Origin of the sequence: Paenibacillus sp. VT-400, assembly GCF_001029205.1 — a bacterium.
Classification (GTDB): domain Bacteria; phylum Bacillota; class Bacilli; order Paenibacillales; family Paenibacillaceae; genus Paenibacillus; species Paenibacillus amylolyticus.
Window position 1 is genome coordinate 230,687 of the sequence record NZ_LELF01000047.1, and the last position, 57,671, is coordinate 288,357.

The 57,671-nt window shown below is 47.8% G+C and carries 42 protein-coding genes (2 of these 42 running past the window's edge); 10 read left to right on the forward strand and 32 right to left on the reverse strand.

From position 1 onward, the window contains the following. On the forward strand, positions 1–592 hold the 3' portion of the coding sequence (locus EL84_RS32830; protein WP_036612668.1) for a methyl-accepting chemotaxis protein. The gene continues 245 nt to the left of window position 1, outside the view; 592 of the gene's 837 nt are visible here — the last part of the coding sequence; the start codon falls outside the window, past its left edge; the stop codon is at positions 590–592. Positions 593–804: 212 nt separating this feature from the next. On the opposite strand, the gene EL84_RS03505 is transcribed toward EL84_RS32830, so the two are convergent. Continuing rightward, positions 805–1,413 (reverse strand): LysE/ArgO family amino acid transporter, encoded by a 609-nt coding sequence (locus EL84_RS03505; RefSeq protein WP_047840738.1) that lies wholly within the window; start codon positions 1,411–1,413, stop codon positions 805–807. Positions 1,414–1,548: 135 nt separating this feature from the next. On the opposite strand from EL84_RS03505, the gene EL84_RS03510 reads away from it, so the two are divergent. Then, positions 1,549–3,042: a PLP-dependent aminotransferase family protein gene (locus EL84_RS03510; protein WP_047840739.1), complete on the forward strand. Its 1,494-nt coding sequence runs from the start codon at positions 1,549–1,551 to the stop codon at positions 3,040–3,042. A gap of 161 nt (positions 3,043–3,203) precedes the next feature. Here the strand turns inward: EL84_RS03510 and EL84_RS03515 are convergent, their stop codons facing one another. The 6 genes from EL84_RS03515 to EL84_RS03540 all read right to left on the reverse strand — a co-directional run bounded on the left by EL84_RS03515 (position 3,204) and on the right by EL84_RS03540 (position 11,710). After that, positions 3,204–4,031, reverse strand: a complete 828-nt coding sequence (locus EL84_RS03515) for a carbohydrate ABC transporter permease (protein ID WP_047840740.1) — start codon at positions 4,029–4,031, stop codon at positions 3,204–3,206. Continuing rightward, entirely contained in the window at positions 4,028–4,912 is an 885-nt protein-coding gene (locus tag EL84_RS03520) for a carbohydrate ABC transporter permease (protein ID WP_047840741.1), read from the reverse strand. The genes EL84_RS03515 and EL84_RS03520 overlap by 4 nt, the downstream gene beginning before the upstream one ends. 179 nt (positions 4,913–5,091) lie before the next feature. Further along, on the reverse strand, positions 5,092–6,372 hold the full coding sequence (locus EL84_RS03525; RefSeq protein ID WP_047840742.1) for an ABC transporter substrate-binding protein: 1,281 nt from the start codon (positions 6,370–6,372) through the stop codon (positions 5,092–5,094). Positions 6,373–6,519: 147 nt separating this feature from the next. Beyond that, positions 6,520–7,629 (reverse strand): response regulator, encoded by a 1,110-nt coding sequence (locus EL84_RS03530; protein ID WP_235431482.1) that lies wholly within the window; start codon positions 7,627–7,629, stop codon positions 6,520–6,522. Then, positions 7,626–9,416 carry a sensor histidine kinase gene (locus EL84_RS03535; RefSeq protein ID WP_047840743.1) on the reverse strand — a complete coding sequence of 597 codons (1,791 nt, stop codon included), beginning with the start codon at positions 9,414–9,416 and terminating at the stop codon, positions 7,626–7,628. The genes EL84_RS03530 and EL84_RS03535 overlap by 4 nt, the downstream gene beginning before the upstream one ends. 290 nt (positions 9,417–9,706) lie before the next feature. After that, a complete protein-coding gene (locus EL84_RS03540; protein ID WP_047840744.1) occupies positions 9,707–11,710 on the reverse strand; it encodes a beta-galactosidase in 2,004 nt (667 codons plus the stop codon). Positions 11,711–11,955: 245 nt separating this feature from the next. Here EL84_RS03540 and EL84_RS03545 point away from each other — a divergent pair, with 245 nt between their 5' ends. Beyond that, on the forward strand, positions 11,956–12,930 hold the full coding sequence (locus EL84_RS03545) for an AraC family transcriptional regulator (protein ID WP_321163401.1): 975 nt from the start codon (positions 11,956–11,958) through the stop codon (positions 12,928–12,930). On the opposite strand, the gene EL84_RS03550 is transcribed toward EL84_RS03545, so the two are convergent. Beyond that, entirely contained in the window at positions 12,870–13,529 is a 660-nt protein-coding gene (locus tag EL84_RS03550; RefSeq protein WP_053061368.1) for a molybdenum cofactor guanylyltransferase, read from the reverse strand. The two genes, EL84_RS03545 and EL84_RS03550, sit on opposite strands and share 61 nt — an antisense overlap. A gap of 162 nt (positions 13,530–13,691) precedes the next feature. Here EL84_RS03550 and EL84_RS03555 point away from each other — a divergent pair, with 162 nt between their 5' ends. Beyond that, a complete protein-coding gene (locus EL84_RS03555) occupies positions 13,692–14,885 on the forward strand; it encodes an MFS transporter (RefSeq protein ID WP_047840746.1) in 1,194 nt (397 codons plus the stop codon). A 186-nt stretch (positions 14,886–15,071) separates the two neighbouring features. Here the strand turns inward: EL84_RS03555 and EL84_RS03560 are convergent, their stop codons facing one another. After that, a complete protein-coding gene (locus EL84_RS03560; RefSeq protein ID WP_036612690.1) occupies positions 15,072–15,629 on the reverse strand; it encodes a stalk domain-containing protein in 558 nt (185 codons plus the stop codon). A gap of 259 nt (positions 15,630–15,888) precedes the next feature. Next, positions 15,889–17,622 carry a glutamine--tRNA ligase/YqeY domain fusion protein gene (locus tag EL84_RS03565; protein WP_047840747.1) on the reverse strand — a complete coding sequence of 578 codons (1,734 nt, stop codon included), beginning with the start codon at positions 17,620–17,622 and terminating at the stop codon, positions 15,889–15,891. 280 nt (positions 17,623–17,902) lie between these two features. Between EL84_RS03565 and EL84_RS31160 the strand changes: the two genes are divergently transcribed. Then, positions 17,903–18,145, forward strand: a complete 243-nt coding sequence (locus EL84_RS31160; RefSeq protein ID WP_244988428.1) for a DUF2164 domain-containing protein — start codon at positions 17,903–17,905, stop codon at positions 18,143–18,145. Between the two features lie 127 nt (positions 18,146–18,272). After that, the gene (locus tag EL84_RS03575; RefSeq protein ID WP_036612698.1) at positions 18,273–18,821 is read left to right on the forward strand and encodes a GNAT family N-acetyltransferase; all 549 of its coding nucleotides are present in this window, start codon (positions 18,273–18,275) and stop codon (positions 18,819–18,821) included. Positions 18,822–18,939: 118 nt separating this feature from the next. Here the strand turns inward: EL84_RS03575 and EL84_RS03580 are convergent, their stop codons facing one another. Both EL84_RS03580 and EL84_RS03585 read right to left on the reverse strand, forming a co-directional pair. Further along, a complete protein-coding gene (locus EL84_RS03580) occupies positions 18,940–19,728 on the reverse strand; it encodes an SDR family oxidoreductase (protein ID WP_047840749.1) in 789 nt (262 codons plus the stop codon). Positions 19,729–19,760: 32 nt separating this feature from the next. Further along, on the reverse strand, positions 19,761–20,252 hold the full coding sequence (locus EL84_RS03585) for a GNAT family N-acetyltransferase (protein ID WP_047840750.1): 492 nt from the start codon (positions 20,250–20,252) through the stop codon (positions 19,761–19,763). Positions 20,253–20,519: 267 nt separating this feature from the next. Between EL84_RS03585 and EL84_RS03590 the strand changes: the two genes are divergently transcribed. Then, complete coding sequence (locus EL84_RS03590) at positions 20,520–21,719, forward strand: methyltransferase domain-containing protein (protein ID WP_053061369.1); 1,200 nt, start codon at positions 20,520–20,522, stop codon at positions 21,717–21,719. Positions 21,720–21,798: 79 nt separating this feature from the next. Here the strand turns inward: EL84_RS03590 and EL84_RS03595 are convergent, their stop codons facing one another. Then, entirely contained in the window at positions 21,799–25,191 is a 3,393-nt protein-coding gene (locus tag EL84_RS03595) for a GH36-type glycosyl hydrolase domain-containing protein (RefSeq protein WP_047840751.1), read from the reverse strand. A gap of 161 nt (positions 25,192–25,352) precedes the next feature. Then, positions 25,353–26,342 carry a LacI family DNA-binding transcriptional regulator gene (locus EL84_RS03600; protein ID WP_036667797.1) on the reverse strand — a complete coding sequence of 330 codons (990 nt, stop codon included), beginning with the start codon at positions 26,340–26,342 and terminating at the stop codon, positions 25,353–25,355. 529 nt (positions 26,343–26,871) lie between these two features. On the opposite strand from EL84_RS03600, the gene EL84_RS03605 reads away from it, so the two are divergent. The 3 genes from EL84_RS03605 to EL84_RS03615 all read left to right on the forward strand — a co-directional run bounded on the left by EL84_RS03605 (position 26,872) and on the right by EL84_RS03615 (position 31,450). Next, positions 26,872–28,518, forward strand: a complete 1,647-nt coding sequence (locus tag EL84_RS03605) for an AraC family transcriptional regulator (protein ID WP_053061370.1) — start codon at positions 26,872–26,874, stop codon at positions 28,516–28,518. A 109-nt stretch (positions 28,519–28,627) separates the two neighbouring features. After that, positions 28,628–29,659, forward strand: a complete 1,032-nt coding sequence (locus EL84_RS03610) for an ABC transporter substrate-binding protein (RefSeq protein WP_047840752.1) — start codon at positions 28,628–28,630, stop codon at positions 29,657–29,659. Between the two features lie 78 nt (positions 29,660–29,737). Further along, positions 29,738–31,450, forward strand: a complete 1,713-nt coding sequence (locus EL84_RS03615; protein ID WP_047840753.1) for an ABC transporter ATP-binding protein — start codon at positions 29,738–29,740, stop codon at positions 31,448–31,450. Positions 31,451–31,503: 53 nt separating this feature from the next. On the opposite strand, the gene EL84_RS03620 is transcribed toward EL84_RS03615, so the two are convergent. The 18 genes from EL84_RS03620 to EL84_RS03705 form a co-directional block, all read right to left on the reverse strand. Next, positions 31,504–33,078, reverse strand: a complete 1,575-nt coding sequence (locus tag EL84_RS03620) for a hypothetical protein (RefSeq protein WP_047840754.1) — start codon at positions 33,076–33,078, stop codon at positions 31,504–31,506. A gap of 197 nt (positions 33,079–33,275) precedes the next feature. Then, the gene (locus EL84_RS03625) at positions 33,276–34,568 is read right to left on the reverse strand and encodes an ABC transporter substrate-binding protein (protein ID WP_047840755.1); all 1,293 of its coding nucleotides are present in this window, start codon (positions 34,566–34,568) and stop codon (positions 33,276–33,278) included. Beyond that, on the reverse strand, positions 34,547–36,322 hold the full coding sequence (locus tag EL84_RS03630) for a sensor histidine kinase (protein WP_047840756.1): 1,776 nt from the start codon (positions 36,320–36,322) through the stop codon (positions 34,547–34,549). Before EL84_RS03630 ends, EL84_RS03625 begins: the two co-directional genes overlap by 22 nt. Positions 36,323–36,414: 92 nt before the next feature. Next, positions 36,415–38,064 carry an extracellular solute-binding protein gene (locus EL84_RS03635; protein WP_047840757.1) on the reverse strand — a complete coding sequence of 550 codons (1,650 nt, stop codon included), beginning with the start codon at positions 38,062–38,064 and terminating at the stop codon, positions 36,415–36,417. 27 nt (positions 38,065–38,091) lie between these two features. Continuing rightward, positions 38,092–38,961 (reverse strand): carbohydrate ABC transporter permease, encoded by an 870-nt coding sequence (locus tag EL84_RS03640; protein ID WP_047840758.1) that lies wholly within the window; start codon positions 38,959–38,961, stop codon positions 38,092–38,094. A 15-nt stretch (positions 38,962–38,976) separates the two neighbouring features. Continuing rightward, on the reverse strand, positions 38,977–39,837 hold the full coding sequence (locus EL84_RS03645; protein WP_235193717.1) for an ABC transporter permease: 861 nt from the start codon (positions 39,835–39,837) through the stop codon (positions 38,977–38,979). Positions 39,838–40,348: 511 nt separating this feature from the next. Further along, entirely contained in the window at positions 40,349–41,896 is a 1,548-nt protein-coding gene (locus EL84_RS03650; protein WP_047840759.1) for a response regulator, read from the reverse strand. Positions 41,897–42,166: 270 nt separating this feature from the next. Continuing rightward, a complete protein-coding gene (locus EL84_RS03655; protein ID WP_047840760.1) occupies positions 42,167–43,081 on the reverse strand; it encodes a class I SAM-dependent methyltransferase in 915 nt (304 codons plus the stop codon). 205 nt (positions 43,082–43,286) lie between these two features. Next, positions 43,287–44,510, reverse strand: coding sequence for an MFS transporter (locus EL84_RS03660; RefSeq protein ID WP_047841051.1), 1,224 nt, complete (start codon positions 44,508–44,510; stop codon positions 43,287–43,289). Between the two features lie 192 nt (positions 44,511–44,702). Continuing rightward, the gene (locus EL84_RS03665; RefSeq protein WP_152682957.1) at positions 44,703–46,766 is read right to left on the reverse strand and encodes a molybdopterin-dependent oxidoreductase; all 2,064 of its coding nucleotides are present in this window, start codon (positions 46,764–46,766) and stop codon (positions 44,703–44,705) included. A 423-nt stretch (positions 46,767–47,189) separates the two neighbouring features. After that, entirely contained in the window at positions 47,190–48,041 is an 852-nt protein-coding gene (locus tag EL84_RS03670; RefSeq protein ID WP_047840762.1) for a formate/nitrite transporter family protein, read from the reverse strand. A 375-nt stretch (positions 48,042–48,416) separates the two neighbouring features. Next, the gene (locus tag EL84_RS03675; RefSeq protein WP_047840763.1) at positions 48,417–49,778 is read right to left on the reverse strand and encodes an FAD-dependent oxidoreductase; all 1,362 of its coding nucleotides are present in this window, start codon (positions 49,776–49,778) and stop codon (positions 48,417–48,419) included. Positions 49,779–50,262: 484 nt separating this feature from the next. Continuing rightward, a complete protein-coding gene (locus EL84_RS03680; RefSeq protein WP_047840764.1) occupies positions 50,263–50,742 on the reverse strand; it encodes a glutathione peroxidase in 480 nt (159 codons plus the stop codon). A gap of 240 nt (positions 50,743–50,982) precedes the next feature. Further along, the gene (locus EL84_RS03685) at positions 50,983–51,867 is read right to left on the reverse strand and encodes an ABC transporter ATP-binding protein (protein WP_036612750.1); all 885 of its coding nucleotides are present in this window, start codon (positions 51,865–51,867) and stop codon (positions 50,983–50,985) included. 487 nt (positions 51,868–52,354) lie between these two features. Next, positions 52,355–55,567 (reverse strand): hypothetical protein, encoded by a 3,213-nt coding sequence (locus EL84_RS03690; protein ID WP_152682958.1) that lies wholly within the window; start codon positions 55,565–55,567, stop codon positions 52,355–52,357. Beyond that, entirely contained in the window at positions 55,564–56,823 is a 1,260-nt protein-coding gene (locus EL84_RS03695; protein ID WP_024632789.1) for a TRAFAC clade GTPase domain-containing protein, read from the reverse strand. The genes EL84_RS03690 and EL84_RS03695 overlap by 4 nt, the downstream gene beginning before the upstream one ends. A gap of 90 nt (positions 56,824–56,913) precedes the next feature. Further along, entirely contained in the window at positions 56,914–57,561 is a 648-nt protein-coding gene (locus tag EL84_RS03700; protein ID WP_047840766.1) for a hypothetical protein, read from the reverse strand. 19 nt (positions 57,562–57,580) lie between these two features. Beyond that, positions 57,581–57,671, reverse strand: partial view of a vWA domain-containing protein gene (locus EL84_RS03705; protein ID WP_047840767.1) — the 3' end only. 1,193 nt of this gene lie beyond the right edge of the window; 91 of the gene's 1,284 nt are visible here — the last part of the coding sequence; the start codon falls outside the window, past its right edge; it ends in the stop codon at positions 57,581–57,583.

The window sequence follows — 57,671 nt, forward strand, 5'->3', positions numbered from 1 at the left end:
CAACTCGGCGGCCACCCCACTTCGGGATGAACAAGGAAATATCGTGGGCACACTTGCCATTGGTTTCTCTCTTCAGAACGAGGAAAAACTGGAGTACTTCACTGAATTGATCGGCGGTATCAGCGGAAAATTAACAGATATGGTGCAGACGGTAGCCGCCCAATCCGAGCAATTGACGGCATCTTCCACGCAGATTTTGGATAATACCCGCATGGCTGTGCAGAACTCAGGCGAAGTGAACAAAGTCGCCGCATTCATCCGTGAAATCTCAGAACAGACCAATCTGCTCGGCCTGAATGCAGCCATCGAAGCGGCCCGAGCAGGTGAAGCAGGCGCCGGATTCAGCGTCGTTGCATCTGAAGTGCGTAAACTTTCTACAGGTACCAAAGAAGCTACGGTGAATATCGAACGTTCCTTGAAAGATGTTCAGCATTCCATTCAGCAGATGGAGCAGGAGATCACATCCATCTCACAGTCTAGCAACCAACAGGCGGTGCTGGTAACCGAGTTCAGCGAGGTCATTGATCAGTTGAACAGTGTAAGCCGTGATCTGAAAGTGTTTATTGAATCCATGCTACTTAAGGCAGAATAGATCCGATTACGATGACCCTAATTCAAATGACCAACCATATATAAGAGACACAACACCAAAGCGTTATCGAGCACTACAGTTCCAACTCAATAACTTGATCACCAGGCATGCTGATAATCACATTCAGCATCCACATTGAACTCCCTGCGCGATAGACGTCACGGGGAGTTTTTTTATTTTAAATAAAATGAGCCCGCTACATCACGGTCCTTCTATGCATAGATGAGCTTCCACAGCATCATAACCGCCAAACCAACCATGACCACAGCGGACAACCGGTTAAACACCAGACTGATGCGTCCAGTTCGATCCGTTCTGCCAATCACCCTGCCTGCGCCTGCAAGTCCCAAGAACCATATCCACGATACAGCCGCGGCTGTCAGGGCAAAATAAATGCGCTCCACCCCTTCATACTGAAGTGAACTGGTGCCAATCACGGCAACCGTATCCAGCAGAGCATGAGGATTGAGTAAAGATACCGATGCGGCAAACGCAATCTGTCGCCCTGGTGACATTACCGTCTGCGAACCTTCCACGGATTCGGACGACCTCCAAATACTCCATGCCATATAGAGCAGAAACAAGCTTCCTACTGCATACATCACATTCGCTAGCAATGGCCATTGCAGCAAAATGAGCGACACCCCTCCAACGGCTGCCCCGATCAACAACGTATCACTGACCCCTGCCGTTATTACAGCAGGCAGGGCATGTATATAACGCCTCTGGCTCATGCCTTGGTTAAAAATAAATACATTCTGCACACCCAGTGGCAAGATCAGGCCAAACGCCAGAACCACTGCATGAATAACAACCTCCATCGCGCTTCCCCCTTATCTCTGTCCTCCATATTAGGGCAGATGATAACTGACGTAACCAACCACTTGGATGGCATCAGACCCAACCAAATGATATATTGTTTGTTACAAAGAAAACCGGAGGTGATTCTGCCAGTTATGGAACGTTCTGATTCTCGGCTAAACATGGGGTGGAAACCGAACCTCTCTCTCGACTTGCCCTTATATCGCCAGATTGAAGCCTATATCCGGCAGAAAATCACAACGGGCGAATGGTCCGCAGGATATCGTCTCCCCTCACAGCGATTATGGGCTAAGTCCATGAGCGTAAACCGCAGTACATTGGTCACCGCCCTGGATAATCTGGCCGCCGCGGGTCTACTTGAAGGCAGACATGGCGGGGGAACCTATATTTCCGGCTCCGGTTGGCATGGTATGGCTCACGAAGCGATGCCCAACTGGAATGAAGCCATTGAGGAGGGCTGGTATTATCCCAACCTGCCCGAGATCCAGCAGATTAATCAGGCTGAATTCCGACCTGGCATCATACGTCTTGGTACAGGGGAGCTTGCCCCGGAGCTGATGCCTCAGGATGCTTTCAACGACATTCTGTACTCCCTGTCCCATCGTTCTCGTACACTCAACTATCTGGAACCTCAAGGAAGCTTGGAGCTTCGTGAGGCTTTATCCGTCCATTTGCAGACTACCGGCATTCAAGCCTCTCCAGATTCCATACTGATCGTATCGGGCTCTCTTCAGGCACTGCATTTGATTTCGGTCGGACTGCTCCCTCGCGGATCAGCGGTTCTGCTGGAAAAACCGTCGTATCTCTATTCGATTCACGCCTTTCAGTCAGCAGGGTTGAAAATGAGTGGTATCCCGATGGATAACGAAGGCGTACACATTGCTCGTCTGGAGGATGCTGCGCAGCATGTCAAAGATCAAGACCACATCTCGCTTCTCTATACGATCCCGAGCTTCCATAATCCCACCGGCTCTGTGATGGGTGATTACCGCCGGGAAGAACTGATGACCACCGCTCGAACACTAGGCATCTCCATACTGGAGGATGCCGCCTACAGTGATCTGTGGCTGGATGCTCCTCCTCCGCCATCGCTGAAGGCGCGTGACCAGGAAGGACGGGTGCTGCATATGGGCACCCTGTCAAAGGCAGTCAGCCCCGGTCTGCGCCTCGGATGGCTGGTTGGGCCAGAGCCGGTCATTCGTCGTCTCGCAGATATCAAGATGCAGACCGATTATGGTACCAGTTCACTCGCCCAAGAAGCTGCTGCCCTGTGGTTCGCAGAAGGACATCACGCTGGACATATGGAACGCCTTCGTCCTGAACTTCGCAAACGCAGAGACTTCATGCTGGAGCTGCTTCAACGTCACTTCCATGGGATTGCGGAGTGGGAAATACCCGCTGGCGGGTTTTACATCTGGCTGCAATTCACTGTATCCCCTCTCTCCATCCGCCAATTGTTCCATACCTGTCTGGAGCAAAACGTACTTATACACCCGGGTTATCTGTATGACCGGTTAGATGCGAGTCACATTCGGCTCTCATACGCGTATGCTTCACCTGATGAGATGGAACATGGGTTAAAATGCCTCGCAGAAGCTGTCCACAGGCTTATGGATTCTGGCTCCTGACTTCGACGAATGCTTTTTCCTGATTTCACAATCAAAAAAAACAGCCTTGACCTTGAAGGACCACGTCCTTCAGATCAAGGCTATTTGCGTAAGTTTCGAAAGTTTGGCCGAATAACAGAACGGGCAAACACCAGATGCGCTGCGGGATTCCTTTGAACGTTCTATCCTTTGACCGCACCCTCCGCAATACCCTCCATGATGAACTTCTGGAAGAACGCATAGATCAGGATAACCGGAATCGCAGTCAGTACCAAGGAGGACAGAATTAACGGCCATTCCTTGTTGTATTCCCCAAACAGCATGTTCGTGGACAGAATCAGCGTATAACGATTCACATCAGTCAACATGAGCAGTGGCAACAAGAAGTCATTCCAGATCCACAGAAAGTCCAGAATCGCGATGGTGACTGTGATCGGAAGCAAGAGCGGGAAGATAATCTGGAAGAACGTCTGGAACTCATTACATCCGTCCATCTGAGCCGATTCCTCCAATTCACGCGGAATGGACTTCACAAACCCGTGATAGAGGAAGATTGCCATGTTCACGCCAAGTCCGATATAGATCAGGGCCAATCCGTACGTGCTTCCTTGCACCCCCATGCCTTTGGCTACCCGTGTCAGCGGAATCATGATCGAGTGGAACGGCACCAGCATGGATGCAACAAACAGGAAGAAGATCAGGTTGCTCAAACGTCCGGAGGTACGTGACAGCTTGTATCCCGCAAGTGAGGCACAGAAGACGATTCCCCCAATCCCCAGAAAGGATACAATTGCCGAGTTCATGGAACTGCCCAACAGATTGATTTTGTTAAACGCGTCCGAATAATTCTCCCAGTGCAACGTTGTTGGCAGCGCGAGAAAAGATTGGAACATCTCACCCTGTGTTTTGAAAGAGTTCACAACCGCCATGTAGATCGGCAGCATAGCGACGAGAGAGCCCAGAATCAGTAGCAGTCGAATCAGATAACTGTTCAGTCGTTGCATCCTCATGCTTCCACCTCTTTCTTCTTCATGACGGTGATCTGGATGAGTGTAAAGATGAGTACGATGATGAACAGCACAACCGATTTGGCACTCGCATAGCCATATCTGAAGTTGTTGGAGAACGCTTCTTCATAGATGTTCATCGTGATCACCTGCGTGGCCCGGCCCGGTCCACCACCAGTCAGTCCATACACCACTTCAAACACTTTGAATGCTCCGTTCAGCGTCAGGAAGAAACAGATGGTCACGGCATGAGTAATCATTGGCAACACCACATTGCGCAGTACCTGGAATGCGTTGGCCCCATCAATAACAGCCGCTTCTTTGAGACTTTTCGGCACACCCTGGAGAGCAGCCAGATAGATGATCATCATATACCCTACACCGTTCCAGAGCGATACGATCAGAATGGAGTAAAATGAAAACTTCGGATCACCCAACCATTGCTGGTCGAGGAACGAAAAAGCCAGTTTCTCTGCGAGCTGTGGCAGCACCTGAGAGAAGATGAAGGTCCACATGAAAGCACTGATGATTGTACTGATCATGTTAGGCATGAAGAACAACGTCCGGAAAAGCCCTTTGCTACGGGTTCGTGACTCAATCAACACAGCGAGCAGCAAGGCAATTCCATTTTGCAGAATCAGCATAAATATTACATATTTCATCGTGAACCACAGAGAGTTCAGAAAGTCGGGATCTTCTTTGAACAATTCCACGAAGTTGCCCAGACCGATAAAGCTGTAATCCTGATTGAGTCCGTTCCAATCCGTGAGACTATAGAACATGCCACTAAACGTGGGATACAGCAGGAAAATCGCATAGATGACAAAGGCAGGCGCAGTGAACGCGAGCAGTGACAGATACTTCTTGAACACATTCGTAGCCATTGGTTCTCCCCCTTTTCACTCGAAGCGGATGATTGTAAACGAGGGAACGAAGAACGTTCTGCCTGCCGTATCATCTGCTTGGAGACTGCGACGAAACAAAGTACCGCTAATTTGTTGACAAAACTCTCAGACCGTTGAGATTTGCCAACAAAAGCGGATACTCCATTCCTCACAGCTCCTTACTTGTTGACTTTGTTGTAGGATTTCCACGCCTTGTCGAGCGCATCGATAACCTGCTGTTGATTTAATTGCCCAGAGTAGTAGCCTTGCAACGCTTTGCCTGACTCGTCTTTCACCGCTTGAGGGAGGGATGGGTCCTCATAAGCTTTACCTTCACTCACATATTTCTGGGCATCGTCTACCCACGGGAAGCTCTTGAAGTCATGGATCTTGGCAATCGGATTGAACTTGAGTGCTTCGAAGAATGCACTTGAATCCTTGTCATCGAGAATGTAATTCACGAAATCGAGTGCCACTTCTTTGTTTTTGCTAGATGACGATACTGCCAATGAAGTGGAGGTGCTCAGATTGATTTTGGTATCATCCGGATTGTCATTGATCGGCATTGGTGCTACACCAAAGTTCAAGTCCGGGTTGGACTTCAGAATGGTTTCGGCAAACCAGGGTCCCTGAATCCACATCGCGGCGCTTCCTGATGCGAAGGCTGCTGAACCATCATCACCGCCCACTTCCAGCGCTTTGTCCGTTCCATTGGCATTGACGAGATCAAAGATATCAAACAATGCTTTCATATCGGAGAAGGAGCCCTGATCCTGATTCATCTTCTCCACGAAGTCTTTGTGCTCAGACTGAGTTAATGCACCCACGGTAAGTGGCAGGAATAATTGCGGAATCCAGGCTTCTTTGTAGGATAGTTCAAACGGTGTAATGTTGGCTGCTTTGAGTTTCTCCACGACCGCTTTCATTTCTGTTAACGTCGTTGGCACTTCCAGCCCTTGCTCTTCAAAAATATCTTTATTGTACAGATAGCCCCATGATACTGTTTCCAATGGAATAGCTACGATTTTACCCTCCGCATCCGTTATGGAAGGTTTAACCGAATCCAGCAGCTTATCAACAAAAGGTTGGCCCGAGAGGTCTTCCAGATATCCAGCTTTGCTGAACGGTGGGATCTCATTGACCGCATGCAAGGCGAACACATCCGGTGCATCATTGGAGGCGAGTCGTGTTTTCAGTATCTGAGGGGCATTGTCCGCTGGCGGCATCTCCAGTTGCACGTTCACTTCAATGTTTTTCTCTGCTTTCTCCTTGGCTTTGAACTGTTCTATATATTTATCGTAATGTTCTTTCAGCCGAGGTTGTGCAACGAATACTTTGAGTGATACCGTGCTGCCTGATGCCGATTCCTCCTGCCCATTGTCCGTTCCTGCATTGGAACCGCAACCTGCGAGCAGAACACTGACCAGTACTGCACTTGCTACGCTTTTCCATACTTTCATCTCTTATGACCTCCCGGTGTGTAACTGGTTTGTCTTTCATAGGCTCATTATATATCAGAAAATGAAAGCGCTTCATTGGACAAAATTAGACTTGTGTATTGGATTATTTTAAACCTTAATCCTGCCGCAAATGCTCTCTCGAATGTCTCATTCCGTACTACTGCCTGATTTACCTGATATACGAGCCTGTCCCTTCCGCATCTCTCCCGGTGAAACTCCAAAATGCTTCTTAAACACTCGATAGAAGTAGGACACATCCTCATAACCCGCCATCTCGGCAATATGCTTGAACGGAATCTGTTCATCCATCACCCATTCTTTCGCTCTCGTCATACGTAACTGGACAACATAATCGGTCACATTCACCTCATACTCTTTCTTGAATACCTTACTGAGATATTCCTTGCTGACAAAAAAGATCTGGGCGAGCTGCTCCAGCGTAATCATCTCCATGCAGTGCTGCTCAATGTATTGTTTCACCTCATTCAGGTTCAGCTTGTTCTTGAACTTACGCTGCGCAATCAGCTGCTCCAAAGCCAGATAGTACGGAGTCGAAATCCATGTGATCGTGGATTCGATGGAAGCCAGCGCAGACGCAGGAGGTAGCGCCGTTGCTTCGGGCCGCTCGTACAAGCCATTGGAGACGCACAGTTCGTCCAGCAAAGCCTGTAATTCATGAGCCACCCTTCCAAGCTGCCGAGGTCTGTTAATCTCGCATCGTTCCAGCTTCTGCTGTAATTGCTGGAACCACTCCCGCAGACTCTGAACGTTTAGGTCATTAAACCGCAAGCGAGCCTGCTGCTGAAACAGGGAGAACTCACCTGCAAACGAAGATGGGTACGATTCCCATGATTCAGGTGCTGATTTAACCTTTTCCAATTCCTTTGCACATTTAGCAAGTACACCATTCAGTTCATCCGGATTCACCGGTTTGAGCAGATAATCTGCAGCCCGATGCCGGATCGCATGTTTTGCATAATTGAAGTCATCATATCCGCTCACCACGATCACCTTGATCTGTGGGTATTGTCCGCTAAGCGTCTGCAACAGCTCCACACCGTCTGTGCCGGGCATGCGCATGTCCGTAATGATAATGTGAGGCTGATGCTGCTTGACCAGTTGAATGGCCTGCTCGCCATCCTCTGCCTCACCTGCAACGGTCATGCCAAGTTCATTCCAATCTCCTAGGTTACGCAAAATATCCCGGTTCCACGGTTCATCATCCACCAACAGCACTCTGTACAGTTCCTTGTTCACAAGGCTTCGCCTCCTGTATTGCAGGGGATTCGTACCGTAACGCTTGTCCCCTGTCCGTATTCACTTTCTATGCTCATCCCATATTCAGGTCCAAAATGCATTACCATTCGTGAGGCCGCATTGAGCAGTCCAATACTTGTACCTGAACTCCACACCCGATCAGCCTGCCGGGTAATCCGCTCCAGTCTGGACTGCATCTCCGTTAGTTTCTCAGCATCCATACCCACGCCGTTATCACAAATTCGAATGGTTACATCTGAAGGTTCACAGACGACCTCAATGCCCAGCTTCCATTCGCCCTGTTTCTTCTCCAGACCATGCAAAAATGCATTCTCCACAATGGGTTGCAAAGACAACTTGGGGATATAACACGCCCGAAGTTCTCCGGTAATCTCCAGTGTATATTCAAGCCTGCCGACAAAACGTTGCTTCTGAATCAGCATATAATGCTCCAGCTGGTCCAGTTCAGACTGTAGGGGTACAAGCCCATCCGGCGCTCGTACAATATAACGAAACATCTCGCTCAAGGCTCGAATGACTTTGTAACTGTCTGCCGGTTTTTGCGAGTAGACCATGCCACCAATCATTTGTAGTGTGTTTTGCAGGAAATGCGGATGGATCTGGGATTGCAGTGCTTTGAGCTCGGCCGTTTGCTTCTCCAGATTCATCAGGTAATTGTCGCGAATATGTTCCCGAATACGACTAGCCATACCGTGCAGATTTTTCTCCAGCAGACCAATCTCATCTACCCGGCCGCTTCGTACCACTTCCCTGTCCTTGATCAGTTGAATACCCTTCATGGAATTTGCCAATCTAACAATGGGCTTTGATGTGCGCCAGGCCACCAGCGCAGCTAGTCCCACAGATATGACGGTGGCCAGGCCACCCACGACCAATCCGTATTTCATCGTGTCCAAAGCACTTTCGTTAACGACATGGGCAGGTACAATCTTGATCACACGCAGTCCTGACGGCTCGATGGAGTGAAAGAATACATATTCTTTGGCTGTCCGGATGAAACCCGAACTTTCTTTTGTGCCTGCCAATTTCTCCAGTGCTTCCGATGAAGGCTGTATCTCTTGGTGAGGCTGATAGACCGGACTGCCTGTGCTGTCAGCAATGTATACCCCATAGTCACCCCGGCTATCCAGCAGCTCCAGCGTCTGATTGAACTCAGCCCACTTGACTTCCAGACTGATGGCACCAATCTGTGCCTGATCCTCGAAGCGGTTCATGCTGCGGGTCATGTGAAACTTTTGCGGATCGTCCGGATCATTGATAATCGTAAAATCTTTATGTTGTGCAAAAAGCTCATGATATCCTTCCGGTATTTCCGATACCGCTTTGATGCGAGAATCCATCGAGTTGAAGGTGAACAAGGTGTCCAATTCCTTCAGGTACAGTTCAACGCCAAATACATAATTGCCAGCGGAATAGTATACACTGTTCAGCATATTGAACATGGCCTTCTGTTCATCGAATCGGCTGGCCGCCGGCGCTTCCTCGTTCAACGCCAGATATTGATGCAATTCGTCACTGATCTGAATCGAATAGATAATGTTGTTCATGCGCGCGAACTGTTCACCCAGATAGATGGAGGCCCAGTTCATATTGGCTCGGTTGGTCTCCATAATCTCCTCTTCCATGGAAGAGCGGGTATTCTCAGCTGCCATAGCGGTCATGGCAATGACGGGCACAACGGCCAGCAGCGTCATGGTAAGAATCAACTTATTGCGAATGCTGCGTTTGAAAGGATCTATCAGCTTCCGATAACATTCGGTAAACACAGCGCATCCACTCCTGAGTTAAAATAGACAAACGCCCCAGCATGGAAGCCGAGGGCGCTTTGGTCTTTATATTCGTTTGGAAATGTTACAACTAATGCTATTTACACGGACACTTCGATGACAGAACAACCTTCGATCGCTGTTATCCCCAGATTTTTTCTGATTCCCTTTTTGAAAAGGGAAAATCCGGGGATAAAGGCGCATGCTTCGCTTCGTTAGGTTATTTCTGTCATCTCCGTTTTTGTGTAAATTTATAGTTCAACATCCATTGCCTACTCTATTATTTTCTATTATTGTTCGATAATCCGTATGCCCCATGGCTCCAGTTCGATCTTCTCTCCTTCAGCAATCGGGGTTCCTGCCAGAAGTTCAGTTCCTTTTCGATAAGCATTTACGAAGGATGTTGCCTCACCTGCATAATTGAAATAGTAGCGAATCGTGTTCCCCTGATCGTTCACACCTGTCTTCACAATGATAGGAAAAGCCAGCTCCTGATCAGCTCCCCATACGCCCGCTTCCTTCATGACACGTTCCAACACCTTACGGATCACCGCAGAACTGGTGAAACAGCCGACATAGGTTGCTTTCCCTTTTCCATAGGCATTCTGGGTAATTGCCGCATATTCACCCCAATGTGGATGATCATACCAAGCGAGTACTTCAGCCGTTGTCGGCGTAATCAGTTCCATCCAGGTGTGAACCTTGTTCTGCTCTTCACCAACTCCAAATGGATCATCGCGCAGCGAAACATGTTTGGGCTCTACAAAAAGGTTATAGCTGATCCCGCATACCTCACTAATTAGCCCTGGCTGGCGGGTAGAGCGTACCTTGATATGCTCATTTGCAAATCCGCTTTTGAACGAGTAGACGATATGTCCGCCATCCTGTACGAATTGATTAAATTTTTCCAGCAATGTATCCGAAGCAGCATACAGAGCAGGTACAACGAGCACGTCATACTCCGCATAACTCTCAACCGATGGGTCGATGAGGTCACAGCCAATGTTCATCTTGTACAATTCATCGTACATCCAGCGCACCACGTCATTGTAGTTCTTGTCACTGGTGAAGTTAAACCCAAACCACTTGATGGAAGTCAGGGCCTCATTGCTGAACAGCACGGCCACCCGATTCTTTTTCTTCAGATTAACGAGCTTTGGACTGAGTCGGGCAAAATCCCTGCCAATCGTCTTCGCCTCGTTGTACACCGGATTCGGTTCGAAATCATGACTGAGCAATCCTTTCCAATACGTCTCAAACGAATTGTGCAACGAATGCCAGTGCCAGTAGGCGACCATGTTCGCTCCTGATGCCAGATGACTGAATGCCTGCAAGCGCAGCTGCCCCGGATAGGGAACCCAATGCCAGAACGCCTGCGCTTCGGTCTCCAGCACCAGATAGTTCGATTGTTTGGTTGAACGTGCCACATCCCCGCCGAATGAAATTTCAATGCCCGTCAGATCATCCTGGGAAGGATGGTAGATGTCCACACTGGTGATGTCAAAAGGTTTCGATGCGGCAAAATGGTCCACATCCCCTTGAATGCCGTAGGAATATCCACGCCAATCAAAGTCAAAATTCTGGGTAACAAACTGTCCTTCCTGTTTGTATTCATTCACGATCCCCACTTGCCAAGCCAAAAAGTTGGTTACCAGCTGCCGCTGGAACTTGGCAAATTCAGCGCCCAGACTACCGTTGATCGTTCCTACAACAGACGGGAAGTCTTCCCAGCTATTAATTCGATTGCTCCAGTAGTCGAGGCCAAATTCCTTGTTAAGCTCATCCAGGGAGCTGAACTTGTTCCGCATATATTTGACGAATTGCAGTTGTACATTATCTCCGGCCGTATTGTAATGCTTCGTCTCGTTATCTGTCTGATATCCAATTACCGCTGGATGTGTGCTTACCCGAGAGATCAACTTGCGGATGATCCGCTCGGCATAGAATAGATAGGTTGGATGGGTAATATCCATGATCTGTCTTGCGCCGTATTTACCAGGTCCCTGTGAGGTTGTAGCCAGAACGTCCGGATGTTCCTTGACCATCCATGTCGGAACAGCATACGTTGGTGTTCCAACGATGACCTGAATCCCCGCTTCATGCATGGCATCCAGCACACGGTCTACGGAAGAGAAGTCAAATACACCATTCTGCGGTTCATGGGTACTCCAGGTTGATTCTGCTATGCGCACCACATTGATCCCTGCATCCTTCATCATCTGAATGTCCTTGTCCAATCTTTCGTAAGGCATATATTCATCATAGTAGGCTACACCATATAATAATTTGTCCATGATTTAATCTCCTTTTTAGGTGGAAAATATAATGATCTTGACGTGTGCAAGAGTTGACATATTCCAATCCACAATGGTAGCGTTTACATTATTATCGGTTGAAGAACTTCGATTGTTCAGCAACCACTTCAAACGCTGATGTGTTCCATGGAATATCCATGCCCGCGTTAAACTGATTATAATGAAGTATACTACGAGTGCCGATTGTATAAGGCAAGTTGTTTTTACCCTTTTCCGAGGTGAATATGATGGATATCCGATCACAGCTCCGAGAAATGCCTCACCATACGCTGGCCCACTGGCTACCTATTATCGACTGTAACATCAAATTCTATGGTGCGCACAGCCAACAAGTACCCTATGGATGGGCGATGCCGGAAGAATCACATCCGGGCTTTGAGATTATGTTGATCATCGAAGGTACGCAGGAGAGTGTGATTCATGGTTATACCTATACCGTGGAGGAAGGTTCCATTCTTCTCATTCCTCCCGGGTTCAAACATACAAATCAATGTGTATCCAGGGAAGGCATGACTTATTTTAGCGCTCACTTTAATGTGGATGATCCCGTCTTCACCCTGAAGCTGATGTCACAGCATAGCCAAATCTACGCAGCAGATACAGCTGATAATAAGAAGATGCGCGTTGTACTGGAGAGTTGGATGGGGATGATTAACGTATCTGAAGCCTACACGTCCACTGACAAAATGATCATGCAGGCCCGCATGTTTGAACTGTTCGCCCTGTTGTCCCAAGCCGCTGACAATGAACCGGAGACCACCACTTCCGTTGCTGCTTCACATGCACCAGCTCCAACAGCCATGCATTATGCGGGAGCTATAGCGGAGGCAATCAAGCAGGCATTCCATGCCCAGCTTCGTACCAAGGAAAGCATTGTATCCACGGTCAAAGTAGAGCAGATTATATCCTCGTTTGGCATCAGCCCGGGATATGGTTTACAGGTCTTTCGCAAGGTGTACGGGCGGTCGCCCAGGGCTTACCTGTCCAGCTTGAAGTTGCAGGAGGCCAAAGTACTGATCGAACAGCCAGAGCTGTCGCTAGGGGAAATTGCGTGGAAGCTCGGTTACACCCATCTGTCCCATTTCAGCAGACAATTCAAACGTTGGACAGGCCAAAGCCCGCTTCAATATCGCAATCATCATGCAGATGCATCTGGCGATCCTGTATCATACAGATCTGAATCGAGTCCAGAATCTTGATTACGGATACGCTCGTATTCTTCCGGCGTGTTCATATTACTCATTTGCATCGCTACTTGATGAACGCCCGCTCTCTCAAGCTCTTCGGCTCCGACATAGCGACAACCGATCTCTTCAAGCCATTGCATGACTCGAAGATGATTCTGCATCAGGCGTTGCTCCAGATCGGGGAGCACATGCCTGTGATACGCACCTGCAAGCGGATGGACACGCCCATCCACACGTGGAACGATAGCAGAATAAGAGTCATGCGACTCGGCCAGCTTTTTTATCCCATCAAAAAAGGACGTTTGCAGGAGCGGCATATCGCAGGCGCAGACCAGATTCCATTCCGTACCAGAAGCCTCAAGGGCCGCGTGAAGACCCGCGAGTGGTCCCTTCCCCGGATAGTGATCCTGGACGCAGTCGTAGCCCATTTCGCCGTAGGTTGTCACGTTGGGTCCAGCAGCCACGATGATACGGGATACGGCGGGTCTCATGGCATTTGTGACATGTTGCAGTACAACGGAACCGTTCAGTTCCAGCATGGCCTTGTTGGTCCCCATGCGGCTGGATAAACCTCCTGCCAATATGATGCCTGTCCATTCCCTTGTGTTCATGATGTCTTGCTCCCTCCTGGTAACGATGTGGGCTTGTTATATCAATCGATCAACATTTTCTATAGATTGAATCCCCTTTCAACAAATGATACATTGAACAATATGCATTTGAAAGGAATGGCTTAATTGGACAGACCTGCACCTTCAAGAGGCAATCCCTCATTGGTTTCTCTGAAACTATATAACTTTTTCATATATGGAGCCATCTCGATCTTTGCCGGATTCCTGCAGTTGTATCTGCAAGAGATTGGTATGACCAAACTGGAGATTGGTAGTCTGATGGCGATTGGACCCTTTGTATCCTTGTTTGCCAACCCGTTCTGGGGTTTCTGGAGCGATAAATCTCGCAACATTCGCATCATTCTGATGATTATGATGGGAGGCACATTTGTGCTCGCCCAGGGTGTATTCTATGCGCCCACATATACGTGGATCTATGTAGCTATGATTTTCTTTTATTTTTTTCAAAGTCCATTATTTGCTCAAACTAATAGCCTGATTCTCGGATATATCGATGGTACAAACCAAAAATTTGGATCATTCCGGCTCTGGGGTTCACTCGGTTGGGCACTGACTGCCGTCGCAGCCGGACCGCTCATTGACCGTTTTGGCATCGGCAGTGTATCCATTATATTTGCGTGCATGATTGCCACCGCCTTTGTATTATCCGTATTTCTACCCAGACAGCCGATCGCTTCGGATACACCGGTGGTTACTTTTCGGCGGTTTGGCAAAGTCATGTTCAATCCGTATTTTATGGCATTTATCGGCCTGGGTGTACTCGTGTCGGTGCCTAATGCGATGAACAGTACGTTTATGTCGCTATACATAGTAGAGATGGGTGGCGATAAACAGATGGTCGGCTGGGCCATCTTCACCTCATCCATTCTCGAAGTCGGCGTATTCCTGTTGCTCGACCGCTTACTCAAACGCAAAATGAGCATGCTCCTGGCATCGCTCATTCTGATCAGTGTGCTGTTTGCACTTCGCTGGCAACTCATGGCACTGGCTAACAACCCGCTGGAGATTGTATTCATTCAGTTGATGCACTCCATTACGTTTGGTGGGTACTTCTATGTGGGTACGCAACTGACCATGCTGTTCATTCCAAGACCTTACCGTTCCTCCGGTCAAGCGGTCTACACGATGGCCTGGGGAGGTCTCTCCGGCGTGATTGCCGGTCTGTTCGGCGGCTGGTTGTTCCAGAGCTTCGGTGCAGAAATCATGTATAGCATTGGCGTATTCTTCTCGCTCATCGGCGCTGTTGGATTTAGCATCATGTGGTTATCGAATCGACGTAACGGCTATCAGCCGGTTGTATTGACGGAGATGGGTAATATGGATGAGGACAGATAATCTTTTGTTTGAAAAAGTTGAAAGATTTCCACTGGAGCACTACGAGGACAGAACAATCTTTCGATCGCTGTTATCCCCTGATTTTCTTGATTCCCTTTCTTCAAGGGTAAAATCCGGGGATAAAGCGGAGCTGTAGTTCGTTCTATCATAATATGAATATGATGCTAGTTTCTCTATAGATTTTAACTAATCATTAAACTGAACAAACACATGCATATACTTATCTAATCCTGGAAAACCGGTTGTACCTTTGATATCCAAGAAATTCAGTTTCTCTTTCCAGTCTACTCTTTCTTGATCGGAGTCATCAGTCGAGAGTTCAAAAATATATGCTAAGACAAATGCATCCATACTCGAGACCCCGTTTTTCAATTGTACCCACTCTTGAGGGAGCACAACTTGATTGTTACCCGCTGTGATTTCTTTGCCAGAGAAATTAAGAATCAGTTCTTGTCCTTCATTTTTAATCGTGGTGATTTTTTTCTTTCCATCCCATTTAAACGTTGCTCCAGATCGTTTAAAAACATCTTTCACTGGGATATAAATGGATTTATAAGTTGTTTTTGTTGCCTTTCCATCCTTTATGACACTTAGTTCAACTTTTTTTAGTGATGAATTGTACACATTCGCCGCACGTTCCTTAAAAGGTAGATCCATTAGGGATTGGTCCAAAGCAGCAGAGGCAACAGAGCCTACACAGACAGCTAAAGTTAACATCAACAATAAAGAAACAAATCGCTTCATCTTGATTCCTCCTTGAAATTATTGTTCACATTAACTTAAACGTCGAAAGTTGGAAAAATGTTCATTTAAGTATCCCGTTGTATTAATAATTATTTTTTGTGTATCCACGCAGAACCAGGACTTGTATTAGTACAACCTTCTTTAATCAATTGCAGGCGCACAAGAAAAAGGCGTCTCCATTGGCTTATTGCCCTGGAGACGCCTTTTACGTTCATAGATTTAAGTTTACTGCTAACCTATCGTCCTACCTATGTTCACATTACGCCTTCGGCAGTTGGAACGAGCTTTTCAGGGATACGACCCGGTTAAATACCGGACGTCCTGGCTCGGAATGTTTCGGATCTACACTAAAGTAACCGTGACGGAAGAATTGGAATTTATCCTGAGCATTCGCTTCTTTCATCTCTTGTTCCACATACCCATTAACAATTTCAAGGGAGTTCGGGTTCAATTGATCCAGGAACGTTTTCTCCGGTTGCTCTTCCACAACCTCAGTTTCAGCCCCAGCTACTGCTACTTCGACCTCTGCTTCTGGTGCTTCATCCAGGATCAACGGCTCATACAGACGGAATTCAGCAGGTACCGCTTGAGTCGCTTCTACCCAGTGGATTGTTCCTTTGACTTTACGGCCAGTGAAGCCACTGCCGCTCTTCGTCTCTACATCATAGGTACAATGAATCTCGGTCACATTGCCTGCTGCATCTTTGATCACATCGTTACATTTAATGAAGTATGCATGTTTCAGACGAACTTCGTTGCCAGGGAACAAACGGAAATATTTGTTCGGCGGATTTTCCATGAAATCGTCTTGTTCGATATAAATCTCACGGGAGAACGGAATTTGGCGATTACCCATCTCTGGGTTCTCCACATTGTTCTCTGCTTCAAGCCATTCCACTTGTCCTTCAGGATAGTTGGTGATGACCACTTTGAGTGGGTGCAGAACAGCCATCGTGCGTGGAGCTTTCAGTTTCAAGTCTTCACGTACAAAGTGCTCCAGCGTTTGCAGATCGATAACTCCATAGTTTTTGGAAATGCCTGTCTCATATACAAAATCACGAATAGCTTCCGGTGTATAACCCCGGCGGCGCAGACCCGAAATCGTTGGCATGCGCGGATCATCCCATCCATCCACATGGCCTTCGTCTACGAGCAGTTTCAGCTTCCGCTTGCTTGTCACCATCTGGGACAGGTTCAGGCGACCAAATTCGTATTGACGTGGTTGGTTCTCCATCTCACACTCGGCAATAACCCAGTCATAGAACGGGCGCTGATCCTCGAACTCCAAGGAGCAGAGGGAATGCGTTATACCTTCAATTGCATCTTCAAGCGGGTGAGCAAAGGCGTACATTGGATAGATACACCATTTGTCGCCCGTGTTATGATGGTGTGCATGTGAGATCCGGTAAATAACAGGATCGCGCAGATTGATATTAGGTGCAGACATATCGATCTTGGCACGCAGCACTTTCTCCCCGTTCTTGAATTCACCTGCACGCATACGTGTGAACAGGTCGAGATTCTCTTCCACCGAACGATCACGGTACGGGCTGTTCTTACCAGGCTCCGTCAGCGTTCCGCGCATTTCACGGATTTCGTCGGCGCTTTGGTCGTCGATGTAGGCTTTTCCTTTTTTAATCAACAAGACAGCACGGTTGTACATCTCATCAAAATAATCGGAGGCAAAACGTTTCTCGTTCCACTCGTATCCGAGCCATTTCACGTCTTCCTGAATCGATTGAACGTACTCTACATCTTCCTTGACCGGGTTTGTGTCATCAAAGCGCAGATTCGTTTTGCCGCCAAATTCGCCGCCCAGCGTAAAGTTAATCCAGATCGCCTTGGCATGGCCGATATGCAGATAACCGTTCGGTTCCGGAGGAAAACGGGTAATAACTTCCTGGACTTTCCCAGACCGGAGATCTTCGGTAATAATATTTTTGATAAAGTTAGGTGGGGTTGTACGATTGTCCACAGGTATCAAACCTTTCATGAATGGATTGGAGCCTTAGGGAATTGCAGCAATTCCGGCTATAATTCCTTAATAACGAAGTCATTTCCTGAAAAAATCTATTTTCTTGGAAAGTTTCGTACGCGTTTCATTTAAATATACCTTTAACGGGGGAGGAGTTCAATAAAGAACGGCACCAAAGTCAGGATAAGCCGTGCATAAATAGGCCCTAAACCATTTTGACGGGTTGGCTCGAATCATGTAGCATGATAGTAAAAACAAATTAAAGGGAGGGTTTCCCATTCCATCGAACTCGCTTAAACTGACCAAAGAACAGCAGGATGAAGCCATTCGCACCATCCAGTCTTATTTCGAAGAAGAACGTGGCGAAGAACTCGGCGATTTGGCCGCTTGGGGTGTCCTCGACCTGTTCATGACACAGCTCGCTCCCTACATATATAATCAGGCACTCCGTGACGCACGCACAACAGTCAATCAACGCATGGCCTCAATGGAAGAAGACCTGTTTGCACTGGAGCAAAAGTTACCCAAGACCTCACGTTAATCCACTACAAATACGTGTTCAAAAAATCTGGTTTTAATATTCGATGCTGATCATGCCGCTAGGCATAATTCGTAATCAAAAGTGGACTTTTTTGAACAACACTATACAAAGAAAGAAGGTTGCATTCATGTTTACCTATTCATTGGATGAATATACCGAACTCCGGCCACTGGCCATGGAACATACCAAACCGCTGTTCGAACTGACGGATCGTTCGCGGGATCAATTGAGACATTGGTTGCCGTGGGTGGATCATGTGACAGAAGTGGAACACACCTCGAACTTCATTACCAACGCGTTAAAACAAGGTGCCGAGAATGGCGGATTCACCGCCGGAGTATGGTCAAAAGGGGATCTAGCCGGCGTCATCGGATTCCACGAGATTAACTGGACCAACCGCTCGGTAAGCATCGGATATTGGCTTGGAAAAGGCTTTGAGGGTCAAGGCTTGATGACAAGCGCTTGTCGCGTTCTGGTTGATTATGCTCTGGTGACCCTGGATCTGAATCGCGTCGAGATTCGCTCGGCAACGAATAACAAACGGAGTCGCGCTATCCCTGAAAGACTCGGATTTGTTCTCGAGGGTGTCATTCGTCAGGCAGAGAAACTGCCTAAAGGTTACGTGAACCATGCAGTATACGGTATGCTTCAGCATGAATGGGAACTCTTGCGCTAATTCGCCTACATAATGAATCGGGAGTAATCTCTCCCAACATAATAGATCAACACGAATACCCTCGATCTCCACGGAATGTGGTGGACAGAGGGTATTTATTTTATTGTATCCATGACTTTTAGAGTGCTCGGACCATGCCACCATCCACAATCAATGAGGTTCCGGTAATGTACGTATTGGCCCCGGATAACAGGAACACCACCGCTTTGGCAAACTCCTCTGGTTGACCATAACGGCCGAGTGGGATCTCCTTACGAAATTGGTCAGAGACCTCTTCCTCACTGATTCCGTTCTGCTCTGCCCGTGCGGCATCCAGCTCACGAATACGGTCTGTTGCAATACGTCCTGGCGCCACCGTGTTGATCAAAATTCCGTATGGAGCCAGCTCTTGAGACAAGGTCTTCGCCAATCCGAAAACGCCGGTACGGAACGTATTGGACAGCACCAGACCCGGAATCGGCTGTTTCACCGAAGTTGAAGCGATATTCACAATGTGTCCTCCGCTTTCTTTCATATAAGGAAGAGCACCGCGTATCAGCCTTACATAACTGAGTACATTTAATTCAAATGCACGCTCCCAATCCTCATCCGTCAGTGACTCAAATGAACCCGATGGTGGGCCACCCGAATTGTTCACCAGAATATCAATTTGCCCGAACAGCTCCGCTGTCTTGTGAATCAGAGCCTCAATATCTTCCTTGCGTGTCACATCAGTTGCACAATATTCCACACGTCCACCACCACCAAGCGCCAGAAGCTCCTGCTTCACTGCTGCGAGCTTTTCTTCACTCCGGCTGGCAAGCATGACGTCAGCACCTTCTGCTGCCAATTGAGCGGCTACCGCTTTGCCCAGCCCGCGACTGGAAGCCAGCACCAGTGCTTTTTTACCCTGAAGCCCCATATCCATCGTTGTTCCTCCTCAACTAGTTTCTATTTGGTCTAGATAAAATAACCCATAAGAATATCGTCCACATACTTGCCTCCGATATAAAACTCGGACACCAACCTGCCTTCCGTCACAAATCCACACTGTGTATAAAACGTGATGGCTCCCGGATTGCTGGAAAGTACGCGCAGCCTGAGCTTGCGAACGCCTTGTTGGGCCGCATGCTGCTTAATGGCATCCATCAAAGCTGTGGCAATGCCACAACGCCGATCATGAGGATGAACCGCAATATGAATCTCGTAGACATGACGGTTGACGGGCATACCTGTGGCTGGATTAAAGCCCACATAACCACATACCCGCTCTCCCTGCACCGCAATCAATTGACTGCCTGGCGGGCAATGCTGCAGATATTGTTGTCTGGAACGCCATTGCATCGGTGCAGGAGAGGTGTATTTGTCCCATACCAGGGCATCCAACTCCATTAGCTGGGCTGCATCTTTAATCTCGGATGGACGAATCGTAAATGTATGGCTGGTAAGCATAATGATTCAACCTTTCGTGCTATAGTCGACAACGCTGTGCGTTACAACGTCGGGAAAGTTAAGAGAGTTAAGAACGTTGAGAAACTTAGGAATAGGAAGACATTGTTCGTTTACTCCACTATTTAAGTTTTTTGTTCTATATATTGTAGCATAGCCTCAGCTTTGACTAAAATTCCACTCGGTATTGAACCTTTTCGCAAAATGAAATAAACACTTAACCTTGCCGTAACGTCATGGTTTATACTGATTCGATAAGGAGGGGGATGCATGATGAACATCAAAGAGGCAGCAAGCAGGCTTGGTATATCGGCGAGAGCCATTCGTTTTTATGAGGAAAAAGGATTAATTCTCCCCGCCAAACAGTCCAGTAACGGGTATCGTACCTATACGGAGAATGATATCTGGCGGCTTCAGACCATTGCTGCGCTGCGTGAGATTGGCATGTCGCTACAGGATATTACACATGCGCTCGGAGAGATTGATCAAGGGAATCAGCAGCGGCTGGAAGAATATCTGGAGCTGCAACAGGCCGTCATGTATGCCCAGTGGATTGAGCTCAAACGTATGATGGATACAACCCAGCGCATGATTGACCTGAATCGTCAGGACGGCCCGTTGGATGTCAGCCATCTGCACGATCTCGCAGACAGTGCCCGTCGCCTGCGTGAAGCCCGGCAGAACTGGCATGATCGGTGGAATTATGACATGCAGGCAGCCATCCATGATCAGCGAGTGCAGGCAGAAGGCAGAGTCAGTACTGAACACCCCAATTCAGAGGACAGGCATCATTCGGCCAACCCCTTGCCTATAAGCGATGAGAATGAAGTTTCACATCCAAACCATAATGCAGGTCATTCCACGCCGGGCGATTCCAATGATACGGTACAGTCTTCCTTTTATCTGTATCACAACTATGACGAAGCGCTCGAACAGACAGCTCATTGGATCTCTCCCGCCCTTGGTGAGAAAGGACTTGATATTGGTACAGGCACAGGTAATCTGGCTGGGAAACTGCTACAGCACGGCGCAGACATGACTGCAATCGACCAATCCCGGGAGATGCTACGCAGATGTCGTACCAAATATCCCGAGATGCATGTGAAACTTGGTAATTTTATGGCGTTGCCTTTTACCGATCATTCCTTCGACTTTGTTGTATCCAGCTTTGCTTTCCATCATCTGAGTCCAGATCAGCAACTATTGGCCTTACAGGAGATGCAGCGGGTATTAACCTCGCGCGGACGTATCAGCCTAACCGATCTGATGTTTGTTGATGCGACTCACCGTGATTCCTATATTTGGCAGGCAGAAACCACAGGACACGAGGAACAGCTGCGCGCCTTGCGTGAGCGTCACTTCCCTCTGTTGGGTGAGCTATGCAGCTGGCTGGAACAACAGGGCTATGTAACCAAGCATGTGCGGCATAATGAGCTGTTGCATACGTTGCTGGCAGTTCCGCTGCGGTGAGCCATCATGAGCATATGCCAAAAAGGCCATCCCGCCTTGAATAAAGGAGGATGACCTTGGTATACATCATGCTATGAAATTACATATAAATATCAACAACCGTACGCTCAGTTGCACTGCGTGCTTGTCTGAACTCATCAAGCGAGATGCTTACCCCGCCCTGACGGTAACGGTTCGCTGTACGCTCGGTACGAATGTCCTTGCCATTCACCGCTACACGGCTCACAGCACCTTCATTCAAGTGATAGATAAACGTCACCGGCTCACCCGCATACTCGAATTCGAATTGCATGCCGTTCAGCTCAGCTGGCAATACCGGGTCAATGACCAGATCGCCGCCCTCTTGACGAATGCCAAGTGCATTAGAGATCAGCTGGTTCATGTAGATTCCAGGGCCGCTGGAGTAGATTCTCCATCCGCCTTTCACCTGTACAGTACCTTTACGAAGCTGGTCAAAATGCTCCTGTGCCTCGTAACGCGTATTAAACTTGCCGTCCGAACTACTAAAGTACGAGTTCGCTTGGCGAATCTCCGCGTTAGGTACAACCTCGCCGATACCAACCGGGTTGATCATCGCGAGACCATTCCACACCTGATCTGTCTTACCGAGCTTCGCCATCGCTTCCACATAACGGATATGAGCATGAACATATTGCAAACCAATCTCACGTCCGAAGTTGGATGCTTGCTCTGCACGTTTGAAGTGTGTGCTTACACCACCAGCATATTGAGCTGGACGATTCATCAGACGCACCCCATCCGGGCATAGGAACTGTTCACGGATCAAGGCATAATGTGATTCTGCTTGCTCCGCGTTCAGCAATTCACCGATCATGCTGCGCGTCATTGGCAACAGACGATATTGAATGCCTGTCTCTGTGTCCGTTGGATGAAGCATAAGCTTCGCTTGGTCCGCTTCTTCCATGTATACAAAGCCTGGAATCACATCTGTGCCCAGCATGTAACGGTTAAAGTCCTCACGGATGCCTTGAGCCAGCACGTCAAGCTCCTGTGCAAAGTCCGCATCTTTGAATTTCAGCGCTTGCGAGAGCACGTTCACGGACTGATACGTCAATGCCACAGTCCAACTGCTCACCATGTATTGCTTCAACTGTGCATTGGCTGGTTGGAGCGTATCATCCCAGTCACCATCGCCGTAGGAAGACAGGAACGTATCGTGCAGGAAGTGCGAACGGATATATTCAATCTCTTTTTTCGCGTGATCCAGTACAGTTGCCGTCTCTTCCGTGAACCCGAAGCTATGCTTGACGGTATAAGGTACTTTCTCATCCAGGATTGCATAGTCGCGAGTCGCTGTCAGGTAGTCCGCCAATACTTTCAACGGCCATACGATGATGTCGCCATGACTCTCTTCCTGTTGAATCGCAAAGTATTTATCAAACATGAACCATTGCGGCCAGTTACCATCATCTTCATATTGGTGGGTATAAACCATTTTGATGATATCGCGAACTTGCTCATATTTTTGCGTAGCCATAAAGTACTCTACCGGACCTTGGCACACATCCCGTGTACCCCAAGCCGCGCCGCCATACTGCTCCAAACCGTGAGGCACGGAGTAGTGAACCAGCATATTGTGGGTGTACCACCAAGCCAGCGCATTTACTTTGAACAGATCCTCAGCACTCTGACCTTCGCCACGGGACAAACGGAACCCGTTCATCACACCTGCGAAGAACTCGCGGTATGCCTGCACTTCCTCTTCAAACGTCAGGCTTGAACCTGCTACCACTCCGCTGTCCGCTTGGCCTTCCAATACCCCTTGTACCTTCAGCGTCCATTCAGCACTTGCTTCCAGACTAAGCGTAACCAGTGATGCGGAACCACTGCGGATACCACTTGCCAGCAACGTTTCGTCTCCTACATTCACAGCTGCGCCGTCCACCGACATGCGGTATTGCAGATCTGGATACGTTCCTGCACTAATCGCTTGTGGATCAGCCTTGAAGATCAATGTATCGCCATCCTGCGTCATATGCAGCGGATACTCGTATTCATTCACATTCATCGTAATCTGGTTTGTTACCAGGTAACGGTATGCTGTGCCACTTGTGGAGCGTACGTTCATGCTCACTTCGGTGGTGTGTGCCCCTGTATAGTTCGTTACGATGATCGTATCGGATGCCGTTTTGTAGATCCAACGTACATAGTTGAAACCAATTTCGAACAGGGAAGGCATCGTCAGCAGACGATATTGTCCGTCCATTTCCACATAGATGCGTTGTCCCGCCGTTTTCGGCACGTTTAATGCATTGCGAGCATTACTGATCATTTTATTAAAATTGGTGTTACCAATAACGAGTTGTGAGTTGAAAATACCGTACATATACGATGTTGTCGTAATAACCTGTGCTCCAAGTTGCACGTTGCCACCACTCATCAGAATGTGACCGTGTGGACGCTCTACGAGCAATTCTTTTGCTTTCAGAACGATATGCTCATAACTGCCTGTGAAGAAGGACAACAGTTCCTCACCGCTGTGCTCTTCCTGATGACGATCAGGGAACAGTTCATGAATCTCATCTTGTGTCAGATCAAGTGTAACCAGTGGTTCACCCAAGAAGGAGGACAGTTTCACCTGTTCCAACGTATCGCCGTTTTCCACAGTCAGAGCCTGTACTTCATTCCATGCTGCTGTAACTTCATCTCCGAACTCCAGTGCAGAGATTCCTTCGGCATGATTAGGCTTCGCCAGTCCATAGAAGACCACCTGAGCTTCTCCGTTCAGATTCAGCAGTTCAGATTGCAATGCCGTATAGGCAAATTCATACTGATATGTCTCATTTGCCAGCGTTGGGTGATTCAAGCTCTCTGGTTGATTCGTTTCCTTGTATGACAGACCGAAGAATTGGAATCCATCTGTGGAGTAACCAACTGCTTTGGTCAGGGAACCTTGTTGCATATATGGAAATGCACCGCCCTGAGGCTGGTTTTGACGGGAACAAACGACATAACCTTTCGCCTCATCTTCAAACACCGTATGGTCAATGTATTGTGACAGATAAGCCTCATTACTGCGTACCGCACCTGGATCTGCAAGCCCAACATCCTGTCCGTATACCACATCTACGTTATGTTGTTGTCCTGTGAGCTTCACATCCCAGAACCATACACCTTGAGGTGTAGCTGTAAATACGACCTGATAGCCAATGCCTTTTTCGCTACCTTCCAGCTGGACTGTGCCCTCCCAGATCAACTGGTTGCTGGATTGTGCCTTGCTTGTAATCACCTTGCTGTTCGAACGTACACCGAGCAACGGGAACGAGCTGATATTCTCTCCCTCATGTACACGCAGGTACAGGTTGTTCAAAGATCCATCAATCTGGTTGCTGAGCAACTGGTTCAACATCGTTGTACCGGATGTAGCCTGATATAGGTCGCCACTGTTCAAAAAGGTAAAGGATAACTCTCCGGCACTTAACCGGATCGGTTCATTAATCATCGTTGTCATAAGGTTCACTCCTTGAATTAGTTGAAATCGAAACGTTTCGATAAATCTGAAAAAGAATAGGGGCCTCTTCAAACCGGCTTTTTACAGCCCGTCCGGACGATAACCCCATCATTAAACTTTCACTTCAGCATGCAGGCAGTTCTTTGTTGTTCAGACTCAGTCTAAACCGAACGTACAGAGCTGCGCTCGATCATATTAATCGTTAACGTATATGAAGGGTCAACCGCTTCGCCATTGAGCATCTGGAATAACAGATGTCCGGCGAGCGACCCGGCTTCATGCTTCGGCTGGCGTATCGTTGTCAGCGGTGGATGCACATATTCGGACAACTGAATATCATCAAAACCGATCACGGAAATATCATTTGGCACCGATACACCACGCTCTTCCAATGCCTTCAGGCCACCAATCGCCATCTCATCGTTACCGTAAAATACCGCTGAGGGAAGATCGCCCTGCATGATCATCATTTTGGTTGCACTGTATCCGCCCTCACGTACAAAATTACCGTTCAGACGCCATTTGGACTTTTCTTCAAGTCCCGCTTCCCGCATCGCTCGCAGATACCCTTGGTAACGGAGCGCGTTGTCATACGAGTTGGATGGGCCACTGATATAAGCAATCTTCTGATGTCCTGCCTGGATCAGGTGGCGGGTTGCAAGGTAACCACCCTGCTCTCCATCCACCAACACGTTGACCAGATGGTCACTCGACAGCTGACGATCCATCACAATGATCGGAAAACGATGACCGGCAGATTCCACCAGAATATCATCATGGATGTTATGCGCCAGGATGATGGCTCCATCTACTCTTTTTTCACGCAAAAATCGCACTGCCGTTGAGTCCCGTCCACCCATGGAGCTGCACGCAATCAGGTCATACCCGTTCGCAAGGGCTACATCCTGTACACTACGGATCAACTCCGAGTAATACGGGCCCGACAGATCGGTCAGGATCAAAGCGATCGTGTTTGTCCGGCTCCGTTTCAGGTCCATGGCAAAGCCGTTCTTGCGGTAATTCAGTTCTCGTGCTGCCTCAAGCACTTTAGCCTTGGTCTTGGCACTAACCTTGCTATCCCCGCTCAGCGCATAGGAAGCAGTCGAGAGTGCTACACCTGCCAGCTTTGCCACATCCTTAATCGTTGCCATTCCACGTTCGCTCCTTCTAAACTAAAACAAATTCAAGGTTATCTACATTTTATACGATACATGGTTCGAACAACCACTAAATCCTTCATTATCGTTTATTAATCTTTATACATATCATAGCGATGGATGTCAATCGAAACGTTTCGAGGTGTTCTCAAAAAAAATCCTCGTTCCCATCCTTATGGGGCCACGGTTGAATGCGTCCCGTTCCAATCCATACCATTAGTGATGGTCATGACACGTCTTTCAATCTGGCGCTCTATAAACAGTTCGTGCCTAATACAATGAAACTGGCAGTAAACGCCAGATTGAAACGTTTCGACATTTTCATTATAGTCGGTGTTGATAGCGATTTCAACCACTTTATCTATTTTTCAAATAAAAAGTTGATTTGTTCAATCTGTCCATCCACGTCACTCCGTTTATAGTATATACTGCATAATAGTCGAGATCCGCGAATTACGCCAGTACACCAGGGGCATGAGACGAATACTGTCCCTGCTGACTTATGTAAGGAGACAGTTATCTAATGAATATTTCCAAGCCTATTTATCATAAAAAATCGCTGTCCCGTCCCATTTCCTTGCAGAAGATTCAGTCCGTACCTGTTGCCCACTTCAAGCTGTGCCATCTGGTGCAGCTTCACGACCGCGAGGCATTCTCCCGCATAGATGAGATGTGGAGCACTCTTCATGTGTTATACGTCATTACTGCTGGCCAGGCCAGGCTGATCGGTACAGAGGGTAAACTGACATTAAATGCAGGCTGTGCAGTCGTTCGGCAAGCTGGAAACCTGCTTCAGCACGAGAACAAGCGCGGCTCCCTGTCGCCAGTACAGGGCATTGCTATTGCTTTTGATTCCACTGAAAATGAACAGCTGTTCTGGCCGTTCGGGATACCAGTTCCCATTGCGAGTCGCACTCTCACCGACAGGGCAGTAGAGCTGGTTCAAGCCAGTACGGCAGGCCGTGATTCCAGCCCCTTCAGGCCACATATGCTTTTCTATGAGTTACTGGATATTTTACGGGATCATGTGGCTCATTCTGCTCATGAAGATCACTCCTGGCTTGATGCCGTGCTTAGACATATCCATCAGATGTATACCCATCCGCTGACCCGCGAACAATTGGCTAGGGATGCAAATGTGAGTCCTGAGCATTTTTCACGGGAGTTCAAGAAACATACAGGTCTTACGTTTGTTGAATATGTGACCCGTCTCAGGATCCGGATGGCTCAGGAGCATCTGTTGTTCGCGAACCCTACGCTACAGGAGATTGCACAACTGACAGGCTACAGGGACACCTTTTATCTGAGCCGCAAATTCAAACAGATGGTTGGATCAGCACCAACACACTACCGGAAAATGCCCAAAAAGATTGTATCTTTGACTTACAATTATACGGCCTCACTTCTGGCACTGGGCCACACTCCCCACATGGGCGCCGTAGCAAGCTGGATGGAAGAAAAACTGGGGGAACATGGTCATGATGGTCATGAGCAATTTGAGCAACATTCCGAATATGAGCTGGTTAAACATACGGATCTGATTGCAAACGCTCAGCCCGATGTCATTATCGGGTATGCACCGCATCCCGCTTCCGATGAACTACGTCTGATCGCACCGACCATTCTAATGCCTTTTGAGGAACTCGATTGGCAGGAGCAGCTTCTTCTTTTGGGTCGAATCACAGGGCTTGAGTCCAATGCACAAGCTTTGTTAGATCAATATCATCAACTTGAGCAAGAAGCCAATCATACGTTGGACCAACAAATGGAAGGAACACGAGGGTCCGCCGTTTGCATGTTTATGATTGGAGAAGACGGGGCTTATATCTACGGTCATGGCTGGGGCAGAGCTTCTCATGTGCTGTATCAATCGCTGGGCTTCACTCCGCCCTCACGTATGGAGCAGGATGGACAGTTACTTACGGGGTACGTTCATGTTCCGTTGTCCGAGATTCACTTGTATGCCGCAGATCACATGTTTGTCGCCTTCCCTGAGGAACCTGCCGAACGAGAAATGCTGGATAACTTGCTGAATCAGGAATCTTGGGGCACCCTCTCTGCCGTTCGTGAAGGACGCGTATACGAGATTGATGCCGACATGTTCTATGGATTTGATCCCCTGTCCGTTATGGAGCAGTTGCAGCATATCATGCGTCACCTCACATCATAATTGTCCATGCTGTAGTGATCATAGTTGTCCATGTACAAATATCACATCTTCCTCTATGTTATTAATGAGAATAATAATCATTATTGATTATACACAGGGGGAACAAAATATGTTTGCTGCAAAAAAACGCTTTTCCGGCTTGCTTCTTATGCTCGCCATCATTATGATTCTGGCTGCATGTAGCAGCGGAACAGGCTCGACTGCCACTGAACAGACATCGGCAGCGGGAACCGAAACAACAACAACAGCCTCTTCCGAGACGAACACAGACACATCGTCCGGTTCGGATAATTCGAATGGCACACGGATCTACAAGTCATTAAGCGGGGATGTTGAGATTCCGGCTGAACCGAAACGGATCGTTACAGATATGTACGTAAGTGATCTGCTCGCACTGGGTGTGAAACCCGTTGGGGCTGTTCAATATTATTTGGAAAACCCGTTCTATGCCGATCAGGTGGCGGGCATAGAGAGTATTGGTGATCGGGCGGCGGTATCCATGGAGAAGGTTATTGCCTTGAACCCGGATCTGATCATTACCTACTCTGATCAGGCCAGCGAAATTGAGAGTTATCAAAAAATCGCACCGACCGTGGTCATTCCATATGGTACATTCACCAATGTACATGACGAAATCCGGGGATTCGGAGAGCTGATGAACAAATCCGAAGCAGCCGAAGCTTGGCTGAAAACGTACGATGAACGGATTGAAGCCGCTCGCGCTAAGGTGAAAACAGTCATTAAACCGGAGGAAACCTTCTCCATCCTTGAAGTATCCGACAAGAGTTATTATGGATATGGAGACAATTTTGGTCGAGGAGGACAAGCGGTTTACAGTGCTTTGCAACTTGCCCCACTCGAAATCACCAAAAAAGAACTGATGGGTGATACCCAATGGAAAGAAATTTCGCGTGAAGTTGTTGGTGATTATGCAGGGGATCATATCTTCTTAACCGTTGGAGAGAACACCAAAAATTACCAAGGTGACTCCATCTGGAAATCCCTGCCGGCTGTGAAAAACAATCAGGTGTATGAGTTGCTGGAAGACCGTTACTGGTACTTCGACCCAATTGCGATTCAAGGTCAGGCTGAGGAATTCGCCGATATGATCGTAGAACGTGCAGAGCAAAACCGCAAATAACATAAGCATGAATACAGGTGTCCGGACAGGCTAATGATCCTGCTCGGGCATTTGTGTGATATCGAGGAGGACTTACATATGCTTCGCCGTTTTATGTCTTATTATCGTCCTTACAAAAGACTCTTTATCTTGGACTTCTCCTGTGCCATCGCTGCCGCGCTGCTGGAGCTGGCCTTTCCACTCGCCGTTAACCGGGTGGTCGATCAACTGCTTCCGGCTGGCAATTGGTCCATGATCTTAGCGGCGTGTGTCGGGTTGCTCGGCATCTACCTGCTCAGTTCCTTTTTCCATTATGCAGTGACCTATTGGGGCCACAAGCTCGGCATTAACATCGAATCCGATATGCGGCGTGAACTGTTCCAGCGTGTTCAGAAGCAGTCCTTCCGCTTCTTCGATAACAATAAGACCGGGCATCTGGTCTCCCGCATGACCAACGATCTGATGGATATTGGTGAGATTGCGCATCATGGACCCGAGGACCTGTTCATTGCCCTCATGACACTCGCCGGAGCTTTCGGGATTATGTTGGGGATCAACTGGCAGCTCGCTGTGATGACGTTCATCATTGTGCCGCTGATGATCTATCTGTCGCTGTATTTCAGTCGCAAAATGTCCAAGGCGTTCAAGCGCATGTTTGCGGATATCGCCGATTATAACGCACGAGTAGAGAACAATGTGAGCGGCATCCGTGTGGTACAGGCTTTTGCCAATGAAAAACATGAAGTAGGACGTTTCGTTGAGAACAACGAACGTTTCCGGCTTACAAAACTAATCACCTACCGTATTATGGCCTGGAACTCTTCACTCAGTTTTATCCTGATGAAATTTGTATCGCTGTTTGTACTCGTGTGCGGAACCTGGTTTGTTATTCAAGGAAGTATGACTTACGGGGAGTTCATCGCTTTTGTGATGCTATCCAATGTATTCCTTGGACCGATCGAGAAAATTAACTCCGTCATCGAGACGTACCCTAAAGGCATCGCCGGATTCAGACGTTACCTGGAGCTGCTTGAAGCTGTACCGGATGTAGAAGATACACCACAGGCGAAGCCGATTCCGGATGTCAAAGGAGATATTGCTTTCCATAACGTTACCTTTTCTTATGGAGAACACAAACCTACGCTGTCTCAGGTCAATCTGGATATCCAGGCAGGCCAGACGGTTGCTCTGGTTGGACCTTCGGGCGGAGGTAAAACGACGTTATCCAGTCTGATCCCACGTTTCTACGATGTGGATGTAGGACATATCTCCATTGATGGCATTCCGGTGAAGGACATGACGCTGGAATCACTGCGCTCCCATATCGGGATTGTGCAGCAGGATATTTTCCTGTTTGATGGAACGATTCGAGAAAATATTGCATACGGCAAACTGAATGCTTCCGATGAAGAAATCTGGCAAGCCATTCGCAGGGCCCAACTGGAAGAGCTGGTACAGTCCCAGCCAGATGGACTCGATACCATGATCGGTGAACGTGGCGTGAAATTGTCCGGCGGACAGAAGCAACGGTTGTCCATCGCAAGAATGATCCTGAAAAACCCACCTATTCTCATTTTGGATGAAGCTACATCCGCACTCGATACCGAGACGGAAGCCGCCATTCAGCTGGCCTTATCCGAGCTGGCGCAGGGACGTACAACATTGGTGATTGCCCATCGACTGGCGACCATAAGACACGCGGATCGCATCATAGTCGTGGAGAACGGCAGCGTTGCTGAACAAGGAAGTCATGAAGAACTTCTCGCGCATAAAGGCTCGTACAGCCGACTGCATCAAGCCCAGTTTGGTTAAATGCAATGACAGAACAACCCTCCCTCTTGTAATAGAGGGGAAGGTTGTTTTGTTCATTTCAGGTATCCTTTGGATTTCCAAAATCGTTTTGCAAATGATTCAGCAGCGTAAGGCAGCTCCCCATTCAGTAAATCCTCATTCGCTTGAATGAGCACTTTGCGTCCATGTACCAGCAAGTGAACGGCATGCAGTAACTGAGAGCCGCCGATGTAATGAAGTTCAAGCAACAATGGATCTTCTTCCTCGTCATCCTGAGCCGAGTATTCGATCAACACACTTTCCGTACCGTCCGCATGCTGATGCAGAGTATAGTAGTATTTCTCCACATGCGTCTCCCCTTGTTTATCCACATACTCTCTTCCAATACGTAGCATGGCTGGCTGGGGAACACCATCAGACATCTGACCTGCTTGTCGAAATGCATAATATAACTCTCCAATCCACAGCCCGTGCCGATCATCATCATAATAATCGTCATATGGCTCCACGACAGGCAGTGCTAATAAATCGTGGATCAGTTGGTGCGAAATTAAGGAACGGGCATACTGATAATTCGATACAGACTGCAACAAGGTGCTCCATCCTTGCTCGCTTAACTGCTGAATATCAGCAGGTGAGTTCTCCGATAATACGTTCCATTCCGACTTCTCATTGTTTAGATAACGATATGCTCCTGAGATCATCCAGACAGGTTCACCCGGTTGTACGATATGTTTATCAGGAGAGTTGGAACCTTGATCTGATGGCTCCATCTTAAGCAACAATGCACAATTGTGGTCATCCTGAAAATACAGACTACGGAAATATCCCTCCGTATGCTCATCTCCATAGACCGATACTCGGCAAAATTGCTCGTCCAACCAAAATTCATAGCTGTTCAGTAACTCATCCTCCTCTCTTACAGGTAACAAAGATGGATGAGTAAGACGCTCTATATTCTCAACGGTAATCCGATGATCTTCGAACCAATCCGGCGCATCTGGCTCTGATTCATCAGCATGAATGTACTTTCGGTTGATTACAGGTTGTCCTTGTTGCAGCCTCTTTAACATTTCTTCTCGCCAAGGAAACGGCTCTGTATCTTCATCAATCACACATTCAGGAACGAATAACGCCAACATGTCAAAGCCCCGCCATGGTCCGAGATCCTCCCATTCTTCAAGCTGACGCTTCACATTACGCTGTCCTTGAACCTGAATCGTATATTGATCGGTACTTACCAGCAATCCACCTTCTACATTCCCTCTCACTGTCAATTCTCCATGGTTATAATCACCCCAGAACATATCCTCCACATAGAGATTACCTGTAATATATATTTCCTGCCCACCCACGATCATATAGGGCGTTATGAGATTCCCAAGTACAACCAGATTTGAACTGGCCGCGTCGGAACTTGTATTTCCAATATAACGATCCACTGTCAGATTTCCTTCAACTAAGATCAAAAAGGGTCCTTCATCCAACAACAGTTCACTGATATGAAGATCACCAGAATGTAACCATACTTCCTCGGCTTCAAATTCACCGTTGTGCGCTTCATTCTGAGTGTACATCCAGCTCTCCTGAGGCAACTTCGTTTTCATATCGGCAAAAGACACCTTGTGACCTATCTGATGTATGGACATGTCCTGACACTCCTCATCCATTAATATATGGATAGAATCTATCTAATCTACAGATAGGACAACTACCCATTTTCATTATACTAGAGGAAATATACACCATTCCATAACAAAAACCCTCACCCGAGTAGAATGAAGGTTGAGCTTGTGAACGACAACAGCCCCAAGCCCATTAAATACATATATGATCTAGTCCATTCTTATAACTTCCCACCCAGAATTGCGTTCGCCCGCTCACGGAAATCCTTCGCCGCCTGCTCAGGCGTAATTTTGCCAAACAGTAGAAGATCGTACAACTCACGTAACACCGCAGTGACCTCTGGCGCACCTACAGGATCAGGCGGGTCCATCTGAGTGCTGTTATCCGCAACCCAATCGATATAATCAAACACCTGCGCCAGCTCCGGTTCAACCACCAGCTTCATCCGCGCTTTGACACTGGATGAGACAGGCACACCCCGCTCCCCTTTGAGCAGCAGATTGGCATCCAAATCATTCACAAAAAAGCTGATGAACTTGGCAGCTTCCTCCTTATGTCTGGAATTACCCGCCATGGAGAAAAACATGCCTGGCTTCAAGAACAATCCATCCTGGCTGTTTGGCCCAGGCATTGGGGAGATGGTTAAGGGTTTGCCATAACGCTGAGCGGTGCTGATAAATTGGTTGGAATACCCCCAGCTAAACAAAGCCTCTCCCAGATAAAACGGGTCGTTATCAGGCTGGCCAATGTCTGATGTCCAGATATCCGGTGCAAAAATAAGTTTCTTTTCCGCGAGCTTCTGCATCCTGCCAAAGTACTCAATAAACAGCCCATCATCCTCATATCCCAATCTCTTGCCATCCTCGGCGTATAGCTTGGAACCATACTGTCTCAAGTAATACGCGAAAAACTGTTCCGGCGTGAAATAGGTTCCCAGATAGATGCCTTTCCCGAGCAATTGTTCGCCCATCCGGTCAAAATCCGCCCATGTCCACGTATCCGTTGGCAATTCAATGTCATTGGCCTTTAACACTTCCGGATCATAGATGCTGAGCATGGCGTTAACCCCCAAGCTGAGACCGTAGGTTTTTCCATTCAGGCTACCACTCTCCAGCTGTTCCTTCTCAATATCTGTCGTGTCAATCAGCCCGCTCTGCATGTACGGCGTCATATCCTCCAACAGTTGCAGCGAACTGTACTGGGACAGATAGGAGATGTCCATCTGGATAATGTCGGGCAACGCATTGCCTGCTGCATGTGGGGCAAGTTTTCTCCAGTATTCATTGAAACTGCTATATTCGTATTCGATGTTCACATGTGGATTCAACTTCTCATACAGGTCGATAACGGCTATCGTTGCATTGTTACGGAACTCCCCACCCCACCAAGCGATTCGCAGCGTTATCGGCTCTTCTTCCACAATCATGCCTGGCCTTTGATCAAACTGGTTCACGCAGCCAGGAAGAGTCAGCATAAGGCAGAGCATGCCTATCATTCGCATCCATCTTCCCATAACTTCTCCTCCTTACCTGGTGATGGGGGTGGCAGCAGCACTGTTACTCTCGTTCCAAGCCCCGGCTTACTTTCCAGCAGAACATCATATTCTTCGCCAAAAGCCAGACGTACCCGCTCCCTGATATTCAGTAGACCAATACCTGTGCCTCTGGTCTTCACTTCACCGAGCAGCACCTGTTCCACATATTCGGGTTCCATGCCGGGACCGTGATCCTCCACGATAAGAGCCAGCTTGCCACCTGATATCTCGGCATACACTCGAATCAGACATGATCCAACCTGTGGTTCCAAACCGTATTGAATGGCATTCTCCAGTAGTGGCTGTAGGGTCAACTTGGGAATGGCACAGCCCAGATAAGGAGCGGGCACATCCATACGGAAATCCAGCCGTTGCCGGAAACGGTAGGTCTGAATGGTGATGTAATGATTGACGATCTCCAGTTCTTCGGCAATGGTAATGATATTTTGCTTGAAGCTGATGGAGGAACGCAGCAAATATCCTAGTGATAGCACCATACTGGAGATTTGCTCCTGCCTGTTCTTTTTGGCGAGCCAATGGATCGAATCCAGCGCATTATACAGAAAGTGAGGATTGATCTGCGCCTGCAGCGCCTTGAACTCCGTTTCTTTAATGACCAGCTGGCTTGCATAATTTTCTTTAATCAATGTATTAATATGTGTAATCATCAGTCGATACGTACGCTGTAGTAACCCCAGTTCATCCATGTGCTGGTGCGTTGGAATGGACAGATTGGCGTCTATATTCTCCAGATCCCCATACTGAACCTCCTTCATCTGACTGATGAGCTGCCTGATCGGCCTTGTCAGACTTCGTGCGAACACCATACCAAGCGCGAGAACAACCAGAATGGCGATAAGATAAACGACGATCAGTATATTTTTCAACCATATAATACGTTCAAAAATTTCATCATAAGAGGCCATATTATAATACACCCAGTCGGTGTATGCGGATTTCTTCTGGGAAAGAAATATCTCCCTCCCATCCAGATTCTTGATCTCATATCCCCCACTGCCTGGAAGTGGATTCAGTCCGGCGGACACCGCTTCTGGAAGCTGGCGATAAGGATACACCACATCACTACCTGCTTTTAAAATAATGTCACTGTCCTGGCTATCGATGCCCGCATACTCCTCGACGAGTCGCTCGATATTAATACGCAGAAACAGTATTCCTACCGGTTCCAGGGTCATCGGTTCATAGGCTCGCACTTGACGCACCATAACCAGCATCGGGTCATCGTCATCCGGGTATAACCAGCGCACTGCACCATTGGCCTGCTCCGCAGCCGCAATCATCCGATCATATTTTTCCTGAGATACGGTTAGTGTCTCGCCATATTTATTGACTCTTCCCCTGGAATCAATCAGATGAACGGACTGCACATATCGTGCAGCCCCACTAATATGCTCCCATAACCGATCCGTGATCTTTTTTCGTTCAATAAAGCTTGAATATGCGCTATCGTCATCCAGCAACGACTTCAAGGCTCTTTGAATCTGCGTATCGGAGATCATGTTTAATGATAACGCTTCCAACTTCTGAAGTTCAACATCCACTGTAGACGAAGAAAGGTTCAGAAGTCGGGACGACTTATCAAACAGCTGTTTGTCATACACCGAGTACGTATAATACAAGGACCCAAACGCGAGAATGATGACAAACGCCATCATGAACATAATCATCAGAAACATTTTCATTTTGATGCTGAGTTTGCGGTAGGCTGTCATGACCAAAGCGCTCCTTTGAACCACGTGATACTACTAGGTATATCACATACAGGAAGGTTTCCCCAAAGTTTTAGCGCTCGATTTCTCACGTATTATTTAGACTGATATCGATCATACGCAGCCTGATGAACCTCAATCGCCCGGTCAATATCCATGCTCTTGATTGTTTCGGCCATCTTGTCAAATTCGGTGATCGGCTTCTGTCCGCTAATAATGGCAGTCATCGTTTCATTCAAATACGTATTCACCTGACTCATGATGGATGTACTTGTGGTCACCTCATCTGTTGACAAACGAATTGGAGGAAGCGTTAATGCTGAGCTTGCTTTCATCCATTCCGCGTTCGCCGCACGCTGTCCGTCGTCAAATAATAATGCATCCAGATAACGACTATCCTGATTGATTGGACCGTCCATAATGGATAAGGCATAGGAAGCCAGTGCCTGGTCATACGTTAGACCGTTCGGATTATTAATGATGGTATCTGTGAATTTGACACCTTCCCCGTCACGAACATAGCTTTCATTTTCGATACCAAAGTTGAACAGATCACTACCCTCTTCGCTATAGTTGTAGTCCATCCACTGAACAATATATTTTAATTTGTCTTCGTCTGCGGAAGCCGTAATAGCCTCACCATAAGACAACACTTTAGCGTCCAGATTAAATGTCGCATACGAAGTTCCATCCGGAGATACAGGCCATGGTACACCCGTCACGTTAAAGTTCGGATCCGTATCTCTCATCAGATTGAAGTATTTCCCCATGCCGCTGAACACACCACCCTGATATGCGCCTGCCAGATTGCTGGTGACCTTGTAATCGAAAGCTTTACCGTCATTGGTCATGATCTCGGGATCAATCAGCCCTTCTTTGTACCACTTGGCCATGGTCTCCAAGAAATCACGGTAGCCCGGCTGAATCGGTCCGAATTCCACCTTGTCTCCATTCATCTGGAAACCACCAATTACACCAAATGCCGCGGCAAAATCATGGAGCTTGGTCAGGTTACCCGGTCCCCAGTTTCCGGTGAATGGTAGCTCATCTGTCTTGCCGTTGCCGTTAGGGTCCTGTTCCTTAAATGCCTTAAGCACCGTATACCACTCATCAATGTTGGTAGGTACCTTGAGATTTAATGCATCAAGCCAATCCTGGCGCATAATTAAACCAGAAGTGGCATTCAGCTTCAATGCATCCAGCTTCAGCAACGGGAACATATAGATCGTGCCATCATCGAGTGCAATCTGCTTTTTCACATCCGGATCGGATTCAATAATCCGCTTTAAGTTTGGTGCATAACTGTCGATCAGTTCATTCAATCGAATGATTCGACCATCCTTGATCATTTTTTCTGGTCCACCAACGGCATCCGCCCAGTTATAATAAATGACGTCCGGTAGCTCTTTCGTGGAGATCAACAGATTGAACTGGTCACGCTGTTGTCCAAGCGGAGGATGTGTGAACTTCACTTGGATACCCGTCAGCTTCTCCTTTTCCTTATAAGCCGCCATATCGCCAAAATTGTTCAAGGAAGCTGTCAGTTTGGCATCATTGGCGCGCCAGTAGTCAATGGTAAAAGGCTCACTTGTAATCGGTAGCGGAATCTCGGTTAATGCCTGAACCGCAGGTTCTGTTCCTTCTGCTGGCTCTGCGTTACCTGGTTCATTATCACCCGTACAGCCCGCCAGTAAAGACATGGTAAGTAGCGATGACAACAGGATGGACCCCATTCTTTTTTTCACGTAATTCGCCTCCATAGGATACATTTTTTATTGTTTCACAGCACCGATTAGAGCGCCCTGAACAAAATAACGTTGGATGAACGGATATACCAGCATGATCGGCAGTGTGGAGATAATAATAGTCGCATATTTGATGTTCTCCCCAATGGCAAAGCCGGTATCGGCGCCAGCGCCCATGGCCTCTGTACTGCTGCTGATCAGAATATCACGCATAATAATCTGTATTGGATATAGCTCCTGACTGCGCAGGTAGAGCATAGGTCCGACATAATCATTCCAATGGTCAACCGCATAATACAGCATCATGACCGCCAGGATCGGTTTTGACAAAGGCAGTACAATCCGGAACAGAATCAGAAAGTCATTGGCACCATCAAGCTTCGCCGATTCGATCAGACTGATCGGAATGCCCTCAAAGTTTGTTTTCATAATGAGGAAATAGAACGTACTGATCGCACCCGGAATAATAAGCGCAAAACGGGTATCCACCATGCCCAGATTCTGAATCAGCAGAAAAGTTGGAATCATACCCCCACCGAAAAACATCGTGAACGTAATTAATTTCATCAGCGTTTTTCTGCCCATCAGATCACCGCGTGACAGCCCATATGCAGCCAGTGAAGTCATGAGCAGATTAATGGCGGTACCCACCACAACATAGAACAAGGTGTTCATATATCCCGTATAGATGCGAGTATCCTGAAATACCGACTTGTACGCTCCCAGCTGAAAACCTTCAGGAATGAGCATCAGTGAACGGGAACGCAGCATCTGGTCCGGGTCGCTGATTGAAGAATTGAACACGTACAGCATCGGGTACAAGCATAAAACCATGATCACCAAGAGCAGCAGTGTATTAAATACATCAAAAAGTCGTTCCCCTATAGACTGTCTCATCGCTTCACCTTCCGATTACCATAGACTGGTTGAGTTAAGCTTTCTGCTGATCGCGTTTGCGATAATGAGCAGCGCGAAATTAATGACGCCGTTAAATAGTCCGATGGCGGTTGAATACGTATAGTTCCCCTCCAAAATACCGGATCGATAAACAAAGGTGGATATGACATCCGATGTCTCATAGGTCGGTGCTGTTTGCATCAGCAATATTTTCTGAAAATCCGCATTCATGACCGCCCCCATACGCAGAATTAACATGATCACAATCGTGGGCATAATGCCCGGCAGTGTAATATGTAACAGCTGTCTCCAGCGACCTGCGCCGTCAATTTTGGAAGCCTCATACAACTGAGGATCAATACCACTTAGTGCTGCCAAAAAGATAATCGAGGCCCAGCCTGCGCCCTGCCATATGTTGGACAGAATGTACATCGGACGGAACATATCTTTTTCCGCCAAAAACATAATTGGCTGCAGATCGAAAAAGTCACGAATGACGTTAAATAAGCCACCGTCCAAAGATGAGAACGTTTTCAACATTCCAACCACGACGACAACCGAAATAAAATGCGGCATATAACTGATGGTCTGTACTGCACCTCTGAACCACTTCTTCCGGACTTCATTCAGTAGCAGTGCTAGTAGAATCGGAGCCGGGAAACCAAACACAATACTGTAAAAACTTAAAATCAGTGTGTTCTTAATCAGTCGCCAGAAATAATAACTTTCAAAAAACATGGTGAAGTTGTCAAATCCGACCCATTCCCCTGCCAAGATTCCTTTGATCGGGTTGTAGGATTCCTGAAATGCCATCAGTAGCCCGTACATTGGCCCATAGCTGAAAATCAGATAGTAGGCTACCACAGGAACGAGCATCAGATAAACGTATCTGTTGCGGACAAGTTCCTTTTTCACCGAACTCCATTTGCCAGCTGGCTTCAAACGCCCAGGTTCAATCCCCCGGCTTCGATTCAGCTCCATCCACTCAACCTCCACTCTCGATGTTCATTCACTAACATGACACTTCTAATGATAGAAGCGAGCGCCTTTTCTTCCCATGCTCATTTCCGATAAATGGATGTTCAAAACCGAGTTCCGTCCGACAAAAAAAGACCCTGCCGCCGATGAATGGCGTACAGGGCCCGATCACAGATTAGATGTAGAGGTTGCTATCTATATAAATCGAGCTAAAGAATATTTACACTTGCCACTCCGATGACAGAACAACCCTCTGATCGCTGTTATCCCCAGATTTTTATGATTCCCTTTTCTAAAGGGAAAATCCGGGGATAAATGCGAACGCTCCGCTTCTTCGTGTTATTTCTGTCCTCTCCGTTTTCGTGTAAATGTTTAGTTCAATGCTGTAGAAGCCGGTAGCAACGCTGTCTTAAGGTACTTTTTTATACTCGGAAGGGGAGAAACCCGTGTATTTCTTGAACATTTTGCTGAAATACGGCCAGTTGGCACCAAACCCTGTCTGCTCGGCAAGCGAGGATACAGTGCAGTTCCCGTCCTGCTCCAGAAGCTCCAACGCTTTACGGATGCGGTAGCTTAGCACATAGTTCGTAAATTTCTCACCAGTTTCTTTTTTGAACATTTTGCCGATGTAGTCTGGATTCATGTATATTTCCCCGGCGATGGACTGGAGTGTTAATGTCTCGTCCTTGTACCGTTTCTCTACCAACTGTTTCACACTGCCTACCATCTGCGATTGTCTGGAGCGATGTTGATCATAGCGGCGCAAGGTGATTTCTTTGGCAACGGCAAGTAGAAACTGTTGAAAAGAATGCAGGGTGCTGGATTCAATCATGCCTGGCAACTGGTCCATATACCTTTTCATCTCGGCAGAGCCACTGAGTCGAATCATCTCCATAAACATCTGAATAAGATAGGACTTCGTTTGGGATATATCGTATCGCAAGCTGGCAAGCAGCTGAAACATCCGGTTCAGCTCTGATCCAACTTCCTGCCAGTGTCCCGCCTTGATTGCAGTAACCATCCGCTCCGGATCGTATTCGAATTCAGGAAGAATGCGTTCTCCGGGAGAGTAAATATCCCGTTCCATAATGAGACTGCCCTCACCGAGGTAAAAGCGGTAATTGAGATAAACCAGCGTCTGCATGTACAAATGGCGTGCCTGCGAAAGGTCTCCTGGCTCGCTTAGCGCTATCGTGAGATCATCATGATAATATCGGGTAAATGTGGCGCGAATCTCATCGATATTATGGAACAACTGCGTTTCAGACAACTTGTCCTCCATGATTAGTAGCACATGCCTTCCAACCGTGGCACTTAATATTGGATTGTGAAAAATATCTTCGGCAATGTTCTTCACCGCGAACAAGTGCAAATACTCATGATCCCCCTCAATCTCTACCAGCAGCAACCGCACACGCTGATCCTGAAACTGTACATCGAATAATTCCTCGAAATACTTCCATTCCTTGACCCCGTATGTTCTGTTCGTGACTAGCTCTTTCAGAAAATATTCCTTGGCATGCGGCAGTACACGCTCCAGATTATATTGGATCGACTGCACAAAACGCTCCTGATCGGTTAACTCTCGCTTCTCACTGACCAATTCACTGATAGCCTGTACAAGATGCTCCTCGCTGCAGGGCTTAAGCAAATAGTGCTTCACCCCATACTGCATGGCCGTTTTCGCATATTCGAACTCCGTAAAACCCGTGAGCATGATAAACGAGATATGCTGATACTTCTCTGCCACAGCTTCAACCAGCTGTAACCCATCCATTCCCGGCATGCGGATGTCCGAGATGATGATATCCGGGCGTTGCCGCTCAATTGAAGCAAGCGCTTCCAATCCATCTTGAGCAATGCCGATCAGTTCTGTTCCTAATCTGGACCAGTTCACCACACTGGAGATCCCGTCCGAGATCATAAATTCATCATCAACCAGCAAAACCTTGTACATCGTATGCATCCTCCTGCCTTTAACCAGTTCCATTCTATTATATGGGCATTATGCACAAATAGAGGGGAGGACATTGAATGACATGGAATTGCACCCTAACAAGTCTGATTGTTGAACATTTGTATCACATGCGAAGTTATTGACTACCGAATCATGGTCTACGTTGATCCTTCGTTCAAACCAAACAACCCTCACCCTGACTCAGGATGAAGGTTGGTCGTTGCTATGCAAATGTGGGCTATCTAGGTAACCCTGTATGCCCGGATCGATTTATTTTTTTACCGCGTGAATAAAATGTATCGTTTCAAATGCCCTTAGATGATCGGTTCGATCCTGGAAAAACTGTTCCTGAATTGCCTCCGGAGTCAGATGCTCATAGATCAGCAATCCCGCTTCATCAAGCAAGGCCTCCATCTCCGCATATGCGTACCCGGATTGCATCGGCTCACCACCCATTGCAGCCAATTTAACCATATTTTCAACCCGATTAAACATTCCTTTTTCCTCAAAAAGGTGCTCATCTGCATAATCCAGAACTATAGAGCTTCCGGTTGGCAGGTTCGCAAACACATGACGAATCACGTTAAACAGATCATTTTGGGACAAATAATACGAAACACCCAAGAGACTAGCCAACGTCTTCCGTTTCTTCAAACCTTCAATAGTCAAACTGTCATTCGAAAGCTCACGCGTAAAATCCATGGGTACAAAGTGAAGATTGTCCGGAATAGTCAGCTCGGCCTGATTCAGCCGCTCTTTCTTGAATTGCTGTGTAGCCGGATAATCCACTTCAATGATATCCAGCGTGTCCTCCAATTCCGGATGCCTCAAAGCAAACGTATCCATCCCGGCGCCAAGAATGACTACCTGCTTCAATCCCAACGCGACTTCATGCAAAAGTACATGCTCACAGTAAGCGGCCCGAGCCAGAGTTATTGGAGATAACTGTACCTGGGTAATCCATTTTAGAACCTTTTCCGGGTCGTCCTTGAGCTTGTGAGCCATATCCGGGTTGAAAAAATGAATGCCTCTAACCATGTTATTGCTGATATCTGAAAACTCTTGAGGAGAGATCAGCAATTTCGCCATAAAATCATCGAAAATGAGGGGTGTGTCATGTTGGCTGTGATAGGCTCGGCCAAAAGTCGAAATCAATGATGTGATACTGGATTCATTTTGCTTCATACTTATTCCTCCCGTACAAACAAAAATAAGATTCCCCTGGCCAGGAGAATCTTATTATATACGGAATATTTTTATATGTAAATTATAGCATAAATACATTTTTTTGTCAACCATAATTTACGGATGAACAGACAGTTTACAGTGGATTTACCGTCCACTTCAACTCGTTCTTCCTTCCGCATCCTATCCAACCCGATGAGATCTGTTAGGCGTCCATTCCATACTCCTTCACTTCACGATTACGGTTCAACACCGCATGCAACACAAAACCAAGTACCGCAATAGCTGCTGTGCCTGTTGCCAGCCACGCTACCGGAATAAGTCCCTGTTTGTCATACATGACCCCCATCGCATAGGGGCCGATAACCCGTCCAACCGCACCGATCCCACCCGATATCCCGATGTAAAAAGGCGCCGCCCTGCCGGCATGCTCCGAGATAAACGCAGGTGTTGCAGGGGAGATCAGCATCTCCCCAAACGTGGCCAGTACCATTGCTAGCACCATGCCCGGATAACTGTACATAGTAATCATCACAATGTAGGCCATGCCATAGAACACGGCACTCGCCGTCATCTGGGCAGTGGAGGTACGGGCCATGGTCCGTTTCACCCAACTGGTGAAAGGCTGGCCCACAAAGATCAGCACCCCGTTCAGGGTCCAGAGCAGACCGTACATTCTTTTTTCCATACCCTGAGAGATGATATACGGGGACACACCTGTGTTCCAGATGGAGTTGCCAAATAACAGGAAGAGTACGCCCAAGCTCATAAACAGATATAGTCGGGTATTACCCAGCAATGCCCAGACGCCCGGCCCATCGGGGACGGTTTTCCGTTTGGTCAGATGTACTTCCCCCTGATCCGGTTCAACCCGCGACAGATAATACCAGAAGAAAATTGCAAATCCGGCTGAGGTCACCCCGTTCAGTACAAAGCTGAGGTGATAGGAAAAGTCAGCCAGAAAACCGCTCAACGCCGTACCAATCGCCACCCCGATATTGTTCGCCACATAGATAATATTGAATAATTCACCGCGTCGCTCCGCAAACCGGAAGCCAATAAAGGCTTGAATCGCTGGTAGCGACAATGAACTGAACAGCCCAATCCAGCCCATGGCACATATAAATACGACCCAATACGCACTAATCCACGGCAACGCAAACAAACCTAACGCATTAAGCGCCAGTGAACCAATGATCAGCTTCTTCACGCCCACCCGATGGTACAACGAACCACCAAGCAATTGTCCAAAGATGCCACCCAGTGACTGAATGAGGATCACAAAACCGGCGTTGGCCATCGTTCGTCCAAGTTCATCAAACACATACATGGTGGTCAGCGGCCACATCAAGGCACTGCCGGTTGCGTTAACCAGACTTGCTAATAAAAATATTCTCACTTCTTTTGGATAGTTATCCAGCCATCTCATCATCTCTAGTTCATTCTCCTTAGTACCTCTGCACATACAAATAGCCATAAAAAATAGACCTTTGCCCTGACGGCATAACCATAACCAGCCAGAGCGAAGGTTTTATGAAGTGTAACATCAATTGCTCTTTAATCCTGCTCAAATTCTAGCCTTTGTTCATCTTACCTCAAAAAAATTACGCCGCAAGCACACTCATTGACGCTTCACTTCAACAGTGGCTGAGAAGAATGTCGCCCCGTTCCCCATGTCCGACAACCGATTGGACGTCAGTGAATTCGCTCGCTGCTTCTTGCCGTCACCATCCCACCATAAGCCTTGGCTGATGACGGTTCCCGGCAACATGGCTTCACTTACTTTGGCAGTAAGTTCAATGCGCCCACGATCATTCCATACCACCACCGCATCTCCATCCTCCACATTTCTACGGATGGCATCCTCGGGGTGTATCTGCAATAAAGGCATCTTTTCCAAACGCTGATGTTTGGCTGAATTACCAAAGGTGGAGTTCAGGAAATTATGGTTTGGCGGCGACAGGAACATCAACGGATACGTATCGGCAGGTCCAGCCGGATTCTCCCCATCATATCCTTCAACCAGAGCACTATAGGTAGGGAGCGGCGGAAGCCCTCTCTGTTCCATCGTCTCGGAATACAATTCAATTTTGCCTGAAGGTGTGGGCAGCTGATCCAGATATGTAGCATGTGGCGTCATATCCAGCTTCACGAATCGATGTTCCTTCAGTCCTTCCAACGTGACCCCATTCATGTAGGGGTTGCCTGTGCCCTGAAGTGCGTCCTCAATCATCTGTTCCGGTGTTTCTCCGAAGATTGCAGGATCGTACCCCATAGCCTGCCCAAGCAGTGAGAACAGTTCCACATTGCTCTTGCTCTCCCCAATCGGTGCAATCACCGGCTCTTGCAGATGAACGTACTGATGCCAATAAGAGGTGTACAGGTCCGTCGCTTCAAATGAAGATGTGGCTGGCAATACGATATCTGCATATTTCGCGGTATCCGTCATGAACAGATCATGCACAACCGTGAATAGATCTTCCCGTGCAAAACCTCGCTCCACCCGCTCGGTATCCGGTGCCACCACCAGTGGATTGCTGCAGTAGACCATCATCGCCCGGATTGGCTGCTCTGCTTCCAGCAACGCTTCACCAATCCGGTTCATGTTCACCACTCGCGGCTCGGGATTCTGCCGCAGCTCCGGACGTTCGAGCGCATCGCTATTTGTGCTCGCGTAGCTGTTGGTGCGAACGGCACCGCCGCCTTGCTTCAGCCATTGCCCTGTAATAGCAGGCAGACATGCAACGCTACGCACGTTCATTCCCCCATTATCATGGTGCTGGAGGCCATTGCCGATGTGAATATGGGCTGCCTGTGCGTTGCCGTATAATTCGGCCAGCTCCACAATGGTTTCCTCCGGCACGCCCGTAATGCGTGCAACACGTTCAGGGATGTAACTGCGGACATGATCACGCAGTGCCTCATGACCCACCGTATACTTTTGCATAAACGCTTCATCAGTCAGTCCCTGTTCGAACAAAACATGCATCAATCCCAGCGCCAGTGCGCTGTCCGTGCCCGGGTACAGCGGAATAAACCAGTCGCCCCATTGAGCCGTACGATTGCGATGAACGTCGATTACGACGATTTTGGCGCCTTTCTTGCGGGCTTTCTCCGCCAAAACGACCTGATGCATATTTGTACTGACGATATTGCCACCCCACACCAGGATGAGATCCGCATGCTCCGTATCTTCCGGCACCGTTCCCCGATTGGCGCCCATCGTATATTTCCAGCCGGTATTTCCAGCGGAGTTACAGATCGTCTGCTCCAGTACACTCGCACCAAGCGCATTGAAGAAACGTCGGTCCATACCGTCTACGCCGAGAATGCCCATGTTACCGTAAAAGCTGTAGGGCAGGATGCTCTCCGGGCCGTAGGTTTCGGACAATGCAATGAATTTGGTCGTAATTTCGTGAATCGCTTCATCCCAACTGATTCGTTCAAACTGGCCTTCACCTTTGGCTCCTACACGTCTCATCGGATATTGTAGACGCTCGGGGTGATATACCCGCTCGGTCATATTTCTGACTTTATTACAGATGGCACCCTTGGTGATCGGATGATCCGGATTGCCTGCCACCTTCACAATTTTGCCGTTCTCTTTATGTAATAACAGACCACAAGTGTCCGGACAGTCGAGCGGGCACACCGCCGCAAATACACCATTCTCCTGATCGATCATCGTAAGGCTCCCCTCTTTAAAAGCTATCCCTATATCATATCTTCTTCGAGGTTATCGCGTAAAGAGAACAGTATGTTTTTGCTTCATATTCGCCGCTATAGCGGCTTTAAATTATTTTCAAAAAAATGTTTTTGAGTTTGATTCAACTTCAGAATTCAGGGGTAAATTAAAAATAAGGCATTAGGCTAGTGTTTCCCCACTTCCTCCTCATGCCATATCATGGACCACTCCCGAAATTCGCCATGAACAGGTTTCGTTCCCCCGAACCTTGTCATGGCGAATTTATTTTGCGTTAAAATCCAATAAGGACACCACAAAAAAACGATCCCGCCCTGCTCCATCACAGCATATTCGCCATGAACCGAGCAAGATCAGAATCGTCTTCACTTCTAATATACGTGTATCCATACCTCGCTGTGCCCTCTATGCTTGTTTGCTCAACATCACTCTAGCCTCCGTCTCCATAGGTTCGATCGACGTCGCCATCTCTGGTTTCACTTTTGGCTCGGCTTGGCGCAGGTACACCACCCAATAGGCTGCAGCTACAAACAGAGCACCACCAGTCAGATTCCCGAGCCATACCGGAATGAAATTCATCACATATTGACCCCACGAATAATGTCCTTCAAAGATTGCCGCCGGGATGAGGAACATATTGGCCACAACGTGCTGGAATCCAATCGCCACAAATGCCATCGTTGGAAACCAAATGCCCAGTACCTTGCCACTCATCGTATCCGAAGCATAAGATAACCACACGGCCAGCGCGACCAGCCAGTTACAGCCGATGCCAGAGATGAAAGCTTGCAGGAAACCATCATGCAGCTTATGCCCAGCCATATCCACCACTTTCGCCAGATATACACCTTCTCCGGTCAGACCCAGCACATGTCCAAACGCGTACGCGACAAACAAAGCTCCAACAAAATTACCAATCGTCACTAAGGTTAGATTTTTCAACATGCTACCCACAGATAATTTTCTTGCAATCGTAGCAAGTGGAACTGCCATCATGTTACCTGTCAGCAGCTCTCCACCACCGATGAGTACCAAGATTAATCCAACCGGGAACACTGCTGCTCCAATCAGATTGACCAGACTTCCCCACTCAGCTGGCGCAGAAGCAATCACCCGAATATCCAGTAGAAACCCCAGCGCAATAAAAGCCCCTGCCAGAAAACTAAGCACCAGTACAGAAGACACCGGATATTGAGCCTTCTTCATTCCTGTTTGCGCCGTATATTGTGCAACCTCAAGAGGTGTTTTTGCTGCCATATCATTCATCCTCTCCTTCATTGTTCATCGTTGGATAAAACCATCTGAATTCCTTTGTTTATGCGTTGAATACCATATCTCAATTGTATCTTGGTACTGCGCAAAACTTTGTGCAAATTATCACAATGTTCTTTAAAAAGATACTTTCAGAGCGTCTTTGAATAGTTAAGTCAGCAAGAGTGTAGTAAGGCCTTTTGTAGCTAAAACAACAAAAAAGAAGACTGACGATATACTCGCCAGTCTTCTCTTTCCTTTATAATCGTCCGCCTTGTTTCGTAATCTTGGCAGTTATCGTACACCTCTTATTTACGGATAAGCATGTTATATTTGTATGGCGTTTATCATGCCCTCTGTTCAACCATCTATTCTGCTTCCTTACACCATTGCTGGTGCTTTTATTTCTATTGGAGGCAGTGCTTGCAGACCCGCCGTGTTCAGGAAGTTCCACGGTTTGTTGTAATGTGGCTGGAAGAAGAAGTCGATGAAGGCCAGCTCATCTACGGTCATGTTATTTTGGATGCAAACCGAGATCGTATTAATCGATTGAGTCAGATCAACCTGAGACATCACCTGTGCTCCAACGATCCGACGAGTAGCCTGCTCATATACTACTTTGAGCAACAGTTTCTCAGCCGTTGGCATGAACTCCGGACGGTAGCTGTCTTCCAGTACGACAGATTCAACAATCAAACCTTCGTCAGCAGCAGACGTTTCCGTCATCCCGGTACCCGCGATATTTTGCTCATAAATTTTGATACCCGATGTTCCTTGTGTACCCATATACGGTGTCGTAGGACGAACCAGGTTACGGGCTACAAGTGTACCCATCCGCACCGCGTTGGTTGCCAGTGGAATGTAAGATGCTTTGCCTGTTGGGTTGTAATGAATAGCACAGCTGTCACCCGCAGCAAAGACGTCTTTTTGACTCGTTTGCATATATTTATCCACGATGATTGCGCCGTTTGGCAGCATATCCACCTGGCCTTTGAGCAGTTCGGTATTTGGACGGAAACCAATGCACAGAATAACCAGATCGGTTTCGAACTCTCCTTTGGACGTGATCACCTTAGTTACTTTGCCATCTTCACCAGTAAACTTCTGTACCGATTGACCAAGAGCCAGCTTGATGCCGCGTCCAGTCAACGTATCTTCAATCGCATCCGTGAATTCAGGGTCCAGGTATTTGTTCAAAATCCGGTCCACACTGTCGATCAGGGTAACTTCCTTGCCATTCATTTGGAAAGCTTCGACCAGTTCTACGCCGATATATCCTGCACCTACAACGGTAACACGTTTGGCATCTTTGGCTTTTTCAATAATCGTGTTGGAATGATTGTAGTTTTTGCAAAGTAAAATGTTATCCATCTCGATGCCTTCAAGCTTTGGAACGACAGGCCATGAACCCGTTGTCACGATCAGTTTGTCAAACGTATCTTCAAATTCTTCCCCGGTTTGCAGGTTTTTAGCCTGAAGGGTATGGCCCTTGGCATCTACTGCTGTTACTTCATGAAGCATCTTAGTCTCAACACCAAGCTCTGCCAGTTGATTAGGCGAAGAATAGAACAAGCCGTCAGGGTCTTTCACAACCCCACCTACGTAGAGCGCAATGCCACAAGATAGGAAGGAGATATTGTCATTGCGCTCATACACCGTGATGGTAGCATCCGGGTACAATTTGGCGGTATTTACGATGGCTGCGGTTCCTGCGTGTGTACATCCGATAACTGCGATTTTCATTAAAAGTTCCTCCTCGAAATATATAAATGAGTTTGAATATAAGGTTGTTATGGTTGTGAAACATTTCACTTCTTGTTCGAAACAGTGTATGTGATTTATTTCACTTTATACACTCATTATAATGTGATATTTTTCACATTGCAATAGGTTTTGAAAAAAAAGTTTGTCGAAGGAGGTCATTCACCTGTATTTAAGCCTTGCTTCCCTTCATTGTATTGATTTCATTGTCCCCGGATTTGGGCGCGTTTATGCTATGTAATGGCTTCCGTGATCCCTGTATGAATGCAGTGTGGACGTATAAAGTTAGAGTCCTCTCTTACATTCATGTTTTACTTGTACAAAAAATAAATGGCTTCAATTTTCATTACAGGGTTGATTTCATGGATCCGACTCCTACCTGTGAAGAGAATAAATCCGCGTATATAAAATAATCAAAGAAGCCCATCCTTGCTTATGCAAGGACAGGCTTCTCAACGTTCATGTATTAACCGAGCAATTTCTCGATATCTGCAATCATTGTCTCCGGAGATTCTTTCGGTTCAACACGACCTACCACTTCACCTTCACGGTTAACAAGGAACTTGGTGAAGTTCCATTGGATGTCGCTTGTTTCACCTACGCCAGGTTGTTGCTCCTTCAGGTATTGGAACAGGGGATGAGTGTCCTCACCATTCACGTCTACCTTGGCAAACACCGGGAAATTCACACCATAGTTAATCTGGCAAAATGATTCTGCTTCCTCACTTGTACCTGGCTCCTGCCCTCCAAACTGGTTACAAGGGAAACCCAGTACAACCAAGCCTTGATCGCGATAACGATCATAGAGCTTTTGCAATTCACCGTATTGCGGGGTCAGCCCACACTTGCTGGCTGTATTGGCAATGACCAATACTTTACCTTGATACAGATCCAGTGAGACTTCTTGGTTCGCGGTGGTTACCGCCTGATATGAATATACGGACATGACTGATTCCTCCCATGACATATGTTGGTTTGGGCTGTTGCGAGCATGTTGGCATAACCAATGAACTCACAGCCTGTCTTATTATTATAGACCTGATCCGATGCGATTACCAAATCCAGGGTCTACCCGTCCCCTTTGCTCCCATGCATTGCAAATCCCCCATGAATGCAAAAGAGCCGCGTGCGATAGCGCACAGCGGCTTCATTCTATAATGTAAGGACCCACATATGGCCCATTTCGTTAACTTCCTGTCGCTTGAACACGTGGTTCTGCCCGTCCTCCAGCATGAACCATCGCACTGTTCATGACCAGCTGCTCTGGCGTCTTCGATTGCTGGCGTTCGCCTGCAAGAGCGTAAGGCAAGCAGAGCGGTACACCGGAACGCGGATCAATCACGATATCTGCTTCAATGTTGAATACCTCACGAAGCACATCCGAATTCATAACTTCTACAGGTGAACCATGAGCAATGGCTTTACCTTTTTTGATACCAATCATGTGATGTGCATAGCGGGAAGCATGATTCAAGTCATGCACAACCATAACAATGGTACGGTTGGCTGTGGCATTCAGTTGCTCCAGTAATTGCAATACTTCGAGCTGGTGAGCCATATCCAGGAACGTAGTCGGCTCGTCCAGGAAAAGGATATCTGTTTCTTGGGCAAGTGCCATGGCAATCCAGGCACGTTGACGCTGTCCACCGGACAGTTGATCAATCGGACGATCATGGAATTCAGTCATGGCTGTCACTTCGATAGCCCATTCAATCATACGTTTGTCTTCCGCACGCATGGAGCCAAATCCTTTTTGATAAGGAAAGCGACCATACGATACCAATTCAGTAACGGTAAGACCTTCAGGGGCTGTTGGATTCTGTGGCAAAATCGCAAGTTGCTTGGCAACTTCACGCGTGGACTGTTTATGGATGGACTTCCCGTCGAGCAATACATTACCTGCTTTTGGAGCCATAATACGTGCCATCGTTTTCAGGATGGTTGACTTCCCTGAACCATTGGCTCCAACAAGTGCTGTAATTTTTCCTTGGGGAATCTGAATATTCAGATCCTCTACAATTAGTCTTTCCTCATAAGCGATATCCAGCTTGGTCGTCTCCAGACGAAACATGCGATCATCCCTCTCTCATTTATCCCGGTTATGTAATCCGGCTATGACAACAAAAACGAAATTGTAATTCTGTGATTTCCGACGCAAATATCTTCTACACTAAAGATACTGATAATCATTATCATTTGTCAACATAAAAAACCAAATTTTCTTCTCTTTTCGTGCTTTATTTGCTCTTTCTGTAGCAGAAATTCCTCTCTTTTCCCAAGTACACATGAGATCTTTTCTCATTCATTCCGCGCACTTTATCACTTCTGACTGTCTTTCAAACTCTTGAATCGCAAATTTTGTGTCTGAATTGTGAATGTGCGAGTTTTTTTAATGTGTTTGCTATATCCGCCATATCAAATAAAAAAAGATGACCTTGAAATCTAAAGTTCAAGGTCATCTAACATACTCTCATTTGTTATGGTATGAAGTCAGCATTTTTCATTATTGGATCAAAAGACACTTAATGAATCTATGCAACATGTTCATATAAAATAACTTACAGCTTCGGCTGAGGCATCAATTGGATCACCGTCATATTGCCCTGCGTGCTCTTCACACTGACAATGCTCTCGGCATCTATATTCGCTGGAAGATCAATCTGCAATCCATACGGGTAGAGGCGATCCACCGCTCCAATAGACATCTGTGAAGAAGTCGTCGCATCCGCATCCGGTTCATTGGATACAGATGTGTCAGGCGATGTGGAACCAGTAGTTTGATCTGAATCGGTCCCTTGATCCGTGTCTCCACTCGCAGCATTAGACGGTGCATTCGTCCCTGTATCCGTTGTTGTATCAGTAGCAGGATCTGAAGTGGAATCACCCGATGTTGAAGGATCGGCCTGCTGATCGCCATCCTCCGTCTGCTCTATGTTTCCCGCTGAAGAACCATCCGTGCTTCCTTCGGAAGTACTTCCTGAGCCACCATCGGAAGGAACTTCGTTATCTGGCTCCTCATTCCGATTAAAACTCTCCCACTTACCTGTAGCATCCAACTCCTGAGTGCTATCATCCTTCAGCGTCAATTGAAGTTTGCCTTGCTCAAACTCAGTGCTTCCCGTATCATTCCTGAAACGGATCACCAGTTGAGCAGGTGATTGCGTACCCTCCTGTTCACTCGCAGGAATCATATAAGCAATCTGCTCCGCGAGCTGCACCTCAGGTTCAGCCGGTATGACAGGCTCCTGGGTAGATGGAGGGGATGCCGCTGGCGGCTCTACAGAATCTTTCATCCATGCATATGTACCGCCAGCAATACCCAGAACCAGGATCAAGAGGATTAATCCGAACAGATTTTTCCTTTTACCCGTTAGCATCCGCACCAGTGGAGAGGACAATTCCGTCTTCGCACGGTCATAGACCGGCTTCATTGTCTTGCTGGCTCTCACGTAATACGGTTTGAAAGCTGACTTCGATTTGAAAGCTTCACGGTCATGGGCTTTGAAATACGCCACGATGGCATCCGCATATCCTTTATGCGCATTGGAACCCCGGACAAACATCCGATGATCTCCTGACCATTCGAAGAATGGATACAGCCCTTCAGCACGACTTGCATTGGTGCGGATGAATTCAATCAGGCCAGGATAATCCAACCGATTGCTGCCGCTTCCTCCCCTATAAAAAGCCATTGGCAAAGCTTCATATGCCGCAATCCCCGGATGAGCCTGCAGCTCTCCGGCAAGCCAGCGACGCGTCCAGCGTTGAAGTTCATTGCGTTCTGCCAGGGAAAGTGCCTCCAATGCCTCTTCTTCATTCCCCTCGCCACTAAGCCACACTCTCGCAGCCAGCATCATGTTCGTTCGAGCAGATACATCAGAACCCTGACGTGCCGCCCAATCCCGAACCTCATTGCCATGCTGCAAAATATCAATGCTTAATAGCTGTTCACGGTTAACCCGTTCCAGATCCAGATCCTGAATCATAAACAGGTTAATGACATAAGCAAGCTTGTCTGCAAGGCGGGTTAACTCCTCCTGATATGCCGGATCTTGACTGGCAGACGGAGATCCCCCTTTGCGATTAGGACGGGCTGTAGCTTCAGATTGACCAATTCGTGCCGTAATGCCTGTATCATAGGTGACATCAGCGGATACTCGATCCAGTATGCTAACACGCTGGAGCGCTTCATTCGCAGATTGTACCGGATTAGGCGCAGAACATAACCGTTCACGCAGCTCATTGGCTGTCCGCTCCTGTAAGAAGCTGTAGTGGATCGCAGATGGATGGGACGTAACCCATCTTCGGATCACTTCAACAACGTTCGCTGCCGATTCCGTGCGTTTCAGCTGATTGTCCAGATAAGGCTCGAACAACAGCTTGGTAAGCGATTCATTGGCCAGCACTTTATCAAAGAAAGCCCGATTCAGCTGCGGATCCCGATCCAGCACAGCATACAATTCCTGCACAGCACGCATACGCTTCTGGGCGCGGGCATTATTTACACCGTAGATGAAATAGTCCACAATCCGGGATTGCACCACGGGCGCGGCAACACTGAAATATTCGCCAATGCGAGCTGCGACGTCTTCTTCGGGTACGTTCTCACGCTTCACACTGTCCAGTTCCCTACTGAGCAAGGTCAGGAACAGCTCGTTCAGACGGGAACGTTGCTGCGATCCACCATCCGGCTTTAAATAGGTCAGCAAGCCACTCAGGACATGACTTTTGTTATCCAAATACAGGTCTTCCATGCCTTGTTCAAGACCATAGAACACCGCAAGTTCGCCATAGGCTTCAATGGAAAGTTCCCGCCCAGGTTCCATGCCGGACAACATTTCATCCGCAAACATATAGAACGCATCCGCCGCCGCAGGTTCCTGCAATAAGGCCGAAGCGAATTCCGCGTAAGGTAACTTCGCCACAGATGCATCCGCATGTGTCACTCTGCCTGATACCAGATCAAAGGTGAAATCCTTCTCCGTATTCCGGTCTTTCGGACGTAACGTCCCTCGCTCAACAAACTGGACGTGGATGCCCTTCTTGGCCTGTGGCTCCTTGGCAAACGTCATGAATCCCAGCTGCCGCCGGAATGCGTATGGTAAAGCCGTGTACAGCAAACGTAACAATCCTTTGGCCCCTGCGGTCACTTCCTCTGCGGGAAGGTCCAGCGCAATGTATACTTTTCTACGTGTCGCTACAGACTGCATTACCGCATAGAGCAGGCGCTTGAACAGCACTTCGTTCATTTTCAAAGCGCTCAGCACTTGGGTTGGTGATCCTACGCCAGCATCGGTCGCCCCACCCTGTCCGCTCCTAGGTGATATAGGCAATTCAGCAAGCGCCGGCAGAACTGTACCTTGTTCGATGTCATAGGACGTGGCGAACACGGCATCCAGCCAGCCGCCTTGTTTCATCTGCTCTTCCGAGCGTTCGGGAGACAAGACGTAATTATGTGCAAAAAAGGCACTGCGTAGCCCGGTGAAATCTGCAGACTGGTACACATTTTGCCCAAGAATCGTCTCTCCACTCTCCAGATGAAGCAGGTGAATGGAAGCCGGAAACTTCGTCTCGTCCTTCTCGCTACGGCCTGTTAGCTCCGCTGGAGCGTCATAGACACAGTAGGGGTGAAGCACTTTTTTGATAAAAGAAGGGTCTAGTCCCGGCGATGCCGCAACCGTATCAAACCCCTCCGTTGTGCGAAACACCCCGCGCCGCTCTCGGGTATACAACTGTTGTTCAATGGGCGGGGTTACGGAAGAACGCATCATCCCACTCTCCCCTCAATGTACTTCAGCTTGTACAGCAGCCACAGGAAGGGTTCATCCACGCGGATGGGGCTAACCACACCCTGCAATTTCATATCCACCGGATTGCTGCCCAGCGCAGAGACTGCGAAATAGGCTGTATCCTTGAAGTACACATCCATCGTGCCCTTGAACGGACGATCCACCTTCTCGATAAAACGCCGGATCTCCCCGTCGATATTCTCGAACTCGGTTAAGTCGAACCAATCGCGGTGCACCATGTTGCGGAAGACATTACTGTTGGATTTGATATAATCGCCCTCTTCATCCTTGAGGGAATGCAGCATGTCGCTTTTGGTGAGCACAACGGCCGTTGGAATATTGGTCTTGGCTTTATCCTGATACGCGATAAAATCTCCAAACATCGTCAGTACCACGTCACGTGGCTCATCGTATCGTGGTGTCCACTCTCCCGGCTCGTTGCCAAGGTTAATGCGGATTTTGTCCCGAATCGAACGAATCTGAAGCGGGTCCACCATAAACAGAATGCCTGCCGAGTTCTTGATGTGCTGCCCGTGAAGTCCGAGATAATCCTGCTCCACCATACCTTCACCCGCAACGTCAAAGAACACCAGAGTCAGCGGCGCTTTATCTTCGTCCTTGAACACAAATTGGAAGATAAACGGCTCCTGCAGTTTCTCCTTCTGTGTGGAATCCAGCAGATCCCCCCGTTCAAACAACGGTTCTTCATAATCCGCACGGAACCGGCGGCTAATCTCCGCATTCAATGGCATGCAAGCCGCGTCAAAATGATCGGCCGTATAATGCTGCAATGTATGAATTAATGAAGTCATGTAGACGGATTTCCCCACCTGGGATGCACCGATAATAGAAATGATGTTGCTCGGTGCTTTACCTGCCGTAACAGGCAGCTCGTTATGACATTGCGGACACAACCGGCGACGCGTAACGACACCATACCGATCGTTCAGACCCATCACGATATTATCGGAATAAATACGATGTTCCTCCGGTACATCATGCGGAGCCAATACGGCCTCCATATCAAATACCGTGTCGAGTCCGAATCTTTCACGATACCGATTCAACTTCGCATCTTCCCCGAGTGCGTAGTCCTCGTCATCATCGCGGTGATGGGCGGCGCGGAACACTACCTCTTCCGGTGAAAACTTACTGAAACAATAAGGGCACACAATATCATAAAACAGCGGACGTTCCTCCGGCTGTTGTCTCTTCAAAAACCGACTAAAAAAGCTCATAGCCACTCCCCTCCCCTGATCAGTCAGACTAAGGTGATTTACACTTGCACTACGATGACAGAGTAACCTTCCAATCGCTAGTCCAACTATCTAGTCTGATATAAGCCGATAGGCGGCTCCATATTTCGGTCCGTCTGTGAAGAATAATCGCACATAATCATCCTTGGCAACTTCAACGGGCGGCATCTCATTTCTTCCGGGAGCAAAATCACTCACAAAAGGATACACCGTACCATCTTCCTTATTCAGCGGAACCCCGCCCTGTTTGCGAACATAACAGATTGCTTCCTTTGGAACAGGTACTTCCGCTGTGACGGTGATCAATACACTTTTTCGTTTCTGAAAAAAACCACTCTTGTAACGAATGGAAAAGCGGATATCCGCCTTCCCTGCGCTTGCAATCACCATGTTATCCTCGTCTCGTTGACGGATCAGTACAGGTCCCTCTTCCTCCATCTGACACACATACACGGTGTACTTGATGGCACCAAAACCTGTGATCCGATCCGTGTAACCATTGCTCGCCTTATATTCCTCTCTCGTGTACAGCTTCAGCTTGCCCTGTGCAGGCTCTTCCCCGGTACGATCATCGCTCATCATATCCAGCTCCAGCCGTTCCACATACACAGCTTCTACCCGTTCCGGCCAGAGCCAGCGAAGTGTACAACGCCCTTCGTCCACCGCAAGTGTCAGTTTTCGAATCAAGGGTGTCGAAGGGTCTGCATCCGTAAACCGCATTTCCATTGACCTCCCGACGTTAGAATCCTTTGCTGCGTGTATCTCTTGGTCTCTGACCGAATCCTTCGGCAGAAGAAGTTCCGCCGCCAGCTTCACGACGACCCTTGCTC

What these genes read in the sequence shown, in the direction of transcription:
- EL84_RS03505 (WP_047840738.1), bottom strand. Translation starts at nt 1,413, where the DNA reads ATGGAGGTTGTTATTCATGCAGTGGTTCTGGCGTTTGGCCTGATCTTG.
- EL84_RS03510 (WP_047840739.1), top strand. Translation starts at nt 1,549, where the DNA reads ATGGAACGTTCTGATTCTCGGCTAAACATGGGGTGGAAACCGAACCTC.
- EL84_RS03515 (WP_047840740.1), bottom strand. Translation starts at nt 4,031, where the DNA reads ATGAGGATGCAACGACTGAACAGTTATCTGATTCGACTGCTACTGATT.
- EL84_RS03520 (WP_047840741.1), bottom strand. Translation starts at nt 4,912, where the DNA reads ATGGCTACGAATGTGTTCAAGAAGTATCTGTCACTGCTCGCGTTCACT.
- EL84_RS03525 (WP_047840742.1), bottom strand. Translation starts at nt 6,372, where the DNA reads ATGAAAGTATGGAAAAGCGTAGCAAGTGCAGTACTGGTCAGTGTTCTG.
- EL84_RS03540 (WP_047840744.1), bottom strand. Translation starts at nt 11,710, where the DNA reads ATGGACAAATTATTATATGGTGTAGCCTACTATGATGAATATATGCCT.
- EL84_RS03545 (WP_321163401.1), top strand. Translation starts at nt 11,956, where the DNA reads ATGATGGATATCCGATCACAGCTCCGAGAAATGCCTCACCATACGCTG.
- EL84_RS03550 (WP_053061368.1), bottom strand. Translation starts at nt 13,529, where the DNA reads ATGAACACAAGGGAATGGACAGGCATCATATTGGCAGGAGGTTTATCC.
- EL84_RS03560 (WP_036612690.1), bottom strand. Translation starts at nt 15,629, where the DNA reads ATGAAGCGATTTGTTTCTTTATTGTTGATGTTAACTTTAGCTGTCTGT.
- EL84_RS03565 (WP_047840747.1), bottom strand. Translation starts at nt 17,622, where the DNA reads ATGAAAGGTTTGATACCTGTGGACAATCGTACAACCCCACCTAACTTT.
- EL84_RS03575 (WP_036612698.1), top strand. Translation starts at nt 18,273, where the DNA reads ATGTTTACCTATTCATTGGATGAATATACCGAACTCCGGCCACTGGCC.
- EL84_RS03580 (WP_047840749.1), bottom strand. Translation starts at nt 19,728, where the DNA reads ATGGATATGGGGCTTCAGGGTAAAAAAGCACTGGTGCTGGCTTCCAGT.
- EL84_RS03585 (WP_047840750.1), bottom strand. Translation starts at nt 20,252, where the DNA reads ATGCTTACCAGCCATACATTTACGATTCGTCCATCCGAGATTAAAGAT.
- EL84_RS03590 (WP_053061369.1), top strand. Translation starts at nt 20,520, where the DNA reads ATGATGAACATCAAAGAGGCAGCAAGCAGGCTTGGTATATCGGCGAGA.
- EL84_RS03595 (WP_047840751.1), bottom strand. Translation starts at nt 25,191, where the DNA reads ATGACAACGATGATTAATGAACCGATCCGGTTAAGTGCCGGAGAGTTA.
- EL84_RS03600 (WP_036667797.1), bottom strand. Translation starts at nt 26,342, where the DNA reads ATGGCAACGATTAAGGATGTGGCAAAGCTGGCAGGTGTAGCACTCTCG.
- EL84_RS03605 (WP_053061370.1), top strand. Translation starts at nt 26,872, where the DNA reads ATGAATATTTCCAAGCCTATTTATCATAAAAAATCGCTGTCCCGTCCC.
- EL84_RS03610 (WP_047840752.1), top strand. Translation starts at nt 28,628, where the DNA reads ATGTTTGCTGCAAAAAAACGCTTTTCCGGCTTGCTTCTTATGCTCGCC.
- EL84_RS03615 (WP_047840753.1), top strand. Translation starts at nt 29,738, where the DNA reads ATGCTTCGCCGTTTTATGTCTTATTATCGTCCTTACAAAAGACTCTTT.
- EL84_RS03620 (WP_047840754.1), bottom strand. Translation starts at nt 33,078, where the DNA reads ATGTCCATACATCAGATAGGTCACAAGGTGTCTTTTGCCGATATGAAA.
- EL84_RS03625 (WP_047840755.1), bottom strand. Translation starts at nt 34,568, where the DNA reads ATGGGAAGATGGATGCGAATGATAGGCATGCTCTGCCTTATGCTGACT.
- EL84_RS03630 (WP_047840756.1), bottom strand. Translation starts at nt 36,322, where the DNA reads ATGACAGCCTACCGCAAACTCAGCATCAAAATGAAAATGTTTCTGATG.
- EL84_RS03640 (WP_047840758.1), bottom strand. Translation starts at nt 38,961, where the DNA reads ATGAGACAGTCTATAGGGGAACGACTTTTTGATGTATTTAATACACTG.
- EL84_RS03645 (WP_235193717.1), bottom strand. Translation starts at nt 39,837, where the DNA reads ATGCTCGTTCCTGTGGTAGCCTACTATCTGATTTTCAGCTATGGGCCA.
- EL84_RS03650 (WP_047840759.1), bottom strand. Translation starts at nt 41,896, where the DNA reads ATGTACAAGGTTTTGCTGGTTGATGATGAATTTATGATCTCGGACGGG.
- EL84_RS03655 (WP_047840760.1), bottom strand. Translation starts at nt 43,081, where the DNA reads ATGAAGCAAAATGAATCCAGTATCACATCATTGATTTCGACTTTTGGC.
- EL84_RS03660 (WP_047841051.1), bottom strand. Translation starts at nt 44,510, where the DNA reads ATGAGATGGCTGGATAACTATCCAAAAGAAGTGAGAATATTTTTATTA.
- EL84_RS03665 (WP_152682957.1), bottom strand. Translation starts at nt 46,766, where the DNA reads ATGATCGATCAGGAGAATGGTGTATTTGCGGCGGTGTGCCCGCTCGAC.
- EL84_RS03670 (WP_047840762.1), bottom strand. Translation starts at nt 48,041, where the DNA reads ATGGCAGCAAAAACACCTCTTGAGGTTGCACAATATACGGCGCAAACA.
- EL84_RS03675 (WP_047840763.1), bottom strand. Translation starts at nt 49,778, where the DNA reads ATGAAAATCGCAGTTATCGGATGTACACACGCAGGAACCGCAGCCATC.
- EL84_RS03680 (WP_047840764.1), bottom strand. Translation starts at nt 50,742, where the DNA reads ATGTCCGTATATTCATATCAGGCGGTAACCACCGCGAACCAAGAAGTC.
- EL84_RS03685 (WP_036612750.1), bottom strand. Translation starts at nt 51,867, where the DNA reads ATGTTTCGTCTGGAGACGACCAAGCTGGATATCGCTTATGAGGAAAGA.
- EL84_RS03690 (WP_152682958.1), bottom strand. Translation starts at nt 55,567, where the DNA reads ATGATGCGTTCTTCCGTAACCCCGCCCATTGAACAACAGTTGTATACC.
- EL84_RS03695 (WP_024632789.1), bottom strand. Translation starts at nt 56,823, where the DNA reads ATGAGCTTTTTTAGTCGGTTTTTGAAGAGACAACAGCCGGAGGAACGT.
- EL84_RS03700 (WP_047840766.1), bottom strand. Translation starts at nt 57,561, where the DNA reads ATGCGGTTTACGGATGCAGACCCTTCGACACCCTTGATTCGAAAACTG.